We start from the raw sequence: 56,178 nt of genomic DNA, 5'->3' as shown, positions 1-56,178 counted from the left end.
GACCCGTCTTGGCCAGCACCAACATCCGTTTACGCTCGCCGTTGTCATCGTCAGTGCGGGCGTAGATCTTCGGGCGCACCTCGGACGCCATTACGGCTTGCTGCCAGGCGCGGATCTTATCGACAGTGTCCTCCACCGTGGCGCGCCATAGTCGTTGAGGCACAACGAAGTCGTCCGGAGCGTGCTCAGCCATCAGGCGGTCCCGGATCTGGCGCTTCGATAGGTGCGCGGTCTTGGGGCCTGAGAAGCGTGCCCATACCCCAGCTCGTACCCGGTCCAGCTCCGATCCAGTTGCCGAAAGGGTCGCGTCCTTACCCGAATTCACCACCCCTAGCACCGGCAACCGTCGCGCCACTAAACCCATGCAGGCACCGTATCGCCGACCACCGACAATCCGACGCGCTCGTTGAATTACGAATCCGCACCGGAAACTCAGACTCCGCAATAGCTCGCGCATCACGGCGGGGCCCGCATAACCTCGGGCTGGAAACAGGCCGCCAGATTGCGCTCCTTCAACACTCGACGCAACACCTTTCCTGATGGCAGACGGGGAATTTCGTCTACGAACACGACTTGACCGGGTCGTTTGTACGACGCGAGCTCACGGGTGATGAGACCGACCAGCTCGTCGGCCTCGACAGCGCTACGCGCCTTGACGGCCGCGACGATCGCCTCGCCGTTGGCGGCATCGGGAACCCCGAACACCGCGCAGTCCTCGACCGCCGGATGGCCGTGCAGGACAGCTTCGATCTCGGCGGGCGCGACCTGAAAGCCGCGCACCTTGATCATTTCCTTCGAACGGTCGGTGATTCGCAGCCAGCCGTCGGCATCGAGATACCCCACGTCGCCGGTCCGGTACCAGCCGTCCGAAAAGGCCCCGGCGGTGGCCGAATCCGGCAGGTACCCGGCCATCGCGGATCCCGACCGAACCTGGATCTCACCGGGTTCACCTGGCGCCACCGCCTCACCCGAACTCAGTGCCACCACTCGCAGGTCCACACCGGGCACCGCGCGGCCGACGGTATCCAGACGTGCACCGGCGATGTCATTGCACGAGATGACCGGCAGCTCGCTGGCACCGTACGCGGTCACCCAGCGCACGCCTGCCCTGCGGCTGACGACTTCGGCGACGCTTTGGGTGACCGGCGTGGCACACCACATCACATACCGCAATGACGACAAGTCGTACTTCTCGAGATCAGGATGCGCGGCCAGCGCCAGAGCGATTGGCGCCACGGCCATTTCGATGGTGATCCGATCGGACTCGATATGCCGCAACATGGTGTCGATATCGAACCGCCGGTGCAGCCGAATCCAAGTGCCCGTCTCGAGCGCCATCACGATGTTCAGCAGCCCGAGGATGTGTGACGGCGGCGTCATGATCTGCATGCGATCCGCCGACGACAGATCCAGCGCATCGCGCCAGTGCTGCACCGCCACGGCAAACGAAGTGTGGGTGTGGCGCACCGCCTTGGGCATCCCGGTGGTGCCCGAGCTGAAAACGAACAACGCGTCGCTCTCCGGCGCGGCTGTATTGACGCGCCGCTCTCCCGGAGTGATCTCCTCGTCCAGCGACAACATCGGCATGGACTCGGCGAGCACGGGCTGATCTCCGACGGCGTACGCGGGCGTGGTCAGCGTCAGCGCGTGCTCGACCTCGGTGCGCTTCCATGCCGGGCTGAGCAGAACGGCTGAGGCGCCCAACAGCCAGACGGCCCGCAGCGCGACGACGAACTCGGGTCTGTTGGAAGACATGATCGCGACCCGGTCACCCGCGCGCACTCCGTGATGCTCGAGAGTCGTGGCCATACCGCAGGCCAGGGCATCGAGTTCGGGCAGCGTGTATTCACGCTCCTCGAAAGCGAGCGCGATCGCCTCACTCACAGCCTGTCCTCACTCGCCGCCACGTCACGATGTGAATCAGATTTGAGAATAGCGTATCACTAAAAGAGAATGGTATTCTCTGATTCTTAGAACCGATGTGCCAGGAGAGGCTTGATGACGGCAGAACCGGTGCCGGGCTCACCCGACGACGGGCAAGTGACGATCGTGCTCGACCGAAAAACGGCGTCGGTCCGGCGGGTCGCCAATGAGACTCTCCTCGAGAGCGCGCGGCGCGCCGGCCTCTCTCCGCCATTCTCCTGCGAAGCAGGTAACTGCGGGACGTGCATGGGCAAAATCGTCGAGGGCAAGGCCACGATGCGTGTCAACGACGCGCTCGAGGAGGACGAAGTCGAAGACGGATACATACTTACTTGCCAGGCCATTCCGGATACGGATTCGATCAGCTTCACCTACGACGACTGAACCGACGGTATCTCGGCATGCTCGTCGAGACGCGGGGGTGGCCGGTATTCGGGGTGGTACCCGTCGATGTGGATCGGGCTGCGCACCAACTTGAAATCCCCTGCGGTGACCACGACTTCAGGGGTCGCCTCCAGTGCTTCGGGCAGCGTGCGCACCGCGGCAGCGGGTATGCCCAACGGACGCAGCCTGGCCTCCCACCCAAGAGCGCTGTCGCTGGCGAGCTGGGCGGCGACGACGGCGAGCACCTCCTGGCGGTGAGCCGCCCGCTCGGCCATCGTGGTGAAGCCCTCGATACCGGCCTCGGTGGCGAACGACTTCCAGAAGGCGTCATGCGTGATGAACAGCGCCAGGTAGCCGTCGGCGGTTTCGAATAGCTGCGCTGGAACGTAATACGAGTGCGCCCCATACGGATAGCGTTGTGGCTCGGCGCCGTCGTTGAGGTACGCCGACGCCCGATAGTTCAACTGGGACAGCATCACGTCGCGCAGTGAGACGTCCACCTGGCCCCCGCGGCCCGAGACGATCTGCGCTAGCAAGCCGAGGGCCGCGGCCAGCCCGGTGGAGTTGTCGACTGACGAGTAACCCGGCAGGGTCGGCGGATCGTCGGGATGACCCGTCATCGCGGCCACGCCTGTCGCCGCCTGGATGACGTAGTCGAATGCCGGGTCGTCGCCGCCGTTCAGTCCGAACCCCGTCAACGCGACACAGACGATTCGGTCGTTGAACCGTCGCAGTGCGTCGTAGGTGAGACCTAGCCGCTGGATCGCCGACGGCTTCATATTGACCAGCAGCGCATGCGAATTCGCGACGAGGTCACCGAGGCGGGCGCGTCCTTCGTCCGACCGCAGATCCAGGCACACACTCTGCTTGTTGCGGTTTAGGCTTGCAAAATAGCTGTCACTGACCTGGCGGGAGATCTCCCCGCCGGGCGGCTCGATCTTGATCACCTCGGCGCCGAGATCGGCCAGCAGCATCGTCGCGTACGGGCCGGCGAGCATGACGCCGACCTCCAGAATCCGGATGCCGGCCAGCGGCGGGCCGCTGATCGGGCCCAGCGGGCCTTCCGAATTCATCGCACGGCCTTGGCGAGTTCGGCGATCACCTCACGCGTCCGGTACTTCGAAGCGATCAGCTCATCGCGGTTCTCACCGATGGGCAATAGGCGAACCGACAGATCGGTCACCCCGGCATCCGCGAACATTTTGAATCGATGCAGAATCTGTTCACTGTCACCGGCGGCGGTCAGGTCGCCGACGTCTCGGGCGTCGCCACGATCCAGCAGGCGCTGATAGTTCGGCGACGTCTCGGCCTCGGCCAGAATGCGATTCGCACGTTCCTTGGCAGCGTCGATCTCGGAGTTCGCGCACAGACACACCGGGATGCCCGCGACGATCCGCGGCGAAGGTCGGTCCGCCTCCGCGGCGGCCTTGTTGATCTTCGGCGCGATGTGCTCGCCGATGGCCTTCTCGTCGGCCATCCACAACACCGTGCCATCCGCGTGCTCTCCCGCGATCTGCAGCATCACCGGTCCAAGCGCGGACACCAGCACCGGCATCGGCGGATCGGCGGCAAGCACGGTCGGGTTGTGCACGGTGAAGTTGTCATTCTCGACATCCACGTCTCCTGGACCCGCGATCGCGGCGTTGAGCACCTCGAGATAGTCACGGGTGTAGGCGGCCGGCTTCTCGTAGGGGATGCCCAGCATGTCGCGCACGATCCAGTGGTGCGACGGTCCGACGCCGAGCGCCAGCCGTCCGCCGGTGCCCGCGTGCACGGACAGTGCCTGCCGCGCCAACGCGATCGGATGCTGTGCCTGCAGCGGGACGACAGCGGTACCCAGTTCGATCCGGGACGTGCGCGAGCCCATCAGAGCGACCATGGTCAGGCAGTCGAAGTCGTTGGGCACCTGCGGCATCCACGCGGTATCCATGCCCGCGGACTCCGCCCACTCGATGTCCTCGAGGAGCTTCTTGACCTTGCGGGCCATATCCCCGCGCTCGGCCCCGATCATCACGCCGAGCCTCATAGCCGTCCCGCCTTCTCCGTCAGCGCCCGGACGTCGCGCACCAGCGTGTCCAACGGTGTGCCGGTGGGGAACACCGCGGCGGCGCCGGCGTCGAGCAGCTTTTGCACGTCGGATTCGGGGATCGTGCCACCCACCACCACGGCGATGTCCCCGGCGTCGGCGGCACGGAGTGCGTCAACGGTGCGGGTGGTCAGCGCCACGTGCGCACCGGAGAGGATCGAAAGCCCCACCAGGGCAACGTCTTCCTGAAGTGCGATGGACACGATGTCCTCGATGCGCTGCCGGATCCCGGTGTAGATGACCTCGAAGCCGGCGTCGCGCAGCGTGCGCGCCACGATCTTGGCGCCGCGGTCGTGGCCGTCCAGACCCGGTTTGGCGACCAGCACGCGCGCCGGGTTGCCCTGTGCGGCGGGAGATGCCGGGTTGCCCTGTGCGGCAGCAGATTCGGTCACTAGAACACCACCGGCTGCTGGAACTCGCCCCACACCGATTTCAGCGTCGACACCATCTCCCCCACTGTGCAATAGACGTTCGCGCAGTCAATCAGCCTGTGCATCAGGTTGTCGTCACCCTCGGCTCCGCGCGCCAAGGCTGCCAGCGCCTCCTTGACGGCGACGTCGTCCCGGTCGGCCTTCACCTTCGCCAGCCGCTTGAGCTGCTTGTCACGACCCTCGGCGTCGAGTTCGTATGTCGCTATCTCCGGCGGCGGTTCATCGACGACGAACTTGTTGACCCCTACCACCGGCCGCTCCCCGGATTCGACCTCCTGATGAATCTTGTAGGCCTCATCGGCGATCAGACCCTGTAGGTAACCGTCCTCGATGGCGCGCACCATGCCGCCGTGCGCTTCGAGATCGTGCATGATCTCGATGATCTTGGCCTCGGTGGCGTCGGTCAGCGCCTCCACGAAATAGGACCCGCCCAGGGGGTCGGCCACCTTCGCGACGCCGGTCTCGTACGCCAGGATCTGCTGGGTACGCAGCGCCAGCGTCGCGGATTCCTCGCTTGGCAACGCGAACGGCTCGTCCCAGGCGGCGGTGAACATCGACTGCACGCCGCCCAGCACCGCGGCCATCGCCTCGTACGCCACCCGGACGAGGTTGTTCTGTGCCTGCGGCGCGTACAGCGAGGCCCCGCCCGCGACACAACCGAACCGGAACATCGACGCCTTGTCGCTGCTGGCGCCGTAGCGCTCGCGCACGATCGTGGCCCAGCGGCGGCGGCCGGCCCGGTACTTGGCGATCTCCTCGAAGAAATCTCCGTGGGTATAGAAGAAAAAGGAGATCTGCGGGGCGAATTTGTCGATGGTCATCCGGCCGCGCTCGACGACGGTGTCGCAATAGGTGACGCCGTCGGCGAGGGTGAATGCCATCTCCTGCACGGCGTTGGCGCCGGCGTCTCGGAAGTGCGCACCGGCGACCGAGATCGCGTTGAAGCGCGGGACCTCGGCGGCGCAGAACTCGATGGTGTCGGCGATCAACCGCAGCGACGGTTCCGGAGGCCAGATCCAGGTGCCGCGCGACGCGTATTCCTTGAGGATGTCGTTCTGGATGGTGCCGGTGAGTTTGTCGCGCGGCACCCCTTTCTTCTCCGCGGCCGCCACGTAGAAGGCCAGCAGGATCGCGGCGGTGCCGTTGATCGTGAAGCTGGTGCTGATCTTGTCCAGCGGGATGCCGTCGAACAGGATCTCGGCGTCGGCCAGGGTGTCCACGGCGACGCCCACGCGGCCCACCTCCTCGCCGTACTCCTCGTCGTCGGAGTCGTAGCCGCACTGCGTGGGCAGGTCCAGCGCCACCGACAGCCCGGTGCCGCCCTGATCCAGCAGGTAGCGGTAGCGGCGGTTGGATTCTTCGGCCGTGCCGAATCCCGAATACTGCCGGAACGTCCACAGCTTGCCGCGGTACCCGCTGGCGAAGTTGCCGCGCGTGAACGGATAGGTGCCAGGCGCGGGCGGCTCACCACTCACGTCGGCCGGTCCGTAGATGGGCTCGAGCGGGATGCCGGAGGGGGTCTGTACAGGCTCGGTCATCACTCGATAACGTACTTGCAAAAAATGAGAATGCCAATACCGCGCACTGGAAACGTGCAGTGAGAGGGACCCGGGGCGACCCCTTCCATACGACTGAAGGCCCAGTAAACAGCGATTATGGCACTTGCCTAGAATGAGAACGTCACTACCGTTCCTTTAGAATCCAGGTAGAATCCTGGGACTGCGCATCCGGAGGAGGCCCATGTCGAGCCCGTCACCGTTCACCGACCGCACGCTTGTGGTGTCAGGCGGCTCCCGCGGCATCGGGTTGGCGATCGCGCTGGGCGCAGCGAAGCTGGGCGCCAACTGCGTGCTGCTGGCGAAGACGTCCGAACCGCACCCCAGGCTGCCCGGCACCGTCCACACCGCGGTCGCCGACGTCGAGGCCGCGGGCGGAAAGGGCATCGCGGTCGTCGGCGACGTGCGCAAGGAAGAGGACGTGCAGCGCGCGGTGGAGGCGGCGGTCGAACACTTCGGCGGTGTCGACATCGTCATCAACAACGCCAGCGCCATCGCGACCGAACCGACCGAAGACCTGGCCGCCAAGAAGTTCGACCTGATGATGGACATCAACGTCCGGGGCACGTTCCTGCTCACCAAGGCGGCGCTGCCCCATCTGCGCAAGTCACCCAATGCGCACGTCATCACCCTGGCGCCGCCACTGAACATGAACCCTCACTGGCTGGGCGCACACCCGTCGTACACCCTGTCGAAGTACGGAATGACGTTGTTGTCGCTGGGCTGGGCGACCGAGTACGCCGCTGCGGGCATCGGGTTCAGCTGCCTGTGGCCCGAGACGTACATCGCCACCGCGGCCGTTGCCAACTCGCCGGGCTTCCAGGAGATGCTGGCCAGATCGCGCGATCCACGGATCATGGCCGACGCCGCGGTCGCGATCCTGTCCCGCCCGGCCGCCGACGTCAACGGCCAGTGCTTCATCGATGTCGACGCGCTGGCGTCGGCGGGCGTGACCGACTTGTCGAGCTATGGCGGTGGGGACGACCCCATCCTTGATATCTTCGTCGACAAATCATGAGCATCTCGTTGCTGCTGGAGATGGCGGCGTCAACCAACCCGGATCGCACCGCGCTGGTGTCCGGTGAGATGCGACTCACGACAGCTGAACTGAGTGCGCTCGCCGATGGCGGCGCGGGTGTCATCGCCGCCGCCGGCACATCGCACGTCGCCTATGTCGGCCTGGGTGGCGCCATGCTCCCGCTGCTGTTGTTCTCGTCGGCCCGCGCCGGTGCGACCTTCACACCGCTGAACTACCGCCTGAGTGCCGACGGCCTTCGCGAGCTGATCGACCGTCTGCCGCAGCCGTTCGTCGTCGCCGACGCGGAGTACCTCGATGTCGTGGCCGGCGCCGGTAAAGAGGTCATCGGGTCCGAGGAATTCATCGCGGCCGCCCGCGCCGCCGAACCGGCCGCCGAGTTCCCCGACCCGGAACACGTCGGCGTGGTGCTGTTCACCTCGGGTACGACGTCGCGGCCGAAAGCGGTCGAACTCACGCACAACAACCTGACGAGTTACATCACCGGCACGGTCGAGTTCGACGGCGCCCAACCCGACGATGCGGCGTTGATCTGTGTGCCCCCGTACCACATCGCCGGGGTCAGCGCGGCGCTGTCGAATCTGTATGCCGGCCGGAAGATGGTGTACCTGCCGCAGTTCGACCCGTCCGAATGGGTGCGCCTGGTGCGCGACGAGGGGGTCACGTCGGCGACGGTCGTGCCGACAATGCTCGACCGCATCGTGGCGGCGCTGGAATCTGCCCCCGTCGCGTTACCCACCCTGCGCACCCTCGCCTACGGTGGATCGAAGGTCGCACTTCCCCTCGTGCGCAAAGCACTTGGGTTGTTGCCCGAGGTCGGTTTCGTCAACGCCTACGGGCTCACCGAGACCAGTTCGACGATCGCGGTGCTCACTCCCGACGATCACCGCGAAGCACTCGCTTCCACCGATGTGACGGTCACCCGACGGCTCGGCTCGGTCGGTCAGCCGGTTCCCGGTGTCGAACTACAGATCCGCGGCGAAGACGGCCAGGTGGTCGGGGCCAACGAAACCGGCGAGCTGTTCGTCCGTGGAGACCAGGTGTCGGGCCGGTATGCCGAGATCGGTTCGGTGCTCGACGCCGACGGCTGGTTCCCGACCAAGGATGTCGCCTCGCTTGACGATGCCGGCTATCTGTTCATCGGCGGACGGTCGGACGACACGATCATCCGTGGCGGCGAGAACATCGCGCCCGCCGAAATCGAAGACGTCCTCGTGGAACACCCCGGGGTGCATGACTGCGCCGTCGTCGGACCCGAAGACCCACAGTGGGGCCAGATCATCGTCGCGGTGGTGGTCCCCGCCGCCGGCGCGGACCCTGACCCCGACGAGCTGCGCGAGCACGTTCGATCGCAGCTGCGCGGATCGCGTACACCCGACCGCGTGGTGTTCCGGGACGAACTGCCGACCAACGCGACCGGCAAGGTGTTGCGCCGTGAACTGGTCCAAGAACTGACAGCCTCGAATTAACAAGGAGCCGAACATGATCAAGAACGGCACGCGACTGCAGAGCCAGGTCTGCGACACCCAGGTGATCGTCGTGCGCAGCGCCGACAGCCTCGACGATCTGCGCGCGGGCGGGGTGCCGATGGTGCCCCTCGATGCCGAGAGGTCAGCAGACGCCACCCTCGATCCGGCCTTCTCCGGGGGCAACGCGATGGGCAAGCGTTACGTCGATGAGGCCGGCGCCGAGGTGCTCGTGACCAAGGCCGGTGCGGGCACCCTCTCGGTCGGCGAAACGGCCTTGTCACTCAAAGAAGCCAAGCCCCTGCCTGCAAGCGACTGATACCTTCGGCCATGTGAAGCCCCGCACGCTGCTGATTCGGTATGCAGCGGGGCTGACGTTCGCATATGTCCTGACGACCGCCGAGGTCATTGTGCTCGTCATTTCGCTGATGGGCCGCGGCAAGGCCACGCCAACGATCGTCGTCGCATCGGCGGCGGTCATCATCACCGGGACGGTGCTCGTCGCCGTCGGTGCGGTCCACATCGTGGCGCCCGCGCTCAAATGGCTGGGCATCCGGGAACCGACCGACGACGAACGCCGCTTGGCGTTGAAGACGATGCGCAGGCAGTCCGTGATCACGACGGCGCCGTGGGCGCTCGGGGCGGCCGTGATGGTTCCGTTGAATCTTGGCGCGCCGCTCGAGGTGCAGGTGGTGATCGGCTCGGCGATCCTCTTCGGCGCGATCGCGACGGTATGCACCGGCTTTCTGTTCACCCTCCGCACCCTGCGTCCGCTGCTCGCCGGTGTGACAAAGGATTTCAGCGAGATCACGCCCAGCACCGCTCCGGGTGTGCGGGCCAGGCTGCTGATCATGTGGGCGGTGTGCACGGCACTGCCCGGCATCGCCATCGCATGTCTACTTGTCATGCGGACCAATGGCTGGATCATCCAGAAGACCACCCAGATCGAACTGGCGCTGCTGGTGCTCGCGCTCGTCGCCGTCGTGCTCGGACTACGGGCGATGATCCTGGTGTCGATCTCGATCTCCGATCCGCTGCGCGAGGTCGTCGACGCCATGGGTGACGTCGAACGAGGCAAGATCGAAAGGTCTCTCGACGTCTACGAATGGTCCGAAATCGGGCGATTGCAAACCGGATTCAACCGGATGGTCGCCGGGCTGCGGGAACGCGAACAGCTGCGCGATCTGTTCGGCCGTCACGTCGGCGAGGAAGTGGTGCGCCGCGCCGTCGACGAAAACGAGTCGCTGTCGGGCGACGAGCGGGATGTCGCTGTGCTGTTCGTCGACCTGGTCGGCTCGACCCGGCTGGCGTGGAGGCGCGAACCGCATGAAATCGCCGAGATACTCAACGAATTCTTCCGGATCGTCGTCGCTGAGGTGGATGCCCACCATGGGCTCATCAACAAGTTTCAGGGCGACGCGGCGCTGGCCGTGTTCGGTGCGCCACTGCGGATGGACGATCCCGCGTCGGCGGCATTGGCCACCGCTCGCAACATGGCTGTCGAGTTACGCCAATTGCCAGTCGATTTCGGTGTCGGCGTGTCGGCAGGACCGGTGTTCGCCGGAAACATCGGCGCGGAGAACCGCTACGAATACACCGTGGTCGGCGACGCCGTCAACGAGGCAGCTCGGCTCGCCGACCTCGCCAAGGATTACGACGAACGAGTGCTGTGCTCCGGCACCGCGATCGAGCGCGCGGCCGACGAGGAACGCCGCCAATGGGTCGGCCGCGGTTCCGAGACCCTGCGCGGACGCACGAGCGCGACTGACCTCTCCGCACCGCTGCGCCAGGAGCAGCCCGCAGGTTAGGTCCTCGTCGCAAACGGGAATGCACGAGCATGACCTTGCGGGCCGCGCACACCGCAGCCGCTGACCGAGCCGCCATTCGAGCCGGCGAGCACACCGGCCCGACGAGCGGCCTCGCACCGGGATTCGCACAGGCCAACCTCGTGATCCTGCCCGCCGACGAGGCGCTGGACTTTCTGCGCTTCTGCGTGCGCAATCCGAAACCGTGCCCACTGCTCGAGGTGACCGACACCGGATCACCCCACCCCTCCGGTATCGCCGCCGACGCCGATCTGCGTACCGACCTGCCGCGGTACCGGGTGTTCCGTGCCGGTCACCTCGTCGACGAACCCACCGACATCGTCGGCCACTGGCGCACCGACCTGGTGTCGTTCCTACTGGGGTGCTCGTTCACCTTCGAATGGGCCCTGGCCGCGGCCGGGTTGCCGATTGCGCACCAGGTGCAGGGCGTCAACGTCCCGATGTACGTCACCAACCGACGGTGCACTCCTGCCGGTCGTTTCGACGGGCCGCTGGTGGTGTCGATGCGGCCGTTCCCTCCCGATGCCGTCCCGCTGGCCGTCGAGATCTCCGCCCGCTTTCCCGCCATGCACGGCGCGCCGGTGCACATCGGCGACCCGGCCGAGATCGGAATCAGCGACCTCGCGACACCGGACTTCGGCGACGCGGTGCGGGTGGGCGCGGACGAGGTGCCGGTCTTCTGGGCCTGCGGCGTGACTCCGCAGGCCGTCGCCATCGAGGCCCGGCCCTCGCTCGCGATCTTCCACGCGCCGGGCCACATGTTCGTCACCGACCGTCGTCACGACGACTTCGACAACGAGGAGGGTCATGACCATCGATGAGGCGCCGAAGCGGCAGCGCGAAGCCGAACCAGCGGAAGTCCGGAAGGCGGTGCGCGGCGCAGCGATCGGAAACACCGTCGAGTGGTACGACTTCGCGATCTACAGCACCCTCGCGACCTACATCGCCGACCAGTTCTTCCCCTCCGGCGACGAAACAGCCGCGCTGCTGAGCACCTTCGCCGTCTTCGCCGCCGCATTCTTCATGCGACCGCTCGGCGGGTTCTTCTTCGGGCCCCTCGGCGACCGGATCGGCAGGCAACGGGTGCTCGCCCTCGTCATCCTCTTGATGTCGGCATCGACATTCATGATCGGCCTGGTACCGAGTTACGAGTCCATCGGCGTCGTTGCGCCACTGTTGCTACTCCTCCTGCGCTGCGTGCAGGGATTCTCAGCAGGTGGCGAATACGGCAGCGGCGCTTGCTATCTGGCTGAGTTCGCCCCCGACAAGCACCGCGGATTCGTCGTGTCGTTCCTGGTGTGGTCGGTGGTCGTCGGCTTCCTGCTGGGCTCGCTGACGGTCACCGGGCTCGAAACGCTGCTATCGGAGAGCGCGATGAACTCCTACGGTTGGCGGATTCCCTTCCTCATCGCCGGCGTGCTTGGAGTGGTCGGTCTCTACATTCGGATGCGGCTCGGCGACACACCGGAATTCGAAACTCTGCGCGACGAGGGAGAGGTGTCGTCCTCACCGCTGAAGGAGGCGTTCACCACGTCCTGGCGTCCGATCCTACAGATCGCCGGCCTGGTGGTGATCCACAACGTCGGCTTCTACATCGTCTTCACCTACCTGCCAACGTATTTCACCAAGACGCTCGAGTTCACAAAGACCAATGCCTTCGTCTCGATCATCATCGCGAGTACTGTCGCGATCATCCTCATCCCGCCGTTGGGCGCGCTGTCGGACCGGATCGGCCGAAAACCCTTGCTTATCGCGGGGGCGGTCGGATTTGCGGTATTCGCCTATCCGTTGTTCATGTTGCTCAACACCGGATCGCTGGCCGCGGCCATCGCCGCGCACGCTGCCCTGGCCGCGATCGAATCGGTCTTCGTGTCGGCATCGCTGGCGGCCGGTGCTGAACTGTTCGCCACCCGCGTGCGCTCTAGCGGCTACTCCATCGGGTACAACGTGTCCGTCGCGATCTTCGGCGGCACGGCACCGTACGTGGCGACCTGGTTGGTTGCCGAAACCGGAAACGAACTCGCACCCGCGTTCTACGTCATCGCCGCGGCGATCATCACCCTCGCCACGATCATGACCATGCGAGAGACCGCCGCTCAGCCGCTGCGGCAGAAGGTGGGCACATAGCGCACACCGATCGAGCGCCAAACCTCCTGCACGGGACGCCGTTAGCGCAGACTCGACGGCATGTCACCGACACAACCGCCGGAAGCGTCGGACCGGGTGACCTCTCCCCTGCGCGTCGCGATGGCGAGCTTCATCGGCACTACGGTCGAGTTCTACGACTTCCTCATCTACGGCACCGCGGCCGCACTGGTGTTCCCGAAACTGTTCTTTCCCAACGTGTCACCGGCGTCGGGACTGTTGTTGTCGTTCGCGACGTTCGGCGTCGGCTTCATCGCTAGGCCGCTCGGCGGAATCGTGTTCGGCCACTTCGGCGACCGACTGGGCCGCAAGCGGATGCTCGTCTACTCCCTGCTCATCATGGGCGGCGCGACGGTTCTCATAGGCCTGCTGCCCACCTACTCACACATCGGCTTGGCCGCACCGATTCTGTTGACGGTGTTGCGCCTTGCGCAGGGCTTCGCCGTCGGGGCGAATGGGGTGGAGCCACGCTGATGGCCGTCGAACACGCGCCGGCTGACCGCAAGGGGTTGTACGGGGCGTTCCCACAGATGGGCGCTCCGGCAGGCACCGCGACCGCGACACTGGCCTTCTACCTTGCATCCCTGCTGTCCGACGAGCAGTTCACGGCGTGGGGGTGGCGCATCCCGTTTCTCGCGAGCGCTGTGCTGATCGCCATCGGTCTGGTGATCCGACTGTCGATCTCCGAGAGCCCGGACTTCGACGCGCTCCGTCACCGGTCGGCAGTCGCGCGGGTGCCGGCCACGGCCGCGTTCCGCAAGCATTGGAAGCAGATTCTGCTCGTCGCCGGTGCGTACCTGTCGCAGGGCGTGTTCGCGTACATCTGCGTGGCGTATCTCGTGTCGTACGGTACGACGGTCGCCGGAATCGACCGGAATGAGGCACTTCTGGGTGTCTTCATCGCCGCTGTGGTGGCCGTCGCGACGTATCCGTTGTTCGGCGCGCTGTCAGACACCTACGGCCGCAAGCCTGTCTTCCTGGCCGGCGTGGTGCTGATGGGCGTATCGGTGGCGCCGGCCTTTGCGTTGATCGACACCGGCAACCCGACGCTGTTCCTCGCGGCGCTGCTGCTGGTGTTCGGGTTCGCGATGGCGCCGGCGGCCGGGGTGACCGGTTCCTTGTTCAGCCTCGCGTTCGACACCGATGTTCGCTATAGCGGCGTATCGATCGGCTACACCCTGTCCCAGGTGCTCGGGTCGGCATTCGCACCGACGATCGCGACCGCTCTGTACGCGGCGACGAAGACGAGCAACTCGATCGTCGCCTATTTGATTGCGGTGTCGGTGATCTCAGCGGTATCAGCGTGCTTCCTGCCGGGGCGTTGGAGACGAGACTCCTAAGCCTTGGCCAGTTGTTTCTCGGCGTAGAGCCGCGCCCACTCCTTGCGGGGCCGGATCGACACGTCGACATCTGTTGCCTTGGCGCGCAACGCCCCGACGCTCGCCAGCTCCCTCGGCGTGAGTGCGAACGGATCCCAATTGAAGAAGTTGCACGCGTTCTGCCACGTGATCTTGTTGATGTCCGTGTCGTCAGCGCCCGCGGCGTTCAGCTCGGCGAGCACCTGCTCCGGGGCGTCGGGCCAGAAGCAGTCGGAATGCGGATAGTCGCACTCCCACGCGATGTTGTCGATGCCGATCTCATGGCGCAGCTTCAGCGACGTCTTGTCGGTGACGTAACACGCGAGTGAGTGCTCGCGGAACACGTCGCTCGGCAGCTTGTCGCCGAAGTCGCGCCGCAACCACTTCTGGTTGGTGTAGTGCCGGTCACTGCGATCGAGATAGAAAGGAATCCAACCGATTCCGCCTTCGGAGAACGCGAACTTGAGATCCGGGTAGCCACGCATCGCGGGGCCCCACAGCAGATCCTGGGCGCACATCGCCGACACCTGGGTGGCCAGGATGATCAAGTTGTCGATCGGCGCGTTCGGCGCCATGCTGATCGCGCCGAAGCCGGTGCCGATGTGCAGGCACATCACCACGTTCTCTTCGGACAGCGTCGTGAACACCGGGCCCCAGTAGTCGTCGTCGTGGTAGCTCGGAAGTCCTTCCAGGTGCGGCAGTTCCGGCATGGTGACCGCCCGGCAGCCCTTCGCGGCCACGCGGCGGATCTCGGCGCACATCGCCTGCGGGTTCCACGTCGGCAGCACGGCGATCGGGATGAAGCGGTCCGGATAGCTGCCCGCCCACTCGTCGATGTGCCAGTCGTTGTACGCCGACACCATCACCAGCGTGACTTCTTCGCGGTGCATGTTGAGGTGTCGCGCCGAGAAGCCGGTGAAGGTCGGGAAATTCATCGACGCCAGGATGCCGTTGCGGTTCATGTCCCGGACGCGCTCGTGGACGTCGTACACCCCGGGTCGCATCTCGGCGAAACCGGCGGGGTCACGTCCCCACTCCTCGGCCGGCCAGGACACCACCGCGTTGAGCCCGCTGACACCCTGCGGCCTGCCCTGGTACATCCATTGATCGACACCCTTTTCGTCGGTGACGACGATGGGTGCCTCGTCCTTGTACTTGGCGGGGACGTGGTTGAGGAACATGTCGGGCGGTTCCACCACGTGGTCGTCGATGCTCACCAGGATCAGGTCGTCGGTCTGCATAACCAACTAGTACCGTCTATTGGCATGACCGGCTCTGCGACTTCGGACAGAGTTTTGTCCGCAGCGGCCAAACCCCGGCAGGACCTTTCCCGCCGCCCCGCGCTGGATCTTTCCCGCCGCCCCGCGCTGGATCTTTCCCGCCGCCCCGCCCGACGGGTCATCGAACTCCGCCGCGGCGGCCGGGCACTCGGCGGCAGCTACCTGTACGAGGGTGACGGGCTGATCACGGGCTGGCACAGCCACGAGGTGCACCAGATCGAGTACGCGCTGCACGGCGTCGTCGAGGTCGAGACCGATTCGGCGCACTACCTTCTTCCCCCTCAGCAGGCGGCGTGGATCCCCGCGGGACTCGAGCATCAGGCCGTGATGAACCCGGATGTGAAGACCGTCGCGGTGATGTTCGACCCAACGCTGGTCGCGACCCCCGGCGACCGCGCGCGCATCCTCGCGGTGTCGCCGTTGATCCGGGAGATGATGATCTACGGGCTGCGGTGGCAGATCGACCGTGCCGACGGTGACGCCCAATCAGACGGCTTCTTCCGCACCCTCGCCAATCTGGTCGCCGAGGCCCTCGACCATGAGGCCCCGCTGAGCCTGCCGACGTCCGAGCACCCGATTGTCGCCGCGGCGATGACATACACGAAGGCACACCTTGCTTCAGTGAGCGCTGGCGAGGTGAGCCGCGCGGTCTCGGTGTCCGAGCGCACGTTACGGCGGCTGTTCCAGGACACGCTGGGGTTGTCGTGGCGGACATATCTCTTGCACGCGCGGATGCTGCGGGCGATGGCGCTGCTGGCCGCGCCGGGACAGTCGGTTCAGGAGACCGCGTCGGCCGTCGGCTTCGACAGCCTCAGCTCATTCACGCGCGCGTTCACGCAGTTCTGCGGCGAAACGCCCAGCACGTACCGCAAAAGGGTGGCAGGCGAACAGGTTTGAACGGGCTCAGGCTCCGTCGTAGCGCGGTTGCGGGAAGAGCCCCTCGCGCAGCAGCGTATTGACGGAATCCTGCCAGCGGTCGAGCTGTTCGGGCGTCGTGAAGGCATCCGGCATCTGACGCTCGATATGCCCACGCAGCATGAGTGTGCCCACAGCCAATACGAGGGAGTTGAGGGCGGCCCACGTGACGTCGATGTCGTCACGTGCTTCGCCGTTTTCCTTTCGGGTATTCCAACGCGCCGTACCGAACGCGGCAAGCGTGTCCCAGATCGTGCGTCCCAGCTGGCTGCCGTCCAGGAGCGCGCGACCGAAGTAATCCACCACGTCGGGATGCTCGACCAGCAATGTCGTGACCCTGCTGCCCATGTCGGCGATCGAATCTCTCGGCGGCACCGAAACCGGTTGCGCGACCACGGCGATGACGACGCCCATCACGTAGTCGTCGACGGCCTTGATGAGACCGGCCTTCGTTTCGAAGTGATGCTGCACCAATCCGAGGGAGACACCCGCGTCCGCGGCGACCGAACGCAGCGACGTCCCCGCAGCGCCCTTCGTCGCGAAACTCTTCAACGCCGCCTGGCGGATCCGCTCGAGTTTCTTGAGTTCGTCCCCGCCGATGTGGTCGCGCTCCGTCACCGCGGTCATCGAGAGGTGCTCTCCGTGCTCACGAGCTCAGATTAGACAATACGAACGTATTGTGTCTACCATACAAACGTATTGTTCACGCGGCCGATGGAGACGGGGAGGCCAACGCAGTGCACGTCCAGACACGATCGAGCGCCGTCGCACAGCTGCGCGCTGTCAATGCGCCCCAGGCACCAGCCATCCTCGATGACTCGGCGATGGCGCCCTGTACGCAAGACCCGGATCGATGGACGACGACCGCCGATGAGGGCGCCAAGGCGCTGTGCCGCGCCTGCCCCCTCCGCTGGCGATGCGCTCGGGAAGCATGTTCGACGCGGGGCGCCGAGGGAGTGTGGGCCGGCATCCTGATCCCCGAGGCGGGCCGCGCCCGCCGCTTCGCGCTCAAGCAGCTGAGGTCGCTGGCGGAGCAGAACGGTTACCCGGTACGAAAGACGGGTTAGCTCGCCGAGTGCGAGGATGGTCATTCATGACCCGCTGGCACGCGCTCGAACCCGCCGACGCCGACTTCCTGACCTCGGCGCCGCATATCTTCTGCTATCAGAAGCGATTTGCCGCATCACCTGAAAAGGTTTGGGAATCACTGGTTTCCGATGAGTCACTGGCCGCCTGGGGGCCGATGATCAAAGACGTCACGTGGACGTCGCCGCGTCCATTCGGCGTGGGGACCACCCGTGACGTCACCGCTCCCGGCGGGTCCGCCCTGCGGGAGCGCTTCTTCCGTTGGGAGGACGGTTACCGCAAGTCGTTCTATGTCTACGAATCCGCGATGCCCGTCTTCAAGCGCTTCGCCGAGGATTACCTGGTCGAGCCCGCCGGACGCGAGACGTTGTTCACCTGGACGCTCGCGATAGAACCCAAGCCCGCATTCGCGTTGCCGGTCAAGGTGTTGGCACCGGTGCTGAAGGCCGGCTTTGGGCGGATCCCGGCGGGCGGCCAGAAGTACTTCGCCACGCACGGCTGAGGCAGTCATGACTTCGCTTGCCGAACAGACCCAGTGGATGGACGCGACTGATCAGGCGGCGCTCGTCGCATCCGGAGAGGTGTCGCCGGGCGAGCTGTTGGAAGCGGCGATCGAGCGCATCGAACGCATCGACCCCGAGCTCAACGCGGTCGTGATCCGCTGGTTCGACCACGCCCGGGAGGTCGCGGCCGGCGATCTCCCCGTCGGTCCGTTCCGCGGCGTGCCGTTCCTCATCAAGGACCTGTTCGCCGACTACGCCGGGCAGCGGATCAGCAACGGCAACGTCGCGTTGAAAGAGGCGCACGTCAGCGCCGACGCGGACGCGACGCTCGTCAGCCGCTACCGCGCAGCGGGGCTGGTGATCGCGGGCCGCACGAACAGCCCGGAGCTGGGCAGTGTGCCGACCACCGAGCCGGTCGCCTGGGGTGCGACGCACAACCCGTGGGATACGACGCGCACGCCCGGTGGGTCGAGCGGGGGCGCGGCCGCGGCGGTGGCGTCGGGCATGGTGCCGTTCGCGCATGCCAGTGACGGCGGCGGGTCGATTCGCATCCCAGCATCGTGCTGCGGGCTGGTCGGGCTCAAGCCGAGTCAGGGTCGGATCACGCTCGGCCCGGTCCGTGACGAGAGCGGCTTGGCGGTCGAGCACTGCGTCAGCCGCACCGTGCGCGACACCGCCGCCCTGCTTGACGCGACGCGCGGTCCTGGTGTCGGCGACACCGTGATCGCGCCGGCGCCCGCGCGTGCTTACGCCGAGGAGCTGGGCACAGATCCGGGCCGGCTGCGGATCGGCATCCTCGATCACCACGCGCAGGGCGGGCGGGTCGATGCCGAAGTCACCGCCGCGACGCAGGCCGTCGGTCGGCTGCTCGAATCGTTGGGTCACCATGTCGAGGCGGCGTGGCCGAAGGCGTTGGAGGACGAGACCCTCGGCTCGAAGTTCGGCGCGATGTGGAGCACGAATATGGGCATGTCGCGGCTGCGGTTCGAAGGACTGCTCGGCCGTCCGCTCGAAGACCACGAGCTGGAGCCGATGAACCGGGCCCAAGCCGATTTCGCGAAGCACTTCGGCGCCATTGATTACGCGCTAGCCCTCGCTGGCGTCTCCCAGTTCCGCCGCGCAATGCAGTCGTAGTGGCATGAGGGCTGGGATCTGCTGCTCACGCCGACGGTTGCCGAACTGCCGCTGAAGCTCGGCACGATCGTCAACGATCACGACAACCCGATGGCACCGATGCGGCGCGCGGGCGAGTTCGTACCGTTCACTCCCCCGTTCAACACCAGCGGCCAGCCGGCGATCAGCCTGCCGCTGGAGTGGTCGGACGAGGGTCTGCCGATCGGCGTGCAGCTGGTTGCGGCGTACGGACGCGAGGATGTCCTGATTCGCGTCGCGTGTCAGCTCGAGCAGGCGCAGCCCTGGGCGCACCGGACACCGGAGATCTGAGCGAAAGAGTGCGGGCGGTGGGACTCGAACCCACACGTTCTTTCGAACACGGGCACCTAAAGCCCGCGCGTATCGCCAATTTCGCCACGCCCGCAGTGTGGTTGATCGTACCGAATCCGTATCAGCGGACTTGTCGGATGTCGTGCCTAGATTGATGGCAAGTCCGACGAAAGGGGCAGGTAATGCGATCTGCCGAAGAGTTCAATGCGGCACGGCGTCTCATGGCAGCGGGTGTTAACGACTGCGAGATCGCGCGCCGGCTCGGCATCCCGCGACCAACTATCCAAGATTGGAGGCGCCGTCCACAGCGCCGCTCGAGGCTCGACAGCGGATCACCTTGCGGTAGTGCGCACAACTTCGCCGCGCTGGCCGCCGCTCCATACAGTTACCTGCTAGGCCTATATCTCGGCGACGGGTGCCTCTCGCGCGACCGTCGCGTGTGGAGACTGCGAATCGTATTGGACAAGAAGTATCCCGAAATCATCGCTCGGTGTCGCCACGCCATCGACATGCTGATGCAAGGCCAGCGCGCGGCGATGCAAAGTTTGAAAGGGTGCGTTGAGGTATCCCTGTACTCCAAACACTGGCCGTGCCTGTTACCCCAACATGGTCCCGGCAGGAAACACAAACGGTGCATCGCCCTCGAGCCCTGGCAGCAGGCTCTCGTCGACCAGGCCACCGAAGAGTTCGTCCTCGGGCTCATTCACAGCGACGGCTGCCGCGTCGTCGCGAATGACCGCGGCGTCGCCAGCGTGCGATACCACTTCTCGAACCGATCCGAAGACATCATCGGGTTGTTCACCGCCGCACTCGACGAGCTCGGCGTCCACTGGACGCGGTCGACCAAGTACATCGTGTCGATCTACCGAAAGGCCGATACCGCCCGGTTGGACGAGTTCATAGGCCCGAAGACCCGCGCGGTACCGTTGGAAGGTGTCCACTACGCGGCGTAGCAGGCCGGCGCTCATCGCCTTAGCGGTGCTCGGCGCCACCGGCTGCCTCGCCCTGGCCTGGTGGCAGTGGACCCGCTTCGAATCCGCATCGGGCACCTTCGTCAACCTCGGCTACGCCCTGCAGTGGCCGCTGTTCGCCGGCTTCGTCGTCTACGCGTACTACAAATTCGTGCGCTACGAGGAAGCGCCGCCGGAGCCGAAGCGGCACGATGAGATCACCGAGATACCCGCGGGCCTGCTGCCCGAACGACCCAACACCGCGACCCGACCCGCCGACGACGACCCCGTGTTGGGCGAGTACAACGCGTACCTCGCCGAACTCGCCAAGGAAGACAAGGAACGACCGACGACATGACGGAGACCACCGGCACCCCCGTTGAAAGCATCCGCAAGGCGCTGATGGGCTACCGCGTCACGGCCTGGATCACCGGCATCTGGCTCATCGCCCTCTGCTACGAGATGGTGATGAAGTACGGCTTCGGCGTGGAGGGCCTGAACTGGATCGCGGTCGTCCACGGCTGGGTGTACTTCGTGTACCTGCTCTTCACCGCCAACCTCGCCGTCAAGGTGCGCTGGCCGATCGCAAAGACCATCGGCATCCTGCTGGCGGGCACCATTCCACTGGTCGGCATCATCGTCGAGCAGATTCAAACCAGGGAGATCAAGCAGAAGCACGGCCTGTAGCCGTCACGTCAGGTGCTTGAGCACCTCTTCCGCTAGTCGCTCACCACGATCCTCCTGCAGGAAGTGTGACGCGCCCTCGATCCTCACCTGCTCCGTAGCGCCGGGAATCAGATCGCAAAACGCCTGTCCCGCTTTCGGATACGGGAAGATCGGATCCTGATCGGAGAACGCCACCAACGCCGGCTTCTGCCACCTCGACAGCTCATCGGCGACCGCACTCATCACCTGTGCTCCCGGCGCATCTTCGGTGAGCGGCACCAACAGCGGGAACTGCGCCGCGCCGGCCTTCGACTCAACCGTCGGGAACGGTGCATCGTAAGCAGCGACGACATCCTCGGGAAGATCCGTCGCCGTAGCGCCCTGGATCACGAAGCCGACCGGCAGGTCCGGGTTCTTCTCGGCAAAGTCGCGCCACGCCATGAACCCCTTGGAGACGCGCCCCGTGAACAGCCCGGTGTTGAAGATCGCCAGCGCACCAACACGATCGGCGTTCTCCACGGCCCACCGCAGTCCGATCGCCCCACCCCAGTCCTGCACCACCACAATCGCGTCGCTGAGATCCAGACCCGCGAGCACGCGCGACGTCAACTCCGTGTGGCGGTCGTAGGTGTACCAACCGCGATCGGTCGGCTTGTCCGAACGTCCGAAACCCGCGTAGTCCGGCACGACCACGCGGTGGCCGGCCTCCACCAGAGGACCGACCATCTTGCGATAGAGGTACGCCCAACTCGGCTCCCCGTGAAAGCATACGATCGGCCTGCCGCCGCGCGGCCCCTCGTCGACGTAGTGCATGCGCAGGCCGTCGGCATCGACGTAGTTGGGCGCGAAGTCGTAGCCCGGCAGATTCTCAAAGCGTTCGTCCGGCGTCCGGAAGACCTCAGTCATGCACACAACGTAGACCTGAGTTGACCGACCGGTCAACTATGTAGAATCGGCGCATGCCACGTACGTCGGATGCGCGCGAGCGGATCGTCACGACGGCCGCACGGCTGTTTCTCGAACGCAGCTACCAGGCCGTCGGTGTCGACGAACTGTGCCAGGCCGCCGACGTCCGCAAGGGCAGCTTCTACCACTACTTCTCGTCGAAGTCCGAGCTCGCGAAGGCGGTGATCGACCTGCATGCCGAGGTCTTCGCGCGACGGTTGTCCGGCTCACCTGCCGCGACGCCGGCGCAGCGATTGCATGCGATCCCCGACGCGATCGGCCGTATTCAGGCCGCGCTCGAAGCTCAGTTCGGGCGGGCAGTCGGCTGCCCGTTCGGGAACTTCGCCGCCGAACTATCGACCACCGACGACGATCTGAGAACGCATCTTGCCGGCGTGCTGGGTGCGATGGAGCGCCATCTCGCCAGGGCGTGCCACGACGCGGCCGATGCGGGCGTACTGCGCGACGGCACCGACCCCGACCGGCTCGCGCACGCACTGCTGGCGCAGTACCAGGGCATCATCCTGCTCGCCAAGCTCAATGACTCCGGCGTCGAGGCGCTCGCGCCCGCACTGCACGACTTCATCGACGGCTACCTCGTCGATGCGCCCACTTCTGCAGGCACGCGATCCTGATCGGCATCGGTCACCGGGATCAACGCTGCGAGGACGCCCGCGAGTATCGCCATTCCCGCTGCGATCAGCAGACTGATCCGAAACGCCGTCAACGACGGAAACTCCTGACCCGCAATGGAAATCGTCAATCCCGTCAGGACCGCACCGACCACGGCGCTGGAGATCGACGTTCCCAGCGCGCGTGCCAGCGCATTGATGCCGTTCGCTGCGGCCGTCTCCGACATCGGCACCGCGGCGTTGATCAGTGCGGGCAGCGACGAGTACGCGAACCCCACGCCGACACTGACCAAAACGTTGAACATGCACAGTTGCCATGCACCGCCGAGCAACACGAAACCCGCCAGGTACGAGGCCGCGATGATCGCGCAGCCGAGCGTCAGCGTGAACCTCGGCCCTCGGGCAGCGGCGATCCTGGACGCGACCGGCGAGGCCACCATCATGGCCAGGCCACCCGGCGCCAGCCACAGCCCCGCTTCGACCATCGAGAGCCCCAGCCCGTAGCCGGTGGCGACGGGCAACTCGAGGACCTGGGGGCCGATCAGCGCGAGCGCGAACATCGCGAAACCTACTGCCACCGAAGCGACATTCGTCATCAGCACCGGCCGCTTGACCGTCGTCCGCATGTCGACCATCGGCGAGTCGATGCGCAGCTGCCACCACCCGAACATCGCGAAGATGGCGATCGCTGCGGCGAACATTGCCAGCGTGGTCGCGCTACCCCAGCCCCAGCTGCCGCCTTTGGATATTCCGAGCAACAGCGTCACCAGACCGGCCGCAAGGCCAAGCGCGCCGAGCGGATCGAGTCGGTCGGACGACGCCGCCGCCGGAATTCGCGGCACCAGCACCGCGAACAGAACTCCGGACATCGCACCCAAGATCGCCGCGAACCAGAACACCGCGTGCCAGTCGAAGTGATCGGCGATGATCGCCGCCAATGGCAATCCGAGTGCCCCACCCACGCCGAGCGATGCGCTCATCAATCCCATTGCGGTGCCGACGCGGTGGGCGGGTACGCACGTCCGCAGCACACTGATTCCGAGCGGGACGATGGGTACACCGAAGCCCTGCAGTGCGCGGCCGATGACCACCGGCACCCACGCGCTCGTCGACGCCGCGATCAGTGAGCCGAGGGTCATCAGGATCGCGCAGGCGATCAGCAGGCGTTTGGGGCCGTACATGTCGCCGAGCCTGCCGACCACCGGTGTCGCCACGGCCGCGACGAGCAGCGTCGCCGTGATCACCCACGACGCATTGGACGCGTTGGTGTTGAGCAGCTTCGGCAGCTCGGGAATCAGCGGGATCACCAACGTCTGCATCAACGACATGCAGGTGCCGGTTGTCGCCAGCACAGCGACCACTACGGCGGGATGACGAGTGCGCCCGACGTCCGGCGTAGTGAGGCGGCGCATCTCCGGGATGCTACCGATTAGGCTGGCTATACAAAATTTGCGTGCGGCTAGCCGGCCAACTCCCGTAGCGCGGGCACCAGTAGCGCCAGGGCCCGACCGCGATGCGACTCGGCATCCTTCTCGGCGGGGCTGAGCTCCGCTGCCGTGCGCGTGGATCCCGACGGCAGGAACACCGGGTCGTAGCCGAATCCGCCGTCACCGCGTGGTTCTCGCACGATGCTGCCCGGCCACTCACCGCGCACCACGATTTCTTTGCGGGCGTCGCCCGCTCCGTAAACCAATGCGCACGCCGATACGAATGCGGCCCCGCGCCGCCCGTCCGGCACATCCCCCAGCTGCCCCAACAGCAGCGCGGTGTTGGCGGGGTCGTCGCTGTGTCGGCCCGACCACCGCGCGGACAGCACTCCCGGCATTCCGTTCAGTGCCGCGACCTCGAGGCCCGAGTCGTCGGCCACCGAAGGCAACCCTGTTGCTCGAAACGCGTCGCGCGCCTTGGCCAACGCGTTCTCCTCGAACGTCGCGCCCGTCTCCGGAGCTTCGTCGAACGGGTCGACATCCTCCAGGGACAGCAGCGTCAAACCGGAAACCCCCGCCGCGTCGAGGACGCGGTGCAGCTCCGCCAGCTTCTTGCGATTACGGCTGGCGACAAGTAGATCGGTCAATCGTTGCTCCAAAACACCAGACCACGGTAGACGCCGTCCCGCCGTTGTGAGACCGCTAACAGTGTGCTTGCAACAGCTAGCACAAGGGGTACCGCTACCTCGTCACGACACCGATAACACCGTCGGGTCGTCTATGAGCGAAGGAAACCAAATGGCTGAGAACAACAGCGGACCCATCGAGGCTGTGCGCGGCATCGTTTCGGGCGCAATCGGGTTCACGAAGCAGGTCATCGGGCTGATCTTGAGCCGCAGCGAGCTTCAGGAAGAGGGTCGCGCCCAGGTCGAGAAGGCCTCGCACCAGCTCGATGCAGCGCGTGCAGAGGCCGAAGCCGAGGCCGCTCGCGCCAAGGCCGAGGCACAGGAAACGCGCCAGAAGGCTGCCAGCAACTCGAAGTAATCGACGCGGAGAAGCACCCTCGGCTCACATAAGCCGGGGGTGCTTACTCGTTCTACGTCCGGTCAGCTGCCGAATGCTTTCTTCGCAGGCTCGGCCGACTCGGGCAGCTCTCCGGGATAGGGCAACTCGAGTGCCTCGCGCTGGATCACGAAGATCTGCTCACAGGCCGCCATCGCGGCGTCCAGCATCTTGTCCAGCGTCGAGCGCGGGAACGTCGCGCCCTCGCCGGTGCCCTGGATCTCCACGAGCGTTCCGGTGTCGGTGGCGACGACGTTCATGTCCACCTCGGCGCGCGAGTCCTCCGTGTACGGCAGGTCGACGCGGACGCGGCCGTCGACCACACCGACACTGACCGCCGCGATCGCACACGACAGCGGCCGCGGATCCGACAGCTTGCCCCCCGCGCCCAGGTACGTCACCGCATCGGCCAGCGCGACGTACGCCCCGGTGATCGCCGCGGTGCGGGTGCCGCCGTCGGCCTGCAGCACATCGCAGTCGATCGCGACGGTGTTCTCACCGAGCGCACCCAGGTCGATGCACGCGCGCAGCGACCGCCCGACGAGCCGGCTGATCTCCTGCGTACGGCCACCGACGCGGCCCTTGACCGACTCACGGTCGGAACGGTCGTGGGTGGCGGCGGGCAGCATCGCGTACTCGGCGGTCAGCCAGCCCTGTCCCGAACCCTTACGCCAGCGTGGCACACCTTCGGTGACGCTCGCGGTGCACATGACCCGGGTCTCGCCGAACTCCACGAGTACCGAACCGGCGGGGTGAGTGGTGAAGCCGCGGGTGATGCGGACCGGTCGCAGCTCGTCGTCAAGCCGACCATCTTCTCGTCTGGACACGGGCCAACCCTATCGGGTGGGCCCGACGCGCCAGCCGACCCGGCGACCCGGGTACTGAAGCTCAGGACTTGGCGATCTCGAATGACTCGCCGCACACCACGGCGTGCACCGGACCGTCGAACTCGGCCTTGGCCTCGCTGATGACATCCTCACGGGACGTCCAGGGCGGGATGTGCGTCAGCAGCAGTTCGCCGACGCCCGCATTGGCCGCGGCCCGGCCGGCTTCTGTTCCCGACAGGTGCAGCCTGGGAGGCCGCTCCGGGGAATGCGTCCACGACGCTTCGCACAGAAACACGTCGGCTCCCCGGGCGAGGTCGATTCAGTGCATCGCAGTAGCCGGTGTCACCGCTATAGACCAACGTGGCACCCGCCGGGTCGGTGATCCGGAAGCCGTAAGACTCGGTGGGATGGCAGACGAGGCGGGGCACGACGTTCAGCGTCCCGAGGTCTACCGCGCGGTTGTCCACCCAGTGCCGGATGTCGAAGATGTCCGAGAAATCATCGATCTCCCCGCCCTCGGGCGAGGACGCGGCGCCCAGCCGAGCCCAGGTATTGGCCGGCCCGTACATCACGCCGCGCTCCTGCGCCGGGGACGGGTGATAGCGCCGCCATACGAACAGGCCCGGCAGGTCAAGACAATGGTCCGCGTGCAGATGCGAGAGGAGTACGTATACGGAGTTCGGATCGGCGTACCGCTGCAGTGCACCGAGCACGCCGCCACCGAAATCAAGGACTAGCGGTGGGGTGTCCGGAGCAGTGACCAGGTAGCCGGACGCTGGCGAATCAGGCCCGACAACACTGCCGGAGCAACCGAGTACGGTGATTCGCACACTCACTAGCTTGCCATGCCCACCATCCGCAAGACGAAAACATCGCTGGTTTGCGTGACCGAATTCATTTTTGGACTTTGACAGTGTGCTGAACAGGGCGAACACCGTCGATTGTCGGACCGAGGAACCGACCCGCGAGTGTGGTGAACGCCTCAGGATCGCCGGTCGCCTCGAAACGACGTCGAGCCGCGGGCCCCGCGTCGCCCGGATGCGGATGCAGCAAATCTGATTGGCTGAGTACGCGCAGCAAGTCCTTGGCCGTCTCCTCGGCGCTGGACACCAGTGTCACCTGGTCGCCCATCGCGAGTTGGATCAGACCCGACAGCATCGGGTAATGCGTGCACCCCAGCACCAGCGTGTCCACCTCAGCGCGCTGGAGGGGCTCGAGATACGCCTCCGCAAGGCCGAGCACCTGGCGTCCACTTGTCACTCCCCGCTCGACGAAGTCGACGAACCGGGGGCATGCCACCCCGATCACCTCGGTGTCGCGCGCCGCCGCGAACGCGTCGTGGTAGGCCCCCGACGCGATGGTTGCCTCGGTGCCGATGACGCCGATGCGGCCGTTGCGGGTGGCGGCCACGGCACGCCGGACGGCGGGCAGGATCACCTCGACCACGGGCACCGGCGCGTAGCGCTCCCTGGCGTCGCGCAGGCATGCCGACGACGCCGTATTGCACGCGATCACAAGCGCTTTGACACCGCGGGACACCAGATCGTCGCCGATCGCCAGCGCATGCCCGCGGATCTCTGGAATGGTGAGCGGACCGTAGGGGCCGTTGGCGGTGTCCCCGACGTAGATGATGTCTTCATCCGGTAGCTGGTCGATGATCGCGCGGGCGACCGTCAACCCGCCGACCCCGGAGTCGAAGATCCCGACGGGCGCAGTTGCAGAACTCACGACGTCAGGTTGTACGGGTTCTTCGCGGTGACCTTGCGACGTTCACGCGCCTTGCGTTCAGGTCCGGACAGCAGGTACGCCGCGACGACGCCGGCGATCGCACCGCACAGGTGGCCCTGCCACGAAACGCCGGGGGTGCCGGGCAGGACCCCGAACAGGACGCTGCCGTAGACCAACAGGACCACGACGCCGACGACGATTTCCCACATCTTGCGCGTGAAGAATCCGAATACGATCAGGAAGGCCAGCCAGCCGAAGATCAGCCCCGACGCGCCGATGTGGTTGGTCTCGCAGCGCACGCCGACGTACGGGCAGTGCGCACCGATGTTGCCGAGCAACCACGTGCCGAGGCCGCCGAGAATCCAGACGATGGCCGTAGCGAAGATGAACCGCGACAACCCCGCGAGCGTCATCAGGAAGCCGAGGATGAGCGCCGGCACGGTGTTGGCGATCAGGTGATTCCAGTCCGAGTGCAGCAACGGCGCCCAGATGATCCCCCACAGCCCGTCGCTTTCCAGTGGCCGAATGCCGTTGTTGTCCAGGCGGTGGTTGGTCAACGAGTCCCACAACTCGATGACCCACAGCAGCACGACGAAGCTGACGATGGTCAGGCCGCCGACAATCCATGCCGGCCGCTTCTTCGGCTCCGCCGGCGTCCCCGGCAGCCCCTGGTATCCGGAACCTGTCAAGCCCATAACTGCCCTTCCAACGCGTCCTCCGCGTCATCCAGGCTACCGGCGTACGCACCGGTCGACAGATACTTCCAACCGGCGTCGGCGACGACGAACGCGATGTCGGCCTGTTCCCCCGCTTTGAGCGCCTTGGCCGCCATGCCAAGCGCGGCGTGCAGCACGGCACCGGTGGAGATGCCGGCGAAGATGCCTTCCACCTGGACGAGCTCACGGGTGCGCTTGACCGCGTCGTAGGAACCCACGGAGAACCGGGTGGTCAGCACCTCAGCGGCGTACAGCTCGGGGATGAACCCCTCGTCGATGTTGCGCAGGGCGTACACACCCTCGCCGTAGCGCGGCTCGGCGGCCACTATCTGCACGTCGGGCTTCTGCTCGCGCAGAAATCGCCCGGTGCCCATCAATGTGCCGGTGGTCCCGAGGCCCGCCACGAAGTGCGTGATCTCCGGCAGGTCCGCCAGCAGTTCGGGGCCGGTGCCCTCGTAATGCGCAAGGGAGTTTGAAACGTTGCCGTATTGATACAGCATGGTCCACGAAGGATTCTGCAGCGCAAGCTCTTTCGCGTGCGCGACCGCGGTGTTCGACCCGCCCTCGGCCGGGGAGTAGATGATGCGCGCTCCATAGAGCTCCAGCAGCTGCCGTCGTTCGATCGACGTGTTCTCGGGCATCACGCAGATCATCTGGTAGCCCTTGAGCAGCGCCGCCATCGCGAGCGATATGCCGGTGTTGCCGCTGGTCGGCTCGAGAATCGTTGCGCCGGGCTGTAATTCACCCCGCCGCTCGGCATCCTCGATCATTCGTAGCGCGGGCCGGTCCTTGATGGAGCCGGTCGGGTTGCGGTCCTCGAGCTTGGCCCACAAGCGCACGTGCGGAGCGCCGTCCTCGTCGCTCCAGCGGGGCGACAACCGCTGCAGGCCCACCAGCGGCGTGTTACCCAGCGCCTGGATCAGGGAGTCGTATCGGGTCACTCAGCCACCTGCGACGGCGGGCAGGATCGTCACCGAGTCGCCGTCGGAGATGGCGGTGTCCAGCCCTCCGGAGAACCGCACGTCCTCGTCGTTGACGTAGATGTTGACGAACCGGTTCAGCTTGCCAGGATTGGCACTGTCCATCAGGCGATCGGAGATGCCCGAGTAGTTCGCTTCGAGATCGCCGATCACCGCGCTCAGGGTTGCGCCGTCCGCGGCGACGCGCTTCTCGCCGCCGGTGTGGGAGCGCAGGATGGTCGGGATCGACACGGTGACAGACATGGGCCGGTCACTCCTTTCAAAGTTCTAGTACTGCTCGACGATCTTGACGGGTTCCTCGGTGACGACGCCGTCGAGGATGCGGTAGCTGCGCAGCTCGTGCTCATCGGGGTCGCGTGTCGACACCAGGACGTAGTGGGCGTCCGGTTCGGACGCATAGGAGATGTCGGTGCGGCTCGGGTACGCCTCGGTGGCGGTATGCGAGTGGTAGATGATTATCGGGGCCTCGCCTGCGTCTTCTAGGGCTCGCCACACCTTGAGCTGCTCGCCGGAGTCGAACCGGTAGAAGGTCGGCGAACGCTCCGCGTTGGTCATCGCGATGAACCGCTCCGGGCGATCGGATCCCTCCGGTCCCGCGATCACTCCGCAGGCTTCGTCGGGGTGGTCAGCGCGGGCGTGGGCGACCATGGCGTCGACCAGATCCGCTCGGATCACCAGCACGTTCACTCCTCCCTGCTAACCGCGGCCGACTGCTGACCCGCGTCCGCTTATTCGAACGCTCCGGGCAACATGTCCCGGTACGTCGGTATTCCGGCGACCGACTCGGCCGCCAGCACGCCGACCAGCACCGCGCGGGCCAAGCAGTCCGCCGCGGCCGCCCCGAGCGCGGTGATCAGGGGCACCTCCGGCGACATCGACGCAGGTGTCGCCGGATCGGGCGGTACCTCGATGGCTCCGGTGGCCAGCGCAAACACCGTATCTCCATCGAGCGGGGTGTGACACGGCCGGATGGTGCGAGCCAGGCCGTCTTGGGCGGCGACGGCCATCCGGCGGCACCCCGCCTTGCTGAGGACCGCATCGGTCGCGACGACGGCGATGGTGGTGTTGAGCGGGCTGAGCTCGGTGTGGCGGTCGGCGTATGCCGCGATCTGATCAGTCGGCGGGGACACCAGACCGAACTCCTCGATCTGGTCGGCGAGCCACGGCAGCCCGGTCGCGGGATCCACGGCGTCACCGGCGGCGTTGACGACCACGATCGCTCCTACCGTCGCGCCGGACTCGAGCGTCACCGACGCGGTGCCGACACCACCTTTGAGCACCCCGACGCGTGCCCCTACGCCGGCGCCGACGGTGCCGATGGCCACGTCGGTACCCGCGCTCTCGGCAGCGGCGCGACCGAACTCGGCGTCCGGCCGGCACTTCCAGCCGCCGACCGGAAGATCAAAAATCACCGCGGACGGAACGATGGGTACGACGCCGCCCTCGATCGCCACCCCGCGATCCTGCCCCTCTAGCCACTCCATCACCCCGTGCGCCGCAGCCAAGCCGAACGCGCTGCCACCACTGAGCACGACGGCGTCGACGTGACGCACCGAGTTGATGGGGTCGAGCAGGTCGGTCTCGCGGGTGCCGGGTGCACCACCGCGGCAGTCGACGGCGCCGATGGTCCCCGGTGGTGTCAGAACGACGGTTGTTCCGGTGGCCCACCCCGAACCGAGGTCCGCATCGGAATCGATCCGGTGGTGATGGCCGACGCGGATTCCGGCAACATCCGTGATCGCACCCATGGTCACGACCTGCCCATGATTCCGACCACCAGATACTCCTGCAGCACCGTCAGCCACTGATACACGTCGAGATGTCCCGCCATCGGATGTTCAGGCGGCAGTTCGGCAGGGGCATCCTGCGCTACGCCGAGCATGGTGCCAAGTGCGAGCCGCATGTCGTTGACGGCGGCCGCCCAGGCGTGCGCGTCATCTTCGCTGAGTTCGAACTTGCCGCCGTGTTGTGGGAGGGTGTCCAACAATCGTTGTGCCGCTTCACGTTTGGCCTCGATGATCGCCGGTTCGTGCAGGCTGCGCAGCGCACTGTTGAGGCTCTCGGCGGGACCGGAACCCGCGGGATGGTCGGTTTGCGGGCGGAAAAAGTCCGGTAGCAGCCGCTTCATCGTCTCATCCTGCGGAGGCGACGAGTGACCGGTGCGCATCCCGGTTATCTCTTGGAGTTCATCAGCGGGAGAAGATGATTCGCGGTCGTTGAGCATTCCGACCATGGACGTCGCGAGGTTCTGCAGCAGCGATACCTCGTGAGCGGCCAGGGCCGATCGGAAGCGCGGGCCGTCGGCGGTGTCGACCCGTTTCCATTTGCGCACAGTCGGATCAGCGGTCCTGCTGCAGGGTCGCCCACAGGCCCGCGGCGTGCAGCTTGGACACGTCGACCTCCATCGACTCCCGGCTGCCTGCCGACACCACGGCCTTACCCTCGGTGTGCACCTGCATCATGAGTTTGGTCGCGTGCGGCTCGCTGTAGCCGAAGAGCTTCTGGAAGACGTACGTCACGTATGTCATCAGATTGACCGGGTCGTCCCAGACCAGGGTCACCCACGGGCTATCCGTCGCATCCAGAGTGGCGACGTCCCGTTCCTCGCGAGTTCCCGGTCGGGCCTTCGCCGGCGTAACCATGTGGACAAGGATAGCGAGACAGTCGGGTCATACGTCCGCCGGATCGTGCTGATCGCCCCGCGGGGGCCGCAACACGCGTGCTCGAGGAGATCAAGTCGAGGCCAGCGGCCGCTCAGCCGATACGGTTGCGGTGTGGTCCCGGGTTCTACGGCGTTACTCACTGACAAGTACGAGCTGACGATGCTCGCCGCCGCCCTTCGCGACGGGACCGCAGACCGCCGGACGACGTTCGAGGTGTTCGCCCGCAGGCTTCCCGAAGGGCGCCGCTACGGCGTGGTCGCCGGAACGGCCCGATTCGTGGAAGCGTTGGCACAGTTCACGTTCGACGAATCCGTGTTGACGGCGCTTTCGGATTTCTGCGATCGCGAGACGCTGGCGTTCCTCGCCGACTACCGGTTCCGCGGCGACATCGACGGCTACTGTGAGGGTGAGCTCTACTTCCCGGGATCCCCGGTATTGAGCGTGCACGGCACGTTCGGCGAGTGTGTCGTGCTGGAGACCCTCGCGTTGTCGATCCTGAACCACGACACCGCGATCGCCTCGGCCGCAGCCCGCATGGTCAGCGCCGCCGACGGCCGAACGATGATCGAGATGGGTTCGCGGCGTACCCACGAGCTGGCAGCGGTCGCCGCTGCGCGCGCCGCCTATATCGCCGGTTTCACCGGCACATCGAACCTGGAGGCGCAGCGCACCTACGGTGTGCCGGCACTGGGCACGAGTGCGCACGCATTCACGCTGCTGCACACCGATCGCAACGGTCCGGACGAGAGGGCGGCGTTCAAGGCTCAGATCGAAGCCCTCGGCGTCGGCACCACATTGCTCGTCGACACCTACGACATCACGCAGGGGGTGGCCAATGCCGTCGAGGTGGCGGGCCCGGAGCTCGGCGCGGTCCGCATCGACTCGGGCGATCTCGGCGTGCTCGCCCGGCAGGTGCGGGCACAGCTCGACGGCCTCGGCGCCCGCAACACCCGCATCGTGGTGTCCGGTGACCTGGACGAGTACGCCATCGCCGCACTACGCGTCGAGCCCGTCGACATCTACGGTGTGGGCACATCGGTGGTGACCGGGTCGGGTGCGCCGACCGCCGGCATGGTCTACAAGCTGGTCGAGGTAGACGGTCTGCCCGTGGAGAAACGGAGCAGCCACAAGGAATCTCACGGCGGCCGCAAGCAGGCGATGCGGACATGCAAGGACACTGGAACGATCCTCGAGGAGGTCGTGTACCCCTACGGTCGGCGACCCCAGGGCGAGTCGGGACGCGACCTCACGGTCGACATCATGCGTAAGGGCGAACCGACGGCCGAATTCGATCTCTCCGCCGCGCGCGAACGCGTCAAGGCGGGTCTGCTGAGCTTGCCCTGGGCCGGCCTGAAACTCTCCCGCGGCGAACCCGCCATCCCCACCCGCATAATCTCTCCCGCGAGTCACTAGGAGTTGTCACGGGCGAGACCGGAAACGTCACCGAACTGCTGGCAACGGCGGTCGCCGCACTCGGCGGTGCAGAACGCCCCGGCCAGATCGAGATGGCCGAGGCGGTGGCGCATGCCTTCGAAAGCGGCGAACACCTCGCCGTCCAGGCCGGCACCGGTACCGGGAAATCCCTCGCGTACCTGGTTCCCGCGATCGCGCGCGCGGTCGCCACCGACGAGCCGGTCGTCATATCGACGGCGACCATCGCGCTGCAGCGCCAGCTGGTCGATCGGGATCTGCCACGGCTTGCCGAATCGTTGACCGGCGCGCTGCCGCGCAGCCCCGAGTTCGCATTGCTGAAGGGCCGGGGAAACTACCTGTGTCTCAACAAGATTCACAACGGATCGATGACCGAGCCGGATGAACAGCCACAGGACAAGCTGTTCGAGCCGGTTGCGGCGTCAGCCCTCGGCCGCGATGTGCAACGGCTGGTCGCGTGGTCCTCGGATACCGAGACAGGTGATCGCGACGAGCTGACCCCGGGAGTGCCCGACCGGTCGTGGTCACAGGTCAGCGTCTCGGCGCGCGAGTGCATCGGGGTATCCCGCTGCCCGTTCGGCACCGACTGTTTTGCTGAGAAAGCCCGCGACAAGGCCGGCCATGCCGATGTCGTCGTCACCAACCACGCACTGTTGGCCATTGACGCCGTATCGGATGCGGCCGTGCTCCCCGAACACCAACTGCTCGTGGTCGACGAAGCACACGAACTCGTCGACCGCGTCACCGCGGTGGCCGCCGGTGAACTCTCGGCGACGTCGATGGCGGTCGCGAATCGACGTTCTTCTCGGCTGGTCGATCAGGAATTGGCGCAACGGTTGGAGGCCGCCACCGCCACGCTGTCGTCGGTCATCCACGACGCCACGCCGGGACGGATCGACACGCTCGACGACGAGATGGCGACCTACCTGACCGCGCTGCGCGACGCCGCCCACCGGGTTCGATCGGCGATCGACACCAGTCCGAGCGACCCGAAAGCCGCCTCCGCGCGCGCCGAGGCGGTCACCGCGCTGACCGACATGGGAGACACCGCCTCGCGCATCCTGGACTCCTTCGTGCCGGCTATTCCGGACCGCACCGACGTCGTGTGGCTCGATCGAGAGGAGAACCGCGGCAGCACGCGAGTGGTCCTGCGCGTGGCCCCGCTGTCGGTGTCAGGTCTGTTGCGCACCCGACTGTTCGAGCACACGACGACCGTCCTCACCTCGGCCACGTTGACCATCGGCGGCAGGTTCGATGCCATGGCGTCGGCGTGGGGGCTGGCCGGTGACGACGACAAGGTCCGGTGGCGCGGCATCGACGTCGGATCACCGTTCCAGCATGAGAAGTCGGGCATCCTCTACGTCGCCGCACATCTCCCACCACCGGGGCGCGACGGCACCGGATCGGCCGAACAGCTCGACGAGATCGCCGGGCTCATCACCGCCGCGGGCGGCCGCACACTCGGCCTGTTCTCGTCGATGCGCGCCGCGAAGGCCGCCGCTGAGATCATGCGGGACCGTCTGGACACCCCCGTGCTGTGTCAAGGTGATGACACCACGTCGGCGCTGGTGACACGCTTCGCCGACGACGCGGAGACGTCGCTGTTCGGGACCCTGTCGCTCTGGCAGGGCGTCGATGTTCCCGGGCCGTCACTGTCGCTCGTGCTCATCGACCGCATTCCGTTCCCCCGGCCCGACGACCCGCTGCTGACGGCACGCCAGCGCGCGATCGCTTCCCGCGGTGGCAACGGATTCATGGCCGTCGCCGCCAGCCACGCGGCGCTGCTGCTGGCTCAGGGCGCCGGCCGACTCCTGCGGCGCATCGACGATCGCGGCGTGGTCGCGGTACTGGACTCGCGGATGGCCACCGCGCGGTACAGCGGGTTTCTGCGGGCGTCGCTGCCTCCGTTCTGGGCAACCACCGACTCGGTCAGGGTCCGCGGGGCGCTCGAACGCTTACGCGCGGGCTGATTCCTTTCACTATTCTGTCGGCTAATTCCACGTGCGGGCCGCCCGGGCCGCCGGCGGACCCCGAAAGGCGGCGTCAATGCCCCCACGACACCTGGCGGGCGCCGTAGTCGCAATTTCTGCGGCACTGATCATCACGTCGTGCAGCACGACACTGCGGGGCAACGCGGTTTCAGTGTTCGACGATCCCTTCAGCGTCGCCGGTATGCCCGCCACCGAGGGGACGAGCGGGCTGCGACCCGTTCCCGCGGATCCGACTCGGGATGTGCTTGGCACCGACGACGGCGAGATGGACGAACTCGGCCGTCAGGCGATCAGCGATATCGAGGAATTCTGGGAAGCCAGCTATGGCGAATCGTCCGATGGCAGTTTCAAACCGGTGACGGAGCTGATCTCTTGGGACGCAAACGGTTTCGACGACACCGACTTCTGCGGTGACAGCACGTACGGAATCGTGAACGCGGGCTACTGCCTTGACGACCACACCATCGGCTGGGATCGCGGCGAATTCCTGCCTGCGTTGCAGGAGGCCCACGGGGACATGGGCCTGACGATGATGCTCGCGCACGAGTACGGCCACGCCATCCAGTACCAGTCCGGCATGGCCGATGACGACACCGAGACGCTCGTCGCGGAGCAGCAGGCCGACTGCCTGGCCGGGGCGTACATGCGCTGGGTCGCCGAGGACAGATCGCCGCGCTTCACGCTGTCGACCGGAGAAGGCCTGAACAATGTGCTCGCGGCCGTCATCGGCTTCCGCGATCCGTTGCTGAACATCGATGACCCCGAGGTCGGCGTCAACGAACACGGTTCGGCGTTCGAACGGGTGTCGGCCTTCCAGTTCGGATTCACCGACGGCGTGCAGGCCTGCGCTTCGATTGACATGCGAGAGATCGGCCAGCGCCGCGGCGACCTACCCGTGCTGCTGCCCTCGGATCACACCGGAGAATTGGCAATCACCGAAAAGTCCGTGCAGGACATCGTCGGGGCGTTGGACACGTTGTTCAGCCCGAAGAATCCGCCCCAACTGAGCTTCGAAGCCGCCGACTGTCCCGACGTACGACAAAGTCCGCCGGTCTCGTTCTGCCCGGCGAACAACACGATCGTCGTGGACCTCCCCGAACTCGAGGCGATGGGCGCACAGTCGGACAGCGACGACGACTCCGTCAGCCTGGCCACCGGCGACAACACCGCGTATTCGGTCCTGATGTCCCGGTATATGCAGGCCATCCAGCATGAGCACGGTGGCGTGACGCTCGACAACGCCCAGGCCGCGTTGCGCACCGCGTGTTTGACCGGTGTCGCGACCGCCGAGCTGTCGAAGGACAGCAGCACGGCCGGCGGGAACACGATCACTTTGACCGCGGGCGACGTCGATGAAGCAGTATCGGGGATACTCACCAACGGGTTGGCCGCCAGCGATGTCAACGGCGAATCGGTGCCGTCGGGCTTTTCTCGGATCGACGCATTCCGCGTCGGAGTGCTCGGCGATCAGGAGCGCTGCTTCAAGCGGTTCGACTAGATCTTCTTCGTCACGCCGTACCAGGCCAGAACGGCTTCAGACTGCTCAGTTGACCTGGTGAGGAACGCATACGAGCGGATGAACGACTCACCGACGCAACCGTCGATCTTGACGCGGAACTTGCTGACCATCACCCATGGGTCGGCGCCCGTGTACTCCTTCTTCGTCACCGGGATGATGTTGATCAGGCCGGGCTTGAGTCCGACTGTGACACCGGCGCCGAGGTTTCCTCCCAGTCCGGGCAGGACGCCGTCGATCCCCGGAGAGATGACGTCGATGCCGATCAGCCCGATCGACGGGTTCAAGCCCATCGTGCCGGTCAGCGAAACACCATTCGACGTGCTCATGTCGATGCCGCAGCCGATCTCGTAGCCGACCTCCAGGGTTCCGCCGGGGGGCTCCTCCTCGTCCGGACCTCTCAATTCGCCCATGAAGGTTCCGCCGACGACGTACTCCCGCGACGACAACGCCGTCGTCAGCGGCGGGATGGGTGCTTGGGTCTCCTCCCTGGCCGACAGTGTGAGCGTCCACCCGTCGGGCGCTTCGGTCACCGCGGGCGGGGTGGACTCGACGTGTCCCTCGTCGACGGGCGGGGGTGGCGGCACGCCTTCCGGCGGGGCCGCCGCCGCGTCGACCACAACGGGCTGCGGCCCGGGCTGGGGCTGGGCGGCGGCGATTCCGTGCGACGCACTCAGCAGTCCACCGATGGCAAATACCGTGATGCTGCGTCGCAGCACCTCCCCAACCGTCACAGCCGAGCCCTTTCCCAGGCGTCGCAATTGAAACGCACTGACCTCGGACCCTAACCCGACAGCGACAGGTGCCGAGCAGGTGTCGGCGAGATCGTTCGATCCGCGTGCAATCGACAGTCGCTAAAAAGGCATCCGCACCACGAAGCCGCTTTCCAGCGCGACCCATAGCGCGCCCTCGGGACCGATCGCCAGGCCGTGCGGCTCACTGCCCGGCGGGAGATCGATGGTGATGATCTCGCCGTCGGCGCTCACGCGGGCCAGCTGACTAGAGCCCCACAGGCTCACCCACACCCCATCGGCCGGATCAGCGACCACGGCGTGCGGTTTACCCGGCAGGTCGATCTCCTGGATCGCCTCGTCCATCGGGATCCGGCCGAGCCGCTCAGCGAGGATTTCGGTGAACCAGATCGAGTCGTCGTGCGTCATCGCGATACCGACCGGACCTGCTGCGGCAGTGGGTAATTCGCGCACCGTCAGGTCGCCCGACAGTGCCAGCCGGCCGACAGCATTGCGCTGGTTGAGCGTGAACCACAGCGCGTTGTCGGGTCCGGCGACGATCATCGAAGGCGCGCCTGAAACGGGATGCGGGTCAGAAAGCTCGCCGTCGACCGAGATTCGGCGGACCTCGCCCGTCGTCATCGTCGTGAACCACAGTCCGAGGTCGGGTCCGACGGTGATCCCGTAGGGTGCGCTGTCCTCACCCAGCTCGAACTCGGTCAGCTCCCCCGCCGTGCTGATGCGCCCGATGCGGTCGTCGCCGTTGCGGGTGAACCACAGCGCACCGTCCGGTCCCGCGGTGATGATCGACGGCCGGCTGGCGGGCGCGACGGGAAAGACCTCGACGTCACCGCCCGACGACACGCGTGCGATCGCGCCGCGGTGAACGAGCGTCACCCATATCCCACCGTCGGGACCGGCAGCCAACGCATAGGGCCCGCCGTCGATCGCGACCGTGAGGGCAGTCACGCGAGCGTGACGAGTCCGAGTTCGTTGTCGCCGGCCAACAGCGGGTGGTGAGGCAGCACGCGCACGGTGTAACCCACCGGCCCCGCGACCGGCAGCGGTGTTGTCGTCGTGAAGGTCTCGTTGCCGCCGTCGGCGGTGCCGGTGTGCTGCATCGGCACGGTCACCGGCCCCACCAGTGTGTCCCCGGCGTCGACGCGACCCAGTACCGCCTGCACGGACACCTCGTCTGGTGTCAGATCCGCCAGGTCGACCGTGGCGGTCAGCGTCAACTCGGAACCGAGCACCGGAGTGTCCGGCAGCCCATAGCTGTCGACGTCGGTAATCTGGATCTTCGGCCACGCCTCTGCGGCACGTTCCCGGTAGTCTGCCAATTCCCTTGCCGCACCGAACGGTTCACCGTCAGCTCCGGCCTCGACGGTCTTGCGCAGCGATTGGGCGGCTGGTGCGTAGTACTTCTCTGTGTAGTCGCGCACCATCCGCGAGGCCAGCACCTTCGGCCCAAGCGCGATCAACGTGTGGCGCACCATCTCCACCCACCGTTCGGGCACGCCCTGTTCGTTGCGGTCGTAGAACTTGGGGGCGACGGACTTCTCCATCAGGTCGTACAGAGCCGCCGCCTCCAAATCATCGCGCCGACCTTCGTCGGCCAGGCCGTCGGCAGTCGGTATCTCCCAACCGTTTTCGCCGTCATACCACTCATCCCACCAACCATCGCGGATCGACAGGTTCAGTCCGCCGTTGAGTGCGCTCTTCATGCCCGAGGTACCGCACGCTTCCAGCGGCCGCAGCGGATTGTTCAGCCACACGTCGCAGCCCCAATACAATTGGCGCGCCATCGACATGTCGTAGTCGGGCAGGAACGCGATCCGGTGTCGGACTTCTGGCCTGTCGGCGAACTTCACCACCTGCTGTATCAACGCTTTTCCGCCGTCGTCGGCCGGATGCGACTTGCCTGCGACGATCAGCTGCAGCGGCCGATCCTTGTCGAGCAACAGCTTCTCCAGCCGTTCTGGATCGCGCAGCATCAAGGTCAACCGCTTATATGTCGGGACGCGTCGAGCGAACCCGATGGTCAACACATCCGGATCGAATGCCGTTGCGATCCAGCGTAATTCGGCCTCCGACGCGCCACGCTCCAGCCAGGATCGCCGCAGCCGCGCACGAACGTCTTCGACCAGCTTCGCCCGCAACTGGGAACGGATCCACCACATGTGACCTGGATCGACCTCGTGCAGCCGGCCCCACACCTCGGGCTCGCGCAGCATGCCGAGGTCGTCGTTGCCGATGAGTTCGCGGCCCAACTCAAGCCATTCGGGGGCCGCCCAGGTGGGGGCGTGCACACCGTTGGTGATCGAGCCGATCGGCACCTCGCCGGGGTCGAAGCCCGGCCACAACTCGTTGAACATGCCGCGGCTGACCTTGCCGTGCAGCAGGGAGACGCCGTTGGCCCGCTGGGCCAGTCGCAGGCCCATGTGCGCCATGTTGAACTTCGACGGGTCGTCCTCGGCCCCGAACCAGATGATGCGGTCCAGCGAGACTCCGGGCAGCAACCGCGAATTTTCAGCAGACGGGCCGCTCGATCCGTGCTCTTCGCGCGAGCGCTCATCGGGCGGGCTGCCGAAGTACCTCTTGACCATCTCCACCGGAAAGCGGTCGATTCCAGCGGGAACGGGCGTGTGCGTGGTGAACACCGTCGACGAGCGCACCACGGTCAGGGCGGTGTCGAAATCCAGCCCGGCATCGATCAGCTCACGGATGCGCTCGACACCAAGGAACCCGGCGTGCCCCTCGTTCATGTGAAACACCTCGGGCGAAGCCAGCCCCTCGACCTCGATGAAGGCCCGGATCGCGCGGACACCGCCGATGCCGGCGAGGATCTCCTGCTTTATCCGGTGCTCCTGGTCACCGCCGTACAGCCGGTCGGTCACGCCGCGCAGATCGTGGTCGTTCTCCGGAATGTCAGAATCCAACAGCAACAACGGAATTCGGCCGACCTGGGCGATCCAGACGCGGGCGCGCAGTTCGTTGCCCTCGGGCATCGCGATTTCGACCAGCACTGGGTTGTCATCGGCAGTGGTGAGCAGGCGCAGCGGCAGCCCCTGCGGATCCAGCGACGGGTAACTCTCGTGCTGCCAGCCATCGGCGGTCAACGACTGCCGGAAGTAACCCGACCGGTAGAGCAGTCCGACCGCGATCAGCGGCAGACCGAGGTCGGAGGCGGATTTCAGGTGGTCGCCCGCCAGAATGCCCAGACCACCGGAGTAGTTGGGCAGCACCTCGGCGACGCCGAACTCCATCGAGAAGTACGCGATGCCGTTCGGCAGCTGTGCACCGTCCTCGAGTTGCTGCTGGTACCAGAGCGGCCGGGACAGGTAATCGTCCAGCTCGGCGACCAGTTCATCGAGCCGACGGACAAACGATTCGTCGGCGGCGAGCCCGTCGAGCCGTTTGGGGCTGACCTGTCCCAGCAACGCGACCGGATCGCATCCGACCTGCTGCCAGAGCTCTGGGTCGATCGTCGCGAACAAGTCCTGGGTCGGCTTGTCCCATGACCATCGCAGGTTGATCGATAGCCGTTCGAGCGCCTCGATGCGATCGGGCAGATGGGCGCGAACGGTGAACCTTCTCAGAGCTTTCATGGGGCCATCACGCGACTCAACATTACTGATGTTTCGCCGTCCTGCAGGCTGGTATCCATACCGCTTCACCTCCGCCTGGTTGGGCAGCGCACTACCGTGGGTATAGGCGCAACGAGGCGATTGATGAGCTCGGTTAACGCAGCGTGAAGGAGTGGTAGGAAGTGGTCGGTCGGATCGAGATCGATGACGTCGCCCCCGTCGTATCCGGTGGCCGTTTCCCGGCAAAGGCGGTCGTCGGTGAGATCGTGCCGGTGCGCGCGACCGTATGGCGAGAAGGCCATGACGCCGTCGCGGCGACTCTTGTCGTCCGATGCCATGGTTCGGACTATCCGCAGCTCGTCAAGGGACCGGCCGGTGCGAACCCGGTCGCCGCCGAGCCGGTACCCATCGAGACGGTCGTCAATCCGCGTGCGCGCATCACCCGGCATCACCTGCCGATGGCGTTGGGCGTTACGCCGGATGTCTTCCACGGCCAGTTCGCCCCCGACAGCGTCGGGCTGTGGACCTTCCGGGTTGAGGCGTGGAGTGATCCGATCACGACCTGGCGCAAGGCCGTCATCGCGAAGCTGGATGCGGGACAGGGCGAAGAGGAACTGTCCAACGACCTTCTGGTGGGGGCGCGGCTGCTCGAACGGGCTGCCACGGGCATTCCGCGCAAGCTGCGGGACCCGATCATCGAGGCGGCGGAGCTGTTGCGAAAGCCCGGTGACCCGTTCACCAGGGCAGGCGCGGCGCTGGCCGACGAGGTGACCGAGTTGCTCGGTGAGTATCCGCTGCGCGAATTGGTCACGCGCGGAGAGTCATACGGCGTGTGGGTGGATCGTCCGCTGGCCCGCTTCAGTTCCTGGTACGAGTTCTTCCCGCGATCGACCGGCGGGTGGGACAAGAAGGGCAAGCCCGTACACGGGACGTTCGCGACGGCGACCAAGGCCCTTCCCCGCATCGCGGCGATGGGCTTCGACGTGGTATACCTTCCGCCGATTCACCCGATCGGAAAGGTCCATCGCAAGGGCCGCAACAATTCGGTTGCCGCCGCGCCCGGCGACGTGGGCTCACCGTGGGCCATCGGCAGCGACAAGGGCGGCCACGACGCTGTCCATCCCAAGCTGGGCACGATCGAGGACTTCGACGAGTTCGTTTCCGCCACACGCGATCACGGCATGGAGGTCGCACTGGACCTGGCTCTGCAATGCGCACCCGATCACCCGTGGGCGAAAGACCACCCGGAGTGGTTCACCGTACTGCCCGACGGCACCATCGCCTATGCCGAGAATCCGCCCAAGAAGTACCAGGACATCTACCCGATCAACTTCGACGACGACCCCGCGGGAATCTACGAAGAGGTACTGCGTGTGGTCCGGTTCTGGGTGTCGCACGGAGTCAAGGTGTTTCGGGTGGACAACCCGCACACCAAGCCCCCCGATTTCTGGGCGTGGCTGATCGGCCGGGTCAAGAGTGAAGATCCCGACGTGCTGTTCCTTGCCGAGGCCTTCACCCGGCCCGCGCGTCTCTATGGTCTGGCCAAACTCGGCTATACGCAGTCGTACACCTACTTCACTTGGCGCACGGCGAAGTGGGAACTCACCGAATTCGGGGAACAGATCGCCGAGCACGCCGACTACGCGCGCCCCAATCTGTTCGTGAACACGCCGGATATCCTCCACGAGAGCCTGCAGCACGGCGGGCCCGGCATGTTCGCCATCCGCGCGGTGCTCGCCGCCACGATGAGCTCGACCTGGGGCGTGTACTCGGGCTACGAGCTGTACGAGCACCGGCCGGTCCGCGAAGGTAGCGAGGAGTACCTCAACTCCGAGAAGTACGAGTTGAGGCCCCGCGATTTCGAAGCCGCCCTGGCAGACGGTGAATCACTCGAGCCCTTTTTGACGCGGCTCAACGAGATCCGCCGCGTCCATCCCGCGCTGCACCAGCTGCGCACCATCAAGTTCCACCACGTCGACAACGACGCGTTGTTGGCCTACAGCAAGTTCGATCCAGTGACGGGCGATCAGGTGCTGGTGGTGGTGACGCTCAACCCGTTCGGCCCCGAAGAAGCGACGCTCTGGCTCGATATGAGCGCATTGGGGATGGAACTCTACGACCGCTTCTGGGTACGCGACGAAATCACCGGCAACGAATTTCAATGGGGGCAGGCCAATTACGTGCGTCTCGACCCGGTTAACGCCGTGTCGCACGTACTGAACATGCCCCAGGTGCCGGCCGAACACCGACTCAATCTGCTGCGTAGGGAGTGACGAAATGACGCAGACCAATCAACGCACGAGCCCGCATCTGCGGCCGCACACGGCTGATCTGAACCGCCTGCTGGCTGGCGAACACCACGACCCGCATTCGATTCTGGGCGCACATGAGTACGACGGGGATCACACGGTGTTACGGGCGTACAGACCGCACGCCGTCGAGGTGGCGGCCCTCGTGGGTGGCCAACGATATCCGTTCGAGCACGTCGAGGGCGGCCTGTTCGCGGTAGCCCTGCCGATGACCAACCTGGCGGACTACCGACTCGAGGTCAGCTACGGCTCGGGCGACGAGGTGCACACCACCGCCGACGCATATCGGTTCCTGCCGACCCTCGGCGAAATCGACCTGCACCTGTTCGCCGAGGGTCGCCATGAGCGGCTGTGGGAGATCCTGGGCGCCCATCCCCGCAGTTTCACGACGCCCGACGGCGTCGTCGACGGTGTGTCCTTCGCGGTGTGGGCGCCGAATGCCAAGGGCGTCAGCCTGATCGGCGAGTTCAACCATTGGGACGGCAACGAAGCACAGCTGCGCGTGCTCGGCTCGACGGGTGTGTGGGAGCTGTTCTGGCCCGGATTCGAGATCGGCGGCCTGTACAAGTTCCGCGTGCACGGCGCCGACGGCTCGGTGAGTGACCGCGCCGACCCGATGGCGTTCGCCACCGAGGTTCCGCCGCAGACGGCGTCGAAGGTCACCAGGAGCGAATACACCTGGGAAGACCAGGACTGGATGGCCAAGCGAGCGAACGAGAATCCGGTCTTCGAACCGATGAGCACCTACGAGGTGCACCTGATGTCCTGGCGGCCGGGTCTGAGCTATCGCGAATTGGCCACCGAACTCACCGAATACGTGGTCACAAACGGTTTCACCCACGTTGAGTTGATGCCGGTCGCGGAGCATCCGTTCGGCGGCTCGTGGGGTTACCAGGTGACGTCGTACTATGCGCCGACATCACGTCTCGGCACGCCCGACGAGTTCCGCCACGTCGTGGACACGCTGCACCAGGCCGGCATCGGCGTGATCATGGATTGGGTTCCCGCGCACTTCCCGAAGGACGCGTGGGCGCTGGGCCGCTTCGACGGCACCGCATTGTACGAACACTCCGACCCACGGCGCGGCGAGCAACTCGACTGGGGCACTTACGTGTTCGACTTCGGCCGCGCGGAAGTCCGCAACTTCCTCGTCGCCAACGCGCTGTATTGGCTGCAGGAGTACCACATCGACGGCCTGCGCGTGGACGCCGTCGCATCGATGCTCTACCTGGACTACTCGCGGCCCGAGGGCGGCTGGACGCCTAACGTCTACGGTGGCCGCGAGAACCTCGAAGCGGTGCAGTTCCTGCAAGAGATGAACGCCACGGTGCACAAGCTGGCACCCGGCGTCGTCACCGTCGCCGAGGAGTCCACGTCATGGCCGGGCGTGACCCGGCCGACCAACCTTGGCGGCCTTGGCTTCTCGATGAAGTGGAATATGGGCTGGATGAACGACACGTTGGAGTTCATCAAGCGCGATCCCATCCACCGCAGCTACCACCACCACGAGATCACGTTCTCGATGCTGTACGCGTTCAGTGAGAACTTCGTCCTGCCCATCAGCCACGACGAGGTGGTCCACGGTAAGGGCACCTTGTGGGGCCGCATGCCGGGTGACGACCACACCAGAGCCGCTGGGTTGCGCGGCCTGCTGGCCTACCAATGGGCCCACCCCGGGAAGCAATTGCTGTTCATGGGCCAGGAGATCGGTCAGCGCGCCGAGTGGTCCGAGGAGCGAGGTGTCGACTGGTACCAGCTCGACGAGAACAGCTTCTCCACCGGCGTTCAGCGGTTCGTGCACGACATGAACGGCATCTACCGCAGCCGTCGTGCGCTGTGGTCGCAGGACACCAAGCCCGAGGGCTATTCGTGGATCGACGCCAACGACTCGGCCAACAACGTGCTGAGTTTCATGCGGTTCGGCGACGACGGTTCGATGCTGGCGTGCGTGTTCAACTTCTCCGGTTCCGAGCACTCCCGCTATCGGCTCGGGCTGCCGCATGCGGGCACGTGGCGGGAAGTGCTCAACTCTGACGCCGACATCTACAACGGTTCGGGCATCGGCAACTTCGGCGTCGTCGAGGCGAGCGACGAGCCGTGGCACGGCCGTCCGGCATCAGCGGTCATGGTGCTGCCGCCGCTGGCAGCGCTGTGGTTCGAACCCGTGGCCCCGGAGTAGCCCTTCGCGCGAACGGCCGACTCAGTACAACGCGTTGGCCAGTTTGCGCCGGCCCGCGATCACCTCGGGATCGGCCGGATCGAAAAGGTCGAACAGCTCGACCAGCCGGGTCCGCACCTTGGTGCGGTCGTCGTCGGTCTTGCGCTTGAACAACGCGATCAGCCGGTCGAACGCGGCCGCGATGTCCTGCTGCAGAATTTCCACGTCGGCTGCGGCGAATACGGCGTCGATGTCATCGGGTGCGGCGTCGGCCGCAGCCACCGCATCGGGACGATGTGCCGATGCGCGCTGCAGGAACGAGATCTGACGCACCGCACCTTTGGCCTCCGCGTCGTTCGGCCTGGCGTCTAGGATCGCCTGATACGCGGTCCGCGCGGCGTCGAAGTCGCCGGCATCCAGATGCGCCCGCGCCTGGGCCAGTTCGGGATCGACCTGTTCGGGATCCTCACCGGCGCCTCCGCCGCTGAGTTTTCCCGCGGTCGCGTTCAGCAGCGAGTCGATCCATCCGCGCAACTGCTCGGGCGGCTGCATGCCCTGGAAGCTCGAGAGCGGTTGTCCCCCGCCCAATGCCACGACCGTCGGGATCGCCTGGACGCCGAACATCTGCGCTACTCGCGGGACGACGTCGACGTTGACCGTCGCGAGCGACCACTTGCCGCCGTCGGCGGCGGCGAGACTGGCCAGCGCGTCACCCAACTGCACGCTGGCGTCGCTGCGCGGAGACCACAGCAGGACCACGACGGGGACCTGACTGGAGCGGACCAGGACCTCGGCTTCGAGGTTGGCCTCGGTGACCTCTACACCGCCGGACGGTTTGGCGGCACCGCCGCCTGCGGCGGCACCGGCCGGCTGTTTGAGCGCCGAAAGGTCGATCGCGCCTGCCATGGAGGCCGCGACGGGACGTGGACGAGTCACGCCTACAAGTTTGTCACGTCGTTTCGGGAACCGGCTGACCCGGTTGCATGATCGCCGCAGCCGGAACCGCGGCACCCGTTTTGCCGGTCCGATCAGCCCATATGAGGAAGATCACACTGCCCAGCGGCACGATGCTCGCGATCAGCGCCAGCGACCACGTCCCGACCGACCATTTGAACGCGATTCCGGCCAGCAGTGCGGCCGCCACGAAAGCGACGAAGATCAGTCCATGGGCCATGCCGAACACCTTCACGCCGATCTCGGTCGGTGAGCTGGCAAGGTACTTGAAATACATGCCGACCAGCAGGCCGACCCAACTGACGGCCTCGAGCAGAGCAACCAGTCGAAACCACCCAGCAACGGATCGAAGATCAAGAGCGCCTGTCATGGCCGCCATTGTGCCCGAACACCACGCCGATTACTACGTCACGTCGTAGATGTTCAGCCTGCCCGCAGCACCAGGGCGTCGCCCTGGCCCCCGGCGCCGCACAGCGCCGCGACCGCATAACCGGAACCGCGTCGTGACAGCTCGAGGGCGGCGTGCAGGGTGATCCGGGCGCCGGACATACCGATCGGATGCCCGACGGCAATCGCGCCGCCGTTCACATTGACCTTCTCCGGGTCGACGCCCAACTCCCTCATCGACGCGAGCGCCACCGCGGAGAACGCCTCGTTGATCTCGATGACGTCCAGCTGATCGACCGAAATACCCTCGCGGGCAATGGCCTTCTTGATGGCGTTGGCCGGCTGCGACTGCAGGGTCGAATCGGGGCCCGCCACCACACCGTGAGCGCCGATCTCGCACAACCAGGTCAGCCCCATCTCCTGGGCCTTCTCCTTGCTCATCACGACGACTGCTGCCGCGCCGTCGGATATCTGCGACGCCGACCCCGCCGTGATGGTGCCGTCCTTGCGGAACGCCGGCTTGAGTCCGGCCAGGGACTCGGCGGTGGTATTGGCGCGGATGCCCTCGTCCTCGGTGAACTCGATCGGGTCACCCTTGCGCTGCGGGATCTTCACCGGCACGACCTCGTCGGCGAAGACCCCGTCCTTCCATGCCGCCGCCGCCTTTTGGTGCGAACGTGACGCAAACTCGTCCTGCTCGGCCCGGGTGAACTGGTCGGCGTCGTTGCGCTGTTCGGTCAGCGCGCCCATCGGCTGATCGGTGAAGACGTCGTGCAGACCGTCGTAGGCCAAGTGATCGAGAACGGTGACGTCGCCGTACTTGTAGCCCGCGCGACTGTCCATGAGCAGGTGGGGCGCCTTGGTCATCGATTCCTGGCCGCCCGCGACAACGACGTCGAACTCGCCCGCGCGAATCAGTTGATCGGCCAGCGCGATCGCGTCGATTCCGGACAGGCACATCTTGTTGATGGTCAGCGAGGGCACATCCCAGCCGATGCCTGCGGCAACCGCAGCCTGCCTGGCGGGCATTTGCCCGGCACCGGCGGTCAGGACCTGCCCCATGATGACGTAGTCGACGGCCGATGCCGGGATCTTGGCCTTGTCCAGCGCACCTGCGATCGCGACGGCGCCCAGGTCACTACCCGAGAAATCCTTCAGCGAACCCATCAATTTGCCGATTGGCGTACGCGCTCCAGCAACGATCACCGACGTCGTCATTTATTTCCTCCAGGAACTGGGTATTCGTAGATGTGGCACATGACACATTCCGCAAACATCTGTCTCAAGGTTACCGTTACGTGATGACCACTGAACACGTAGACGCACGTCCGGCGCTCGCGAGCGCCCTCGTGACGGCTATCGATCATGTCGGCATCGCGGTCCCCGACCTCGACGCCGCCATCAAGTGGTACCACGACCACCTCGGCATGATCGTTCTGCACGAAGAGATCAACGAGGACCAGGGTGTGCGCGAGGCAATGCTCTCGGTGCGCGGCGCGCCCGTCGGCAGCGCGCAGATTCAGCTCATGGCGCCACTCGACGAGACCTCGACGATCGCGAAGTTCCTCGACAAGCGCGGACCCGGCCTGCAGCAGCTGGCGTATCGCACCAGCGACATCGACGCGCTCAGCGAGCGGCTTCGCGCCGAGGGTATGCGCCTGCTCTATGACGAGCCTCGTCGCGGCACGGCCGATTCACGGATCAACTTCATCCATCCCAAGGATGCCGGCGGCGTCCTCATCGAGCTCGTCGAGCCTGCCGCCAATCACTGACGCCGGCTTCGGAACCGAGTTCGTCACGACCACTTGCGAGTAGGACCCCGGGTGGCCCGGTGTGTCCAGCACGGCGTATGCCAATGACGCCGGTCTTCTGACGCCTGTTCGCCGCGATCTGCCGGCCACACGAGTACATGAGCAGTGCCAGAGCGTATTTCGTGGTCGCATCCGGGGCAGCGGTAGGTCTTCGTCGCCCGCGCGGCCGAAACCGGACGGACTTCGTACTCATATCCGTCCGGCCCTGTCTCGATCCGCCTGCTCTGCGGTAGCGGCGGTACAGCGCGGTGCTTGCGCGGCGATGGACGGCGCCGGGGCATGGGTCAGAAGAGCCGGAACTCGTCGCTGTCCATGCCGCGCATCTGGTCGTAGTCCAAAGTCACGCAACGGATCCCACGGTCGGTCGCCAGCGTGCGAGCCTGGGGCTTGATCTGCTGGGCGGCGAACACTCCCGCGACGGGTGCCAGCACGGTGTCGCGGTTGAGGAGTTCGAGGTAACGGGTGAGCTGCTCGACGCCGTCGATCTCGCCCCGCCGTTTGATCTCGACGGCGACCGAGCCACCCTTCTCGTCGCGACACAGTAAGTCCACCGGCCCGATAGCGGTCATGTACTCGCGGCGCACCAGTGAGTAGCCCGCGCCGAGCAGCTCGACGTGTTCGGCGAGCAGCTCCTGCAGATGGGCTTCGACACCGTCCTTCACCAATCCGGGATCGACACCGAGTTCGTGGCTGGAGTCATGCTCGATGGCCTCTACGGTGATCCGAAGCTGCTCTCCCGCCTTGTTCTCGACCACCCAGACCGGCGTGGGCCCGTCGGGTTCCTCGGTGAGCCAGCAGGGCGGGCTCATCCAGTTGAGCGGCTTGTAGGCGCGATCGTCGGCGTGGACACTGACCGAGCCGTCGGCCTTTATGAGGAGCAGGCGGCGGGCCGACGGCAGATGAGCTGTCAGGCGCCCGACGTAGTCGACGGTGCACTGGGCGATGACGAGACGCACCCGAACCACCTTAAGGGGCCGCAGGGCAACCTAGGCTTTAGCCACGATGACGGCCAACAAGAGCGTTCCGCAGCGGCTGGGCCGTGTCCTCGAGAAGGTGACACGCCAGAGCGGCCGACTGCCGGATACTCCGGAATTCGGCTCGTGGCTGCTGGGCAAGCCTTCGGAAAGTCAGCTACGCCGCCGGATTCGTATCCAGCTGATCCTCACGTTCTTCATCTTGCTCACGAACATGCTCGGCATCGGCGTCGCGCTGCTGATGATCGCGGTCGCCATCCCGGTCCCCAGCATCTTCAGCGACGCACCCGCATGGCTGACGTGGGCCGTGGCGCCCGGATACATGGCCTTCGCCCTGATCGTCGGCACCGCATGGATCACCTCACGGATCGTCAACTCGCTGCGGTGGGCGATCGAAGAGCGCCCACCGACCCGGGCCGATCAGCGCAACGTCTTCTTCGCGCCCTGGCGGGTGGCGAAGATGCTGCTGTTCCTGTGGGGCGTCGGCGCAGTACTGCTGACGACCTGGTACGGCATCTATGACACCGCGTTCATTCCGCGCTTCCTCTTGGCGGTGGGTTTCTGCGGCATCGTCGTCGCCACCGGGTGTTACCTGATCACGGAGTTCGCACTGCGACCCGTCGCCGCCCAGGCCCTCGAGGCCGGTCGTCCACCACGCCGGTTGGCACACGGCGTGATGGGCCGCATGATGACCGTCTGGTTGACCAGCTCCGGCGTGCCGGTGCTCGGCATCCTCCTGCTCGCGGTCTTCGCGCTGTCACTACAGAATCTCTCGGCCACCCAGGTCGCGGTCGCCGTGGGCATTCTGGCGGTGGTGGCGTTGACCTTCGGCTGGGTTCTCATGCTGCTGTTGTCGTGGCTCACGGCGACGCCGGTACGGGTGGTGCGTGCCGCCCTGCAGCGGGTGGAGCAGGGGAATCTGGACACGAATCTGGTGGTGTTCGACGGCACCGAGCTCGGCGAATTGCAACGCGGTTTCAACTCGATGGTCGAAGGCCTCAAGGAGCGGGAACGCGTGCGAGACCTTTTCGGTCGGCACGTGGGCCGCGAGGTTGCCGCCGCGGCCGAGAAGGAACGGCCGAAATTAGGCGGCGAAGAACGGCACGTCGCGGTGATCTTTGTTGACATCATCGGCTCGACACAGCTGGTAACCGGTAGGCCCGCAACCGAAGTCGTCGATCTGCTCAATCGGTTCTTCGCGGTGATCGTGGAGGAAGTCGATCGCCACCACGGTTTCGTGAACAAATTCGAGGGCGACGCGGCCCTCGCCGTCTTCGGTGCCCCCGTTCACCTCGACAGCCCGGAGGAGGAAGCCCTCGCCGCCGCACGGGCGATCGCGCGGCGCATCCGTGACGAGGTACCCGAATGTGAAGCCGGCATCGGCGTTGCGGCCGGTCAGGCCGTCGCCGGAAATGTCGGCGCCAAGGAGCGCTTCGAGTACACCGTGATCGGTGAGCCGGTCAACGAGGCTGCACGGCTCTGCGAGCTGGCGAAGGACTCACCCGGTCACCTGCTCGCGTCCTCTGATGCGGTCTCGAACGTCGGCGAGGCAGAACGTGCGCACTGGACGCTCGGCGATTCGGTGACGCTGCGTGGCCACGACGAACCGACCCGGCTGGCGCTTCCGGTCTGAGCATCAGGCTGCGCTCTTCGTCACATCGACGGCGTGGTAACTGATACCGGGCGTTACAGTAATTAGAATCGTGGGTGTGGACGGTTCGATTGCCCCCGAGGGTCTGTTGAGGATCGAGGACTGTCTCGATGCCGACGGCGGCATCGTGCTGCCACCCGGTACGACCCTGATATCGCTGATCGATCGCAACATCGCCAGCGTCGGCGGCACCGTCGCCTACCGCTATCTGGATTTCGCCGGCTCGGCCGACGGACGCTCGACCGAATTGACCTGGACGCAGCTGGGCCGTCGAATGCAGGCGATAGGCGCGCACGTCCAGAGGGTCGCGTCGCGGGGTGACCGCGTGGCGATCCTGGCCCCGCAGGGCCTCGACTACGTCGCGGCATTCTTCGCCGCAGTGAAAGCGGGGACGGTCGCGGTGCCGTTGTTCGCCCCCGAACTCCAGGGGCACGCCGAACGTCTCGAAACGGCACTGACAGACGCCCGTCCGTCGGCGATCCTGACGACCGCCGCGGCGGCCGGCACCGTGCGCGACTTCCTCGCGGGCTTCGCTCTCGTGCCCGATGTGCCGATCATCGCAGTCGATGACGTTCCGGACTCGGCCGCCGAGACGTTCGTTCCCGTCGACCTCGACGTCGATGACGTCTCACACCTGCAATACACCTCGGGCTCGACGAGGCCGCCGGTCGGGGTGGAGATCACCCACCGCGCGGTCGGGACGAATCTGCTGCAGATGATCTTGTCCATCGATCTGCTCGACCGAAACACCCACGGCGTCAGCTGGTTACCGTTGTACCACGACATGGGGTTGTCGATGATCGGCTTCCCGGCGGTATACGGCGGCCACTCCACGCTGATGTCGCCGACCGCGTTCATTCGTCGCCCGCAGCGCTGGATCCGGGCGTTGTCGGACGGATCCCGGGAGGGACGAGTGGTCACCGCGGCGCCGAACTTCGCCTACGAGTACACCGCGCAGCGCGGCGTGCCCGCGACGGGCGAGGACGTCGATCTCGCCAACGTGGTGATGATCATCGGGTCCGAACCGGTCAGCATCGACGCGATCACGGCGTTCAACGATGCGTTCGCGCCATTCGGGTTGCCGGCCACGGCGATCAAGCCGTCGTACGGAATCGCCGAAGCGACGCTCTTCGTGTCGACCATCGCCCCTTCCGCCCGTGCCACGGTTACATATTTCGACCGACGTCGGCTGTCCGAAGGTGCCGCGGTGCGGGTCGCGGCGGATGCGGACAACGCGATCGCACAGGTGTCGTGTGGCCAGATCGCTCGCAGCCAGTGGGCAGTCATCGTCGAACCCGAAGCGCACACCGAACTGGCCGACGGCCAGGTGGGCGAGATCTGGCTGCACGGAGACAACACCGCTCGGCGGTACTGGGGGCAGCCCGAGGCGTCGCGGCTGACGTTCGACGCCACGTTACGGTCACGCCTGCTGCCGCGGAGTCACGCCGATGGTGCGCCGATCGACGGGAGATGGTTGCGCACAGGCGATCTCGGGGTCTACCTAGGTGGCGAGCTATATGTCACCGGCAGACGTGCGGACGTGATCCGCGTCGACGGGCTCCACCACTACCCGCAGGACGTCGAGGCGACCGCGCAGTCCGCTGCGCCGATGGTGCGCCGGGGGTACGTCGCGGCATTTGCCACCGACTCCGGCGTCGTCATCGTCGCCGAACGTGCGTCCGGCACCCGCGGCACCGATCCCGATATCGCGGCCGAGGCGATCCGCGCGGCCGTCACGCACATCCACGGACTCTCGATTGCGGACGTCCGATTCGTACCGGCGGGCGCGATTCCGCGCACGACGAGCGGCAAGGTGGCCCGCCGTGCATGCCGTGCCGAGTATCTCAGCGGCGCACTACGGGGGTAGTCGACCGGTCAGCTCTCGCTTCCGCCTACTTCTGCGGACAGCGGCGGCGGCAACGGCGTTGTGGGCGTCGATGTCTCAGCCGGCGCCGGCGATCCGCCCACGCCGGATTGCTGCGGAGAGTTGAAGTCCACCATCGTCTCGTCGCGGATCACCTCGTTGCCCGCGCTGACGACCAACGAGTCTTCGGTCACCCAATAGGTGATGCCATGGTTTTCGGCGGTGTACCCGTCGGTGGACTTGGCCGCGGGGACTATCAGTTTGGCGCCGTCGCTCAATCGCACCCCGCGATATTCGTACTCGCCGTCGGATTCGCAGATGGCCACCCGAGACGTTGCGGTGCTGCCGAAGACGACGGCCTGACTCGACGAGGGGCAGCGAGCGGTCGAGTCGATGTAGCCCTGATCATCTGCGGTGGGCGCCGCGGTAGCCTGCGCCAATCCGATGATGGCCAGCGTTGAGCACGCCGCCGCACCGGCGGCCAGGCGAAGGGCTGTCAGCCCGGGAGTCGACATCACTCCATCCACGAGAGCACGATCTCGTCGGCAATGCGAGGACAGATGCCGACATTTGACGAGATCGTTAGCGCCTCGACATCGGCGCCCCACGACGATGTCGGTTTTCCGCCAGTGATGTCGGTGGGCACGTGTAACTGTTGACCTGTGCACGAAGATTTCGACCGCTGTTACCGAGCCGTCCAGTCCAAGGACGCGCGGTTCGACGGCTGGTTCGTCACCGCGGTGCTGACCACGAAGATCTACTGCAGGCCCAGCTGTCCGGTGCGGCCGCCGTACGCCCGCAACATGCGGTTCTACCCCACTGCCGCCGCCGCTCAGAAAGCCGGCTTCCGCGCCTGCAAGCGATGCCGGCCAGACGCCTCACCGGGGTCGCCGGAGTGGAATGTGCGTGGCGACGTTGTCGCGCGGGCGATGCGACTCATCACGGATGGCACAGTCGACCGTGAAGGCGTCGCAGGCCTGGCTGCCCGCGTCGGATACACCACGCGTCAGCTCGAACGGCTGCTGCAGGCAGAGGTTGGGGCGAATCCTCTTGCGCTGGCTCGAGCGCAGCGCGCGCAGACCGCCCGCGTGCTGATCGAAACGACCGAATTGCCGTTCAGTGACGTCGCATTCGCGGCGGGCTTCTCCAGCATCCGCCAGTTCAACGACACGGTGCGTGCGGTATGCGACCTGACGCCGACCGCGTTGCGACAGCGGGCACGTTCGAGGTTCGGTCGCGGGGAGGGCGCGACGGGCGTGTTGTCCCTGCGGCTGCCGGTGCGCATGCCCTTCGCATACGAGGGGCTGTTCGGCCACGTGGCGGCGAGCGCGGTGCCGGGCGTCGAGGAGGTGCGTGCGGGCAGCTACCGGCGGACGCTGAGATTGGCGAATGGCAATGGAATCGTCAGTCTCACACCACAACCCGATCATGTGAAGTGCGAGATCAGGTTGGACGACTTTCGGGACCTCGCCGCGGCGATAGCACGATGCCGGCGCCTGCTCGACCTGGACGCGGATCCGGAGGCGGTCGTCGACGCGCTCGGCGCCGATCCGGACCTCGGTGCGTTGGTCGCCAAGGCGCCGGGGCAGCGAATTCCGCGGACAGTCGACGAGCAGGAGTTGGCACTGCGGGTGGTGCTCGGCCAGCAGGTGTCCGTCAAGGCCGCACGCACCCACGCCGCCCGTCTCGTGACGGCCTACGGTCAGCCCGTCGCCGATGCGGATGGCGGTCTCACGCATGTGTTCCCCGCGGTCGAGGATCTCGCTGAGATCGACCCGGCGCACCTGGCCTTTCCTAAGTCCCGCCAACGGACGCTGACCACGCTGATCAAGGCGCTGGCCACGCGGGAGGTGGTGCTCGACGCAGGATGCGACTGGGATCGTGCGCGGGCGCAACTCCTGGAACTGCCCGGCATCGGACCATGGACCGCCGAGGTCATCGCGATGCGCGGCCTCGGCGACCCAGACGCCTTTCCCTCCAGTGACCTCGGAGTGCGGATCGCGGCACAGCAGTTGGGCATACCGACAGAGGCGCGTCCGCTCACCGAACACAGCATGCAATGGCGACCGTGGCGGTCCTATGCCACCCAGCATTTGTGGACAGCACTGGATCACGCGGTCAACGAATGGCCGCCGAAGGAGAAGTGATGGATACCCTGCAATTTCGCGCCATCGATAGTCCCGTCGGCCAGCTCACCCTGGCAGGCAGGGGCGGACGGTTGCGGCACTTGCGGATGGTCGATCAGACCTATGAGCCCAGCCGCGACGGATGGGAAAACGACGACACGGCGTTCCCCGATGCCGTCGAGCAGCTGGAGGCTTACTTCGCCCGGCAGAGAACCGATTTCGACCTGAGCCTCGATCTCATCGGCACCGAGTTCCAGCGACGGGTGTGGGCTGCCCTGCTCACGATTCCTTATGGCGAGACTCGGACCTACGGCGAGATCGCAAGGCAGATCGGCGCACCCGGAGCGTTTCGGGCGGTCGGTCTGGCCAATGGCCACAACCCGATCGGCATCATCGTGCCCTGCCACCGGGTAATTGGATCCAACGGCAGTCTCACCGGATACGGCGGCGGATTGGAGCGCAAGCGCGCACTGCTCGACATGGAGAAGGCCCACAAAGGTACGGCGCAGACGTTGTTCTAGCTCAAACTACCCGACAAATGCCTATGCCCCCCAACAGAATTGGGGGGCATAGGGCTTAATTTGTGTTCGGCGGTGTCCTACTTTTCCACCCGGGTTGGGTAGTATCATCGGCGCTGGCAGGCTTAGCTTCCGG

General features: G+C 65.9%; 56 protein-coding genes, 1 tRNA gene and 3 pseudogenes (1 of these 60 only partly in view). 29 read left to right on the top strand and 31 right to left on the bottom strand.

The features are described 5' to 3' along the window. A protein-coding gene (locus tag BST47_RS11085) for a zinc ribbon domain-containing protein (protein WP_165799770.1) crosses the window boundary here: on the bottom strand, positions 1-364 show its start. It extends 1,172 nt beyond the left edge of the window; 364 of the gene's 1,536 nt are visible here — the first part of the coding sequence; the start codon lies at positions 362-364; its stop codon lies beyond the left edge, outside the window. Positions 365-456: 92 nt separating this feature from the next. Next, entirely contained in the window at positions 457-1,884 is a 1,428-nt protein-coding gene (locus BST47_RS11080; protein ID WP_083125599.1) for a class I adenylate-forming enzyme family protein, read from the bottom strand. Between the two features lie 114 nt (positions 1,885-1,998). Here BST47_RS11080 and BST47_RS11075 point away from each other — a divergent pair, with 114 nt between their 5' ends. Next, positions 1,999-2,307, top strand: coding sequence for a 2Fe-2S iron-sulfur cluster-binding protein (locus BST47_RS11075; protein WP_083125598.1), 309 nt, complete (start codon positions 1,999-2,001; stop codon positions 2,305-2,307). Here BST47_RS11075 and BST47_RS11070 read toward each other — a convergent pair. From BST47_RS11070 to BST47_RS11055, 4 genes are all read right to left on the bottom strand, one after another. Continuing rightward, entirely contained in the window at positions 2,295-3,380 is a 1,086-nt protein-coding gene (locus BST47_RS11070) for a CaiB/BaiF CoA transferase family protein (RefSeq protein ID WP_083125597.1), read from the bottom strand. The genes BST47_RS11075 and BST47_RS11070 overlap by 13 nt on opposite strands. Next, positions 3,377-4,333, bottom strand: a complete 957-nt coding sequence (locus BST47_RS11065) for an LLM class F420-dependent oxidoreductase (protein WP_083125596.1) — start codon at positions 4,331-4,333, stop codon at positions 3,377-3,379. Before BST47_RS11065 ends, BST47_RS11070 begins: the two co-directional genes overlap by 4 nt. Then, positions 4,330-4,719 (bottom strand): cobalamin B12-binding domain-containing protein, encoded by a 390-nt coding sequence (locus BST47_RS11060; protein WP_083125846.1) that lies wholly within the window; start codon positions 4,717-4,719, stop codon positions 4,330-4,332. Before BST47_RS11060 ends, BST47_RS11065 begins: the two co-directional genes overlap by 4 nt. Before the next feature lie 65 nt (positions 4,720-4,784). After that, complete coding sequence (locus BST47_RS11055) at positions 4,785-6,362, bottom strand: methylmalonyl-CoA mutase family protein (protein WP_083125595.1); 1,578 nt, start codon at positions 6,360-6,362, stop codon at positions 4,785-4,787. Between the two features lie 202 nt (positions 6,363-6,564). On the opposite strand from BST47_RS11055, the gene BST47_RS11050 reads away from it, so the two are divergent. The 7 genes and pseudogenes from BST47_RS11050 to BST47_RS11020 all read left to right on the top strand — a co-directional run bounded on the left by BST47_RS11050 (position 6,565) and on the right by BST47_RS11020 (position 14,193). After that, on the top strand, positions 6,565-7,398 hold the full coding sequence (locus tag BST47_RS11050; RefSeq protein ID WP_083125594.1) for an SDR family oxidoreductase: 834 nt from the start codon (positions 6,565-6,567) through the stop codon (positions 7,396-7,398). Next, entirely contained in the window at positions 7,395-8,885 is a 1,491-nt protein-coding gene (locus BST47_RS11045) for a class I adenylate-forming enzyme family protein (RefSeq protein ID WP_083125593.1), read from the top strand. Before BST47_RS11050 ends, BST47_RS11045 begins: the two co-directional genes overlap by 4 nt. Before the next feature lie 13 nt (positions 8,886-8,898). Further along, positions 8,899-9,201 (top strand): hypothetical protein, encoded by a 303-nt coding sequence (locus BST47_RS11040; RefSeq protein WP_083125592.1) that lies wholly within the window; start codon positions 8,899-8,901, stop codon positions 9,199-9,201. A 13-nt stretch (positions 9,202-9,214) separates the two neighbouring features. Continuing rightward, on the top strand, positions 9,215-10,690 hold the full coding sequence (locus BST47_RS11035) for an adenylate/guanylate cyclase domain-containing protein (RefSeq protein WP_083125591.1): 1,476 nt from the start codon (positions 9,215-9,217) through the stop codon (positions 10,688-10,690). 29 nt (positions 10,691-10,719) lie between these two features. Beyond that, positions 10,720-11,529, top strand: coding sequence for a putative hydro-lyase (locus BST47_RS11030; RefSeq protein ID WP_083125590.1), 810 nt, complete (start codon positions 10,720-10,722; stop codon positions 11,527-11,529). Then, a complete protein-coding gene (locus BST47_RS11025; protein ID WP_083125589.1) occupies positions 11,516-12,835 on the top strand; it encodes an MFS transporter in 1,320 nt (439 codons plus the stop codon). Before BST47_RS11030 ends, BST47_RS11025 begins: the two co-directional genes overlap by 14 nt. A gap of 60 nt (positions 12,836-12,895) precedes the next feature. Next, positions 12,896-14,193, top strand: a pseudogene (locus BST47_RS11020) (MFS transporter). On the opposite strand, the gene BST47_RS11015 reads toward BST47_RS11020, so the two are convergent. Then, positions 14,190-15,452, bottom strand: a complete 1,263-nt coding sequence (locus BST47_RS11015; RefSeq protein WP_083125588.1) for an amidohydrolase family protein — start codon at positions 15,450-15,452, stop codon at positions 14,190-14,192. The pseudogene BST47_RS11020 and the gene BST47_RS11015 overlap by 4 nt on opposite strands. 24 nt (positions 15,453-15,476) lie before the next feature. Between BST47_RS11015 and BST47_RS11010 the strand changes: the two genes are divergently transcribed. Further along, complete coding sequence (locus tag BST47_RS11010; RefSeq protein ID WP_207568587.1) at positions 15,477-16,388, top strand: AraC family transcriptional regulator; 912 nt, start codon at positions 15,477-15,479, stop codon at positions 16,386-16,388. A gap of 6 nt (positions 16,389-16,394) precedes the next feature. On the opposite strand, the gene BST47_RS11005 is transcribed toward BST47_RS11010, so the two are convergent. Then, positions 16,395-17,033 carry a TetR/AcrR family transcriptional regulator gene (locus tag BST47_RS11005; RefSeq protein ID WP_083125587.1) on the bottom strand — a complete coding sequence of 213 codons (639 nt, stop codon included), beginning with the start codon at positions 17,031-17,033 and terminating at the stop codon, positions 16,395-16,397. Positions 17,034-17,230: 197 nt separating this feature from the next. Here BST47_RS11005 and BST47_RS11000 point away from each other — a divergent pair, with 197 nt between their 5' ends. From BST47_RS11000 to BST47_RS31615, 4 genes are read left to right on the top strand one after another with little or no spacing between them, the layout of a single operon-like run. Then, positions 17,231-17,473: a WhiB family transcriptional regulator gene (locus BST47_RS11000; RefSeq protein ID WP_083125844.1), complete on the top strand. Its 243-nt coding sequence runs from the start codon at positions 17,231-17,233 to the stop codon at positions 17,471-17,473. A 26-nt stretch (positions 17,474-17,499) separates the two neighbouring features. After that, a complete protein-coding gene (locus BST47_RS10995; RefSeq protein WP_083125586.1) occupies positions 17,500-17,994 on the top strand; it encodes an SRPBCC family protein in 495 nt (164 codons plus the stop codon). Positions 17,995-18,001: 7 nt separating this feature from the next. Beyond that, on the top strand, positions 18,002-19,129 hold the full coding sequence (locus tag BST47_RS10990) for an amidase (protein ID WP_234809661.1): 1,128 nt from the start codon (positions 18,002-18,004) through the stop codon (positions 19,127-19,129). 18 nt (positions 19,130-19,147) lie between these two features. After that, entirely contained in the window at positions 19,148-19,438 is a 291-nt protein-coding gene (locus BST47_RS31615; protein WP_420094033.1) for an amidase family protein, read from the top strand. A gap of 9 nt (positions 19,439-19,447) precedes the next feature. On the opposite strand, the gene BST47_RS10985 is transcribed toward BST47_RS31615, so the two are convergent. Continuing rightward, positions 19,448-19,532, bottom strand: a tRNA-Leu gene (locus tag BST47_RS10985). A gap of 88 nt (positions 19,533-19,620) precedes the next feature. Here BST47_RS10985 and BST47_RS31750 point away from each other — a divergent pair. The 4 genes and pseudogenes from BST47_RS31750 to BST47_RS10970 all read left to right on the top strand — a co-directional run. Then, a pseudogene (locus BST47_RS31750) lies at positions 19,621-19,746 on the top strand (helix-turn-helix domain-containing protein); the annotation flags it as partial. Between the two features lie 228 nt (positions 19,747-19,974). Further along, positions 19,975-20,391 (top strand): LAGLIDADG family homing endonuclease, encoded by a 417-nt coding sequence (locus tag BST47_RS31745; protein ID WP_234809660.1) that lies wholly within the window; start codon positions 19,975-19,977, stop codon positions 20,389-20,391. Next, the gene (locus tag BST47_RS10975; RefSeq protein ID WP_083125584.1) at positions 20,372-20,746 is read left to right on the top strand and encodes a hypothetical protein; all 375 of its coding nucleotides are present in this window, start codon (positions 20,372-20,374) and stop codon (positions 20,744-20,746) included. The genes BST47_RS31745 and BST47_RS10975 overlap by 20 nt, the downstream gene beginning before the upstream one ends. Next, positions 20,743-21,075, top strand: coding sequence for a DUF3817 domain-containing protein (locus BST47_RS10970; RefSeq protein WP_083125583.1), 333 nt, complete (start codon positions 20,743-20,745; stop codon positions 21,073-21,075). The genes BST47_RS10975 and BST47_RS10970 overlap by 4 nt, the downstream gene beginning before the upstream one ends. A gap of 3 nt (positions 21,076-21,078) precedes the next feature. Here the strand turns inward: BST47_RS10970 and BST47_RS10965 are convergent, their stop codons facing one another. Further along, positions 21,079-21,960 (bottom strand): haloalkane dehalogenase, encoded by an 882-nt coding sequence (locus tag BST47_RS10965; protein ID WP_083125582.1) that lies wholly within the window; start codon positions 21,958-21,960, stop codon positions 21,079-21,081. A gap of 53 nt (positions 21,961-22,013) precedes the next feature. On the opposite strand from BST47_RS10965, the gene BST47_RS10960 reads away from it, so the two are divergent. Beyond that, positions 22,014-22,634, top strand: a complete 621-nt coding sequence (locus BST47_RS10960) for a TetR/AcrR family transcriptional regulator (RefSeq protein WP_083125581.1) — start codon at positions 22,014-22,016, stop codon at positions 22,632-22,634. On the opposite strand, the gene BST47_RS10955 is transcribed toward BST47_RS10960, so the two are convergent. After that, entirely contained in the window at positions 22,592-24,043 is a 1,452-nt protein-coding gene (locus tag BST47_RS10955) for an MFS transporter (RefSeq protein WP_083125580.1), read from the bottom strand. The genes BST47_RS10960 and BST47_RS10955 overlap by 43 nt on opposite strands. Before the next feature lie 47 nt (positions 24,044-24,090). Then, the gene (rdgB, locus tag BST47_RS10950) at positions 24,091-24,705 is read right to left on the bottom strand and encodes an RdgB/HAM1 family non-canonical purine NTP pyrophosphatase (protein ID WP_083125579.1); all 615 of its coding nucleotides are present in this window, start codon (positions 24,703-24,705) and stop codon (positions 24,091-24,093) included. Positions 24,706-24,856: 151 nt separating this feature from the next. Between rdgB and mbp1 the strand changes: the two genes are divergently transcribed. After that, positions 24,857-25,102, top strand: coding sequence for a microaggregate-binding protein 1 (gene mbp1, locus BST47_RS10945; RefSeq protein WP_083125578.1), 246 nt, complete (start codon positions 24,857-24,859; stop codon positions 25,100-25,102). A 62-nt stretch (positions 25,103-25,164) separates the two neighbouring features. Here the strand turns inward: mbp1 and rph are convergent, their stop codons facing one another. The 10 genes and pseudogenes from rph to clpS all read right to left on the bottom strand — a co-directional run bounded on the left by rph (position 25,165) and on the right by clpS (position 32,013). Next, entirely contained in the window at positions 25,165-25,947 is a 783-nt protein-coding gene (gene rph / locus BST47_RS10940) for a ribonuclease PH (RefSeq protein WP_083125577.1), read from the bottom strand. A gap of 61 nt (positions 25,948-26,008) precedes the next feature. Then, positions 26,009-26,783: pseudogene (locus BST47_RS10935) on the bottom strand (cyclic nucleotide-degrading phosphodiesterase). A 58-nt stretch (positions 26,784-26,841) separates the two neighbouring features. After that, positions 26,842-27,675: a glutamate racemase gene (gene murI, locus BST47_RS10930; RefSeq protein WP_083125576.1), complete on the bottom strand. Its 834-nt coding sequence runs from the start codon at positions 27,673-27,675 to the stop codon at positions 26,842-26,844. After that, positions 27,672-28,370 (bottom strand): rhomboid family intramembrane serine protease, encoded by a 699-nt coding sequence (locus BST47_RS10925; protein WP_083125575.1) that lies wholly within the window; start codon positions 28,368-28,370, stop codon positions 27,672-27,674. The genes murI and BST47_RS10925 overlap by 4 nt, the downstream gene beginning before the upstream one ends. Continuing rightward, positions 28,361-29,332: a cysteine synthase gene (locus tag BST47_RS10920; protein WP_083125574.1), complete on the bottom strand. Its 972-nt coding sequence runs from the start codon at positions 29,330-29,332 to the stop codon at positions 28,361-28,363. Before BST47_RS10920 ends, BST47_RS10925 begins: the two co-directional genes overlap by 10 nt. Further along, a complete protein-coding gene (locus BST47_RS10915; protein ID WP_083125573.1) occupies positions 29,333-29,614 on the bottom strand; it encodes a MoaD/ThiS family protein in 282 nt (93 codons plus the stop codon). Positions 29,615-29,638: 24 nt separating this feature from the next. After that, positions 29,639-30,052, bottom strand: a complete 414-nt coding sequence (locus BST47_RS10910) for a M67 family metallopeptidase (protein ID WP_083125843.1) — start codon at positions 30,050-30,052, stop codon at positions 29,639-29,641. A 47-nt stretch (positions 30,053-30,099) separates the two neighbouring features. Then, a complete protein-coding gene (locus BST47_RS10905; RefSeq protein WP_083125572.1) occupies positions 30,100-31,119 on the bottom strand; it encodes a P1 family peptidase in 1,020 nt (339 codons plus the stop codon). Between the two features lie 2 nt (positions 31,120-31,121). Further along, positions 31,122-31,703: an oxidative stress transcriptional regulator AosR gene (gene aosR / locus BST47_RS10900; RefSeq protein WP_083125571.1), complete on the bottom strand. Its 582-nt coding sequence runs from the start codon at positions 31,701-31,703 to the stop codon at positions 31,122-31,124. Positions 31,704-31,710: 7 nt separating this feature from the next. After that, positions 31,711-32,013 carry an ATP-dependent Clp protease adapter ClpS gene (clpS, locus tag BST47_RS10895; RefSeq protein ID WP_083125570.1) on the bottom strand — a complete coding sequence of 101 codons (303 nt, stop codon included), beginning with the start codon at positions 32,011-32,013 and terminating at the stop codon, positions 31,711-31,713. Positions 32,014-32,193: 180 nt separating this feature from the next. On the opposite strand from clpS, the gene BST47_RS10890 reads away from it, so the two are divergent. The 3 genes from BST47_RS10890 (at position 32,194) to BST47_RS10880 (ending at position 36,954) form a co-directional block, all read left to right on the top strand. Beyond that, a complete protein-coding gene (locus BST47_RS10890) occupies positions 32,194-33,447 on the top strand; it encodes a nicotinate phosphoribosyltransferase (RefSeq protein ID WP_234809676.1) in 1,254 nt (417 codons plus the stop codon). A gap of 92 nt (positions 33,448-33,539) precedes the next feature. Then, complete coding sequence (locus BST47_RS10885; RefSeq protein WP_272937634.1) at positions 33,540-35,435, top strand: ATP-dependent DNA helicase; 1,896 nt, start codon at positions 33,540-33,542, stop codon at positions 35,433-35,435. Positions 35,436-35,511: 76 nt separating this feature from the next. Beyond that, positions 35,512-36,954, top strand: a complete 1,443-nt coding sequence (locus tag BST47_RS10880) for a neutral zinc metallopeptidase (protein WP_083125567.1) — start codon at positions 35,512-35,514, stop codon at positions 36,952-36,954. Here the strand turns inward: BST47_RS10880 and BST47_RS10875 are convergent. The 3 genes from BST47_RS10875 to BST47_RS10865 all read right to left on the bottom strand — a co-directional run bounded on the left by BST47_RS10875 (position 36,951) and on the right by BST47_RS10865 (position 41,311). Next, positions 36,951-37,706: an MspA family porin gene (locus BST47_RS10875; protein ID WP_234809659.1), complete on the bottom strand. Its 756-nt coding sequence runs from the start codon at positions 37,704-37,706 to the stop codon at positions 36,951-36,953. The genes BST47_RS10880 and BST47_RS10875 overlap by 4 nt on opposite strands. A 120-nt stretch (positions 37,707-37,826) precedes the next feature. Further along, on the bottom strand, positions 37,827-38,672 hold the full coding sequence (locus BST47_RS10870) for a virginiamycin B lyase family protein (protein ID WP_083125566.1): 846 nt from the start codon (positions 38,670-38,672) through the stop codon (positions 37,827-37,829). Continuing rightward, positions 38,669-41,311, bottom strand: a complete 2,643-nt coding sequence (locus BST47_RS10865) for a glycosyltransferase family 1 protein (RefSeq protein WP_083125565.1) — start codon at positions 41,309-41,311, stop codon at positions 38,669-38,671. Before BST47_RS10865 ends, BST47_RS10870 begins: the two co-directional genes overlap by 4 nt. A gap of 161 nt (positions 41,312-41,472) precedes the next feature. Here BST47_RS10865 and BST47_RS10860 point away from each other — a divergent pair, with 161 nt between their 5' ends. Both BST47_RS10860 and glgB read left to right on the top strand, forming a co-directional pair. Beyond that, on the top strand, positions 41,473-43,563 hold the full coding sequence (locus tag BST47_RS10860) for an alpha-1,4-glucan--maltose-1-phosphate maltosyltransferase (RefSeq protein ID WP_083125564.1): 2,091 nt from the start codon (positions 41,473-41,475) through the stop codon (positions 43,561-43,563). A 4-nt stretch (positions 43,564-43,567) separates the two neighbouring features. Continuing rightward, positions 43,568-45,778, top strand: a complete 2,211-nt coding sequence (gene glgB, locus BST47_RS10855) for a 1,4-alpha-glucan branching protein GlgB (RefSeq protein ID WP_083125563.1) — start codon at positions 43,568-43,570, stop codon at positions 45,776-45,778. 21 nt (positions 45,779-45,799) lie between these two features. Here the strand turns inward: glgB and BST47_RS10850 are convergent, their stop codons facing one another. From BST47_RS10850 to BST47_RS10840, 3 genes are read right to left on the bottom strand one after another with little or no spacing between them, the layout of a single operon-like run. Next, positions 45,800-46,693 carry a co-chaperone YbbN gene (locus tag BST47_RS10850; RefSeq protein ID WP_207568586.1) on the bottom strand — a complete coding sequence of 298 codons (894 nt, stop codon included), beginning with the start codon at positions 46,691-46,693 and terminating at the stop codon, positions 45,800-45,802. A 13-nt stretch (positions 46,694-46,706) separates the two neighbouring features. Next, a complete protein-coding gene (locus tag BST47_RS10845) occupies positions 46,707-47,090 on the bottom strand; it encodes a DUF3817 domain-containing protein (RefSeq protein WP_083125561.1) in 384 nt (127 codons plus the stop codon). Positions 47,091-47,134: 44 nt separating this feature from the next. After that, positions 47,135-48,316, bottom strand: a complete 1,182-nt coding sequence (locus BST47_RS10840; RefSeq protein ID WP_083125560.1) for an acetyl-CoA C-acetyltransferase — start codon at positions 48,314-48,316, stop codon at positions 47,135-47,137. Between the two features lie 83 nt (positions 48,317-48,399). Between BST47_RS10840 and mce the strand changes: the two genes are divergently transcribed. Next, positions 48,400-48,870 carry a methylmalonyl-CoA epimerase gene (gene mce / locus BST47_RS10835; protein WP_083125841.1) on the top strand — a complete coding sequence of 157 codons (471 nt, stop codon included), beginning with the start codon at positions 48,400-48,402 and terminating at the stop codon, positions 48,868-48,870. A 23-nt stretch (positions 48,871-48,893) separates the two neighbouring features. Here mce and BST47_RS10830 read toward each other — a convergent pair whose 3' ends face one another. Together BST47_RS10830 and nucS are read right to left on the bottom strand one after the other, a co-directional pair. Next, positions 48,894-49,190, bottom strand: a complete 297-nt coding sequence (locus BST47_RS10830; RefSeq protein WP_083125559.1) for an Rv1322 family protein — start codon at positions 49,188-49,190, stop codon at positions 48,894-48,896. Between the two features lie 3 nt (positions 49,191-49,193). After that, the gene (gene nucS / locus BST47_RS10825; RefSeq protein WP_083125558.1) at positions 49,194-49,865 is read right to left on the bottom strand and encodes an endonuclease NucS; all 672 of its coding nucleotides are present in this window, start codon (positions 49,863-49,865) and stop codon (positions 49,194-49,196) included. A gap of 46 nt (positions 49,866-49,911) precedes the next feature. Here nucS and BST47_RS10820 point away from each other — a divergent pair, with 46 nt between their 5' ends. Continuing rightward, entirely contained in the window at positions 49,912-51,516 is a 1,605-nt protein-coding gene (locus BST47_RS10820) for an adenylate/guanylate cyclase domain-containing protein (RefSeq protein WP_083125557.1), read from the top strand. 76 nt (positions 51,517-51,592) lie between these two features. Next, a complete protein-coding gene (locus BST47_RS10815; RefSeq protein ID WP_083125556.1) occupies positions 51,593-53,401 on the top strand; it encodes a fatty acyl-AMP ligase in 1,809 nt (602 codons plus the stop codon). Positions 53,402-53,409: 8 nt separating this feature from the next. Here BST47_RS10815 and BST47_RS10810 read toward each other — a convergent pair whose 3' ends face one another. Next, positions 53,410-53,913, bottom strand: a complete 504-nt coding sequence (locus tag BST47_RS10810; protein ID WP_083125555.1) for a hypothetical protein — start codon at positions 53,911-53,913, stop codon at positions 53,410-53,412. 147 nt (positions 53,914-54,060) lie between these two features. Between BST47_RS10810 and BST47_RS10805 the strand changes: the two genes are divergently transcribed. Together BST47_RS10805 and BST47_RS10800 are read left to right on the top strand one after the other, a co-directional pair. Further along, positions 54,061-55,545: a DNA-3-methyladenine glycosylase 2 family protein gene (locus tag BST47_RS10805; protein ID WP_083125554.1), complete on the top strand. Its 1,485-nt coding sequence runs from the start codon at positions 54,061-54,063 to the stop codon at positions 55,543-55,545. Further along, positions 55,545-56,045: a methylated-DNA--[protein]-cysteine S-methyltransferase gene (locus tag BST47_RS10800; protein WP_083125840.1), complete on the top strand. Its 501-nt coding sequence runs from the start codon at positions 55,545-55,547 to the stop codon at positions 56,043-56,045. The genes BST47_RS10805 and BST47_RS10800 overlap by 1 nt, the downstream gene beginning before the upstream one ends. Positions 56,046-56,178: the final 133 nt, after the last annotated feature.

Origin of the sequence: Mycolicibacterium tusciae, from assembly GCF_002086795.1 — a bacterium.
Taxonomy (GTDB): domain Bacteria; phylum Actinomycetota; class Actinomycetes; order Mycobacteriales; family Mycobacteriaceae; genus Mycobacterium; species Mycobacterium tusciae.
The sequence above is the reverse complement of the archived record's forward strand: the minus strand, read 5'-3'. Positions and strand labels throughout refer to the sequence as shown.

What these genes read in the sequence shown, in the direction of transcription:
- BST47_RS10905 (WP_083125572.1), bottom strand. Translation starts at nt 31,119, where the DNA reads ATGGGTGCGATCACGGATGTTGCCGGAATCCGCGTCGGCCATCACCAC.
- BST47_RS11005 (WP_083125587.1), bottom strand. Translation starts at nt 17,033, where the DNA reads ATGACCGCGGTGACGGAGCGCGACCACATCGGCGGGGACGAACTCAAG.
- BST47_RS10890 (WP_234809676.1), top strand. Translation starts at nt 32,194, where the DNA reads ATGCTCGCCGCCGCCCTTCGCGACGGGACCGCAGACCGCCGGACGACG.
- BST47_RS10990 (WP_234809661.1), top strand. Translation starts at nt 18,002, where the DNA reads ATGACTTCGCTTGCCGAACAGACCCAGTGGATGGACGCGACTGATCAG.
- BST47_RS10995 (WP_083125586.1), top strand. Translation starts at nt 17,500, where the DNA reads ATGACCCGCTGGCACGCGCTCGAACCCGCCGACGCCGACTTCCTGACC.
- BST47_RS10810 (WP_083125555.1), bottom strand. Translation starts at nt 53,913, where the DNA reads ATGTCGACTCCCGGGCTGACAGCCCTTCGCCTGGCCGCCGGTGCGGCG.
- BST47_RS11070 (WP_083125597.1), bottom strand. Translation starts at nt 3,380, where the DNA reads ATGAATTCGGAAGGCCCGCTGGGCCCGATCAGCGGCCCGCCGCTGGCC.
- BST47_RS10955 (WP_083125580.1), bottom strand. Translation starts at nt 24,043, where the DNA reads ATGCGCCGCCTCACTACGCCGGACGTCGGGCGCACTCGTCATCCCGCC.
- BST47_RS11040 (WP_083125592.1), top strand. Translation starts at nt 8,899, where the DNA reads ATGATCAAGAACGGCACGCGACTGCAGAGCCAGGTCTGCGACACCCAG.
- BST47_RS11015 (WP_083125588.1), bottom strand. Translation starts at nt 15,452, where the DNA reads ATGCAGACCGACGACCTGATCCTGGTGAGCATCGACGACCACGTGGTG.
- BST47_RS10885 (WP_272937634.1), top strand. Translation starts at nt 33,540, where the DNA reads ATGGCCGAGGCGGTGGCGCATGCCTTCGAAAGCGGCGAACACCTCGCC.
- BST47_RS10800 (WP_083125840.1), top strand. Translation starts at nt 55,545, where the DNA reads ATGGATACCCTGCAATTTCGCGCCATCGATAGTCCCGTCGGCCAGCTC.
- mce (WP_083125841.1), top strand. Translation starts at nt 48,400, where the DNA reads ATGACCACTGAACACGTAGACGCACGTCCGGCGCTCGCGAGCGCCCTC.
- BST47_RS11075 (WP_083125598.1), top strand. Translation starts at nt 1,999, where the DNA reads ATGACGGCAGAACCGGTGCCGGGCTCACCCGACGACGGGCAAGTGACG.
- BST47_RS10845 (WP_083125561.1), bottom strand. Translation starts at nt 47,090, where the DNA reads ATGGCGGCCATGACAGGCGCTCTTGATCTTCGATCCGTTGCTGGGTGG.
- BST47_RS10965 (WP_083125582.1), bottom strand. Translation starts at nt 21,960, where the DNA reads ATGACTGAGGTCTTCCGGACGCCGGACGAACGCTTTGAGAATCTGCCG.
- BST47_RS11010 (WP_207568587.1), top strand. Translation starts at nt 15,477, where the DNA reads ATGACCGGCTCTGCGACTTCGGACAGAGTTTTGTCCGCAGCGGCCAAA.
- BST47_RS11025 (WP_083125589.1), top strand. Translation starts at nt 11,516, where the DNA reads ATGACCATCGATGAGGCGCCGAAGCGGCAGCGCGAAGCCGAACCAGCG.
- BST47_RS31745 (WP_234809660.1), top strand. Translation starts at nt 19,975, where the DNA reads ATGCAAAGTTTGAAAGGGTGCGTTGAGGTATCCCTGTACTCCAAACAC.
- mbp1 (WP_083125578.1), top strand. Translation starts at nt 24,857, where the DNA reads ATGGCTGAGAACAACAGCGGACCCATCGAGGCTGTGCGCGGCATCGTT.
- clpS (WP_083125570.1), bottom strand. Translation starts at nt 32,013, where the DNA reads ATGGTTACGCCGGCGAAGGCCCGACCGGGAACTCGCGAGGAACGGGAC.
- BST47_RS11055 (WP_083125595.1), bottom strand. Translation starts at nt 6,362, where the DNA reads ATGACCGAGCCTGTACAGACCCCCTCCGGCATCCCGCTCGAGCCCATC.
- BST47_RS10925 (WP_083125575.1), bottom strand. Translation starts at nt 28,370, where the DNA reads ATGGGCTTGACAGGTTCCGGATACCAGGGGCTGCCGGGGACGCCGGCG.
- glgB (WP_083125563.1), top strand. Translation starts at nt 43,568, where the DNA reads ATGACGCAGACCAATCAACGCACGAGCCCGCATCTGCGGCCGCACACG.
- BST47_RS10960 (WP_083125581.1), top strand. Translation starts at nt 22,014, where the DNA reads ATGCCACGTACGTCGGATGCGCGCGAGCGGATCGTCACGACGGCCGCA.
- BST47_RS11050 (WP_083125594.1), top strand. Translation starts at nt 6,565, where the DNA reads ATGTCGAGCCCGTCACCGTTCACCGACCGCACGCTTGTGGTGTCAGGC.
- BST47_RS11000 (WP_083125844.1), top strand. Translation starts at nt 17,231, where the DNA reads ATGGCGCCCTGTACGCAAGACCCGGATCGATGGACGACGACCGCCGAT.
- BST47_RS10880 (WP_083125567.1), top strand. Translation starts at nt 35,512, where the DNA reads ATGCCCCCACGACACCTGGCGGGCGCCGTAGTCGCAATTTCTGCGGCA.
- BST47_RS10820 (WP_083125557.1), top strand. Translation starts at nt 49,912, where the DNA reads ATGACGGCCAACAAGAGCGTTCCGCAGCGGCTGGGCCGTGTCCTCGAG.
- BST47_RS10915 (WP_083125573.1), bottom strand. Translation starts at nt 29,614, where the DNA reads ATGTCTGTCACCGTGTCGATCCCGACCATCCTGCGCTCCCACACCGGC.
- BST47_RS10970 (WP_083125583.1), top strand. Translation starts at nt 20,743, where the DNA reads ATGACGGAGACCACCGGCACCCCCGTTGAAAGCATCCGCAAGGCGCTG.
- BST47_RS10840 (WP_083125560.1), bottom strand. Translation starts at nt 48,316, where the DNA reads ATGACGACGTCGGTGATCGTTGCTGGAGCGCGTACGCCAATCGGCAAA.
- BST47_RS11030 (WP_083125590.1), top strand. Translation starts at nt 10,720, where the DNA reads ATGACCTTGCGGGCCGCGCACACCGCAGCCGCTGACCGAGCCGCCATT.
- BST47_RS11065 (WP_083125596.1), bottom strand. Translation starts at nt 4,333, where the DNA reads ATGAGGCTCGGCGTGATGATCGGGGCCGAGCGCGGGGATATGGCCCGC.
- BST47_RS10865 (WP_083125565.1), bottom strand. Translation starts at nt 41,311, where the DNA reads ATGAAAGCTCTGAGAAGGTTCACCGTTCGCGCCCATCTGCCCGATCGC.
- BST47_RS11045 (WP_083125593.1), top strand. Translation starts at nt 7,395, where the DNA reads ATGAGCATCTCGTTGCTGCTGGAGATGGCGGCGTCAACCAACCCGGAT.
- BST47_RS10830 (WP_083125559.1), bottom strand. Translation starts at nt 49,190, where the DNA reads ATGCCCCGGCGCCGTCCATCGCCGCGCAAGCACCGCGCTGTACCGCCG.